The sequence below is a fragment of the Aeromonas sp. Marseille-Q7275 genome (assembly GCF_965119515.1).
Map to the genome: position 1 here is coordinate 1 of NZ_CBCPLW010000016.1, position 56,769 is coordinate 56,769.

47 protein-coding genes and 2 pseudogenes (1 of these 49 only partly in view) are annotated in these 56,769 nt (G+C 63.8%); 28 read left to right on the forward strand and 21 right to left on the reverse strand.

Annotated features, from left to right (window positions below; genetic code table 11):
* Positions 1–303: 303 nt before the first annotated feature.
* Positions 304–1,968 (reverse strand): DNA repair protein RecN, encoded by a 1,665-nt coding sequence (gene recN / locus ACWPWQ_RS15065; protein ID WP_454010154.1) that lies wholly within the window; start codon positions 1,966–1,968, stop codon positions 304–306.
* 333 nt (positions 1,969–2,301) lie between these two features.
* On the opposite strand from recN, the gene ACWPWQ_RS15070 reads away from it, so the two are divergent.
* Positions 2,302–3,462: a diguanylate cyclase gene (locus ACWPWQ_RS15070; protein ID WP_454010155.1), complete on the forward strand. Its 1,161-nt coding sequence runs from the start codon at positions 2,302–2,304 to the stop codon at positions 3,460–3,462.
* Between the two features lie 39 nt (positions 3,463–3,501).
* Here ACWPWQ_RS15070 and nadK read toward each other — a convergent pair whose 3' ends face one another.
* Entirely contained in the window at positions 3,502–4,386 is an 885-nt protein-coding gene (nadK, locus tag ACWPWQ_RS15075) for an NAD(+) kinase (protein WP_005332581.1), read from the reverse strand.
* 263 nt (positions 4,387–4,649) lie between these two features.
* Between nadK and grpE the strand changes: the two genes are divergently transcribed.
* The 8 genes from grpE to ACWPWQ_RS15115 all read left to right on the forward strand — a co-directional run bounded on the left by grpE (position 4,650) and on the right by ACWPWQ_RS15115 (position 15,597).
* A complete protein-coding gene (gene grpE, locus ACWPWQ_RS15080; RefSeq protein WP_139751143.1) occupies positions 4,650–5,225 on the forward strand; it encodes a nucleotide exchange factor GrpE in 576 nt (191 codons plus the stop codon).
* A gap of 334 nt (positions 5,226–5,559) precedes the next feature.
* Complete coding sequence (dnaK, locus tag ACWPWQ_RS15085) at positions 5,560–7,485, forward strand: molecular chaperone DnaK (protein ID WP_139436324.1); 1,926 nt, start codon at positions 5,560–5,562, stop codon at positions 7,483–7,485.
* Positions 7,486–7,738: 253 nt separating this feature from the next.
* Positions 7,739–8,875 carry a molecular chaperone DnaJ gene (gene dnaJ / locus ACWPWQ_RS15090; protein ID WP_139436326.1) on the forward strand — a complete coding sequence of 379 codons (1,137 nt, stop codon included), beginning with the start codon at positions 7,739–7,741 and terminating at the stop codon, positions 8,873–8,875.
* Between the two features lie 262 nt (positions 8,876–9,137).
* Positions 9,138–10,628, forward strand: a complete 1,491-nt coding sequence (locus tag ACWPWQ_RS15095) for a carbohydrate porin (protein ID WP_454010156.1) — start codon at positions 9,138–9,140, stop codon at positions 10,626–10,628.
* A gap of 154 nt (positions 10,629–10,782) precedes the next feature.
* Positions 10,783–11,697 carry an aminoimidazole riboside kinase gene (locus ACWPWQ_RS15100; protein ID WP_454010207.1) on the forward strand — a complete coding sequence of 305 codons (915 nt, stop codon included), beginning with the start codon at positions 10,783–10,785 and terminating at the stop codon, positions 11,695–11,697.
* Positions 11,698–11,779: 82 nt separating this feature from the next.
* Positions 11,780–13,144, forward strand: a complete 1,365-nt coding sequence (locus tag ACWPWQ_RS15105) for a sucrose-specific PTS transporter subunit IIBC (RefSeq protein WP_454010157.1) — start codon at positions 11,780–11,782, stop codon at positions 13,142–13,144.
* Positions 13,144–14,559, forward strand: a complete 1,416-nt coding sequence (locus ACWPWQ_RS15110) for a glycoside hydrolase family 32 protein (RefSeq protein WP_454010158.1) — start codon at positions 13,144–13,146, stop codon at positions 14,557–14,559. Before ACWPWQ_RS15105 ends, ACWPWQ_RS15110 begins: the two co-directional genes overlap by 1 nt.
* Positions 14,560–14,586: 27 nt before the next feature.
* On the forward strand, positions 14,587–15,597 hold the full coding sequence (locus ACWPWQ_RS15115) for a substrate-binding domain-containing protein (protein WP_454010159.1): 1,011 nt from the start codon (positions 14,587–14,589) through the stop codon (positions 15,595–15,597).
* Positions 15,598–15,666: 69 nt separating this feature from the next.
* Here ACWPWQ_RS15115 and ACWPWQ_RS15120 read toward each other — a convergent pair whose 3' ends face one another.
* The 3 genes from ACWPWQ_RS15120 to ACWPWQ_RS15130 all read right to left on the reverse strand — a co-directional run bounded on the left by ACWPWQ_RS15120 (position 15,667) and on the right by ACWPWQ_RS15130 (position 17,535).
* Positions 15,667–16,395 carry an MgtC/SapB family protein gene (locus ACWPWQ_RS15120; RefSeq protein ID WP_139436338.1) on the reverse strand — a complete coding sequence of 243 codons (729 nt, stop codon included), beginning with the start codon at positions 16,393–16,395 and terminating at the stop codon, positions 15,667–15,669.
* Between the two features lie 223 nt (positions 16,396–16,618).
* Positions 16,619–16,984 (reverse strand): hypothetical protein, encoded by a 366-nt coding sequence (locus tag ACWPWQ_RS15125; protein WP_247625899.1) that lies wholly within the window; start codon positions 16,982–16,984, stop codon positions 16,619–16,621.
* A gap of 365 nt (positions 16,985–17,349) precedes the next feature.
* The gene (locus tag ACWPWQ_RS15130; protein ID WP_163154076.1) at positions 17,350–17,535 is read right to left on the reverse strand and encodes a YgaP family membrane protein; all 186 of its coding nucleotides are present in this window, start codon (positions 17,533–17,535) and stop codon (positions 17,350–17,352) included.
* Between the two features lie 91 nt (positions 17,536–17,626).
* On the opposite strand from ACWPWQ_RS15130, the gene ACWPWQ_RS15135 reads away from it, so the two are divergent.
* From ACWPWQ_RS15135 to ACWPWQ_RS15175, 9 genes are all read left to right on the forward strand, one after another.
* Positions 17,627–17,941 carry an ArsR/SmtB family transcription factor gene (locus tag ACWPWQ_RS15135; RefSeq protein ID WP_454010160.1) on the forward strand — a complete coding sequence of 105 codons (315 nt, stop codon included), beginning with the start codon at positions 17,627–17,629 and terminating at the stop codon, positions 17,939–17,941.
* Positions 17,941–18,354, forward strand: a complete 414-nt coding sequence (locus ACWPWQ_RS15140; RefSeq protein WP_454010161.1) for a YeeE/YedE family protein — start codon at positions 17,941–17,943, stop codon at positions 18,352–18,354. Before ACWPWQ_RS15135 ends, ACWPWQ_RS15140 begins: the two co-directional genes overlap by 1 nt.
* A 13-nt stretch (positions 18,355–18,367) precedes the next feature.
* Complete coding sequence (locus ACWPWQ_RS15145) at positions 18,368–18,814, forward strand: DUF6691 family protein (RefSeq protein ID WP_454010162.1); 447 nt, start codon at positions 18,368–18,370, stop codon at positions 18,812–18,814.
* A gap of 41 nt (positions 18,815–18,855) precedes the next feature.
* A complete protein-coding gene (locus ACWPWQ_RS15150) occupies positions 18,856–19,911 on the forward strand; it encodes an efflux RND transporter periplasmic adaptor subunit (RefSeq protein ID WP_454010208.1) in 1,056 nt (351 codons plus the stop codon).
* Complete coding sequence (locus tag ACWPWQ_RS15155) at positions 19,904–23,053, forward strand: efflux RND transporter permease subunit (protein ID WP_454010163.1); 3,150 nt, start codon at positions 19,904–19,906, stop codon at positions 23,051–23,053. Before ACWPWQ_RS15150 ends, ACWPWQ_RS15155 begins: the two co-directional genes overlap by 8 nt.
* A gap of 82 nt (positions 23,054–23,135) precedes the next feature.
* Entirely contained in the window at positions 23,136–24,275 is a 1,140-nt protein-coding gene (locus tag ACWPWQ_RS15160; protein WP_454010164.1) for an efflux RND transporter periplasmic adaptor subunit, read from the forward strand.
* Positions 24,268–24,957 carry an ABC transporter ATP-binding protein gene (locus ACWPWQ_RS15165; protein ID WP_139436348.1) on the forward strand — a complete coding sequence of 230 codons (690 nt, stop codon included), beginning with the start codon at positions 24,268–24,270 and terminating at the stop codon, positions 24,955–24,957. Before ACWPWQ_RS15160 ends, ACWPWQ_RS15165 begins: the two co-directional genes overlap by 8 nt.
* Positions 24,958–26,172, forward strand: a complete 1,215-nt coding sequence (locus ACWPWQ_RS15170; protein ID WP_454010165.1) for an ABC transporter permease — start codon at positions 24,958–24,960, stop codon at positions 26,170–26,172.
* Positions 26,172–27,371: an ABC transporter permease gene (locus tag ACWPWQ_RS15175; protein WP_454010166.1), complete on the forward strand. Its 1,200-nt coding sequence runs from the start codon at positions 26,172–26,174 to the stop codon at positions 27,369–27,371. Before ACWPWQ_RS15170 ends, ACWPWQ_RS15175 begins: the two co-directional genes overlap by 1 nt.
* Here ACWPWQ_RS15175 and ACWPWQ_RS15180 read toward each other — a convergent pair.
* Positions 27,368–29,824 (reverse strand): diguanylate cyclase domain-containing protein, encoded by a 2,457-nt coding sequence (locus ACWPWQ_RS15180; protein WP_454010167.1) that lies wholly within the window; start codon positions 29,822–29,824, stop codon positions 27,368–27,370. The genes ACWPWQ_RS15175 and ACWPWQ_RS15180 overlap by 4 nt on opposite strands.
* Positions 29,825–30,232: 408 nt before the next feature.
* Between ACWPWQ_RS15180 and ACWPWQ_RS15185 the strand changes: the two genes are divergently transcribed.
* A complete protein-coding gene (locus tag ACWPWQ_RS15185) occupies positions 30,233–31,249 on the forward strand; it encodes a lipoate--protein ligase A (RefSeq protein ID WP_454010209.1) in 1,017 nt (338 codons plus the stop codon).
* A gap of 173 nt (positions 31,250–31,422) precedes the next feature.
* On the forward strand, positions 31,423–33,117 hold the full coding sequence (locus ACWPWQ_RS15190; RefSeq protein WP_454010168.1) for a pyridoxal phosphate-dependent decarboxylase family protein: 1,695 nt from the start codon (positions 31,423–31,425) through the stop codon (positions 33,115–33,117).
* Positions 33,118–33,187: 70 nt separating this feature from the next.
* Here the strand turns inward: ACWPWQ_RS15190 and ACWPWQ_RS15195 are convergent, their stop codons facing one another.
* The 10 genes and pseudogenes from ACWPWQ_RS15195 to ACWPWQ_RS15240 form a co-directional block, all read right to left on the reverse strand.
* The gene (locus ACWPWQ_RS15195; protein ID WP_265435383.1) at positions 33,188–33,544 is read right to left on the reverse strand and encodes a copper-binding protein; all 357 of its coding nucleotides are present in this window, start codon (positions 33,542–33,544) and stop codon (positions 33,188–33,190) included.
* Between the two features lie 41 nt (positions 33,545–33,585).
* Positions 33,586–36,306, reverse strand: a pseudogene (locus ACWPWQ_RS15200) (efflux RND transporter permease subunit).
* 140 nt (positions 36,307–36,446) lie between these two features.
* Positions 36,447–36,701, reverse strand: a pseudogene (locus ACWPWQ_RS15205) (efflux RND transporter permease subunit); the annotation flags it as partial.
* 73 nt (positions 36,702–36,774) lie between these two features.
* Complete coding sequence (locus ACWPWQ_RS15210) at positions 36,775–38,292, reverse strand: efflux RND transporter periplasmic adaptor subunit (RefSeq protein WP_342059886.1); 1,518 nt, start codon at positions 38,290–38,292, stop codon at positions 36,775–36,777.
* A 273-nt stretch (positions 38,293–38,565) separates the two neighbouring features.
* Positions 38,566–39,015 carry a hypothetical protein gene (locus ACWPWQ_RS15215; protein WP_202046741.1) on the reverse strand — a complete coding sequence of 150 codons (450 nt, stop codon included), beginning with the start codon at positions 39,013–39,015 and terminating at the stop codon, positions 38,566–38,568.
* 153 nt (positions 39,016–39,168) lie between these two features.
* Entirely contained in the window at positions 39,169–42,288 is a 3,120-nt protein-coding gene (locus tag ACWPWQ_RS15220; protein WP_454010169.1) for an efflux RND transporter permease subunit, read from the reverse strand.
* Between the two features lie 9 nt (positions 42,289–42,297).
* Entirely contained in the window at positions 42,298–43,497 is a 1,200-nt protein-coding gene (locus ACWPWQ_RS15225; RefSeq protein WP_454010170.1) for an efflux RND transporter periplasmic adaptor subunit, read from the reverse strand.
* 271 nt (positions 43,498–43,768) lie between these two features.
* Entirely contained in the window at positions 43,769–44,575 is an 807-nt protein-coding gene (gene xthA / locus ACWPWQ_RS15230) for an exodeoxyribonuclease III (RefSeq protein WP_319913320.1), read from the reverse strand.
* 253 nt (positions 44,576–44,828) lie between these two features.
* Positions 44,829–45,791 carry an ion channel gene (locus ACWPWQ_RS15235; protein WP_139436368.1) on the reverse strand — a complete coding sequence of 321 codons (963 nt, stop codon included), beginning with the start codon at positions 45,789–45,791 and terminating at the stop codon, positions 44,829–44,831.
* 59 nt (positions 45,792–45,850) lie between these two features.
* Positions 45,851–47,497, reverse strand: coding sequence for a response regulator (locus tag ACWPWQ_RS15240; RefSeq protein ID WP_454010171.1), 1,647 nt, complete (start codon positions 47,495–47,497; stop codon positions 45,851–45,853).
* Between the two features lie 258 nt (positions 47,498–47,755).
* Here ACWPWQ_RS15240 and ACWPWQ_RS15245 point away from each other — a divergent pair, with 258 nt between their 5' ends.
* Positions 47,756–48,181, forward strand: a complete 426-nt coding sequence (locus ACWPWQ_RS15245) for an Hsp20/alpha crystallin family protein (RefSeq protein ID WP_454010172.1) — start codon at positions 47,756–47,758, stop codon at positions 48,179–48,181.
* 42 nt (positions 48,182–48,223) lie between these two features.
* Here ACWPWQ_RS15245 and ACWPWQ_RS15250 read toward each other — a convergent pair whose 3' ends face one another.
* A complete protein-coding gene (locus tag ACWPWQ_RS15250) occupies positions 48,224–49,261 on the reverse strand; it encodes an FAD:protein FMN transferase (protein WP_454010173.1) in 1,038 nt (345 codons plus the stop codon).
* A gap of 301 nt (positions 49,262–49,562) precedes the next feature.
* Here ACWPWQ_RS15250 and azu point away from each other — a divergent pair, with 301 nt between their 5' ends.
* Both azu and ACWPWQ_RS15260 read left to right on the forward strand, forming a co-directional pair.
* Positions 49,563–50,003 (forward strand): azurin, encoded by a 441-nt coding sequence (azu, locus tag ACWPWQ_RS15255; RefSeq protein ID WP_408804145.1) that lies wholly within the window; start codon positions 49,563–49,565, stop codon positions 50,001–50,003.
* Positions 50,004–50,205: 202 nt separating this feature from the next.
* Entirely contained in the window at positions 50,206–50,409 is a 204-nt protein-coding gene (locus tag ACWPWQ_RS15260; protein ID WP_454010174.1) for a hypothetical protein, read from the forward strand.
* A gap of 9 nt (positions 50,410–50,418) precedes the next feature.
* Here the strand turns inward: ACWPWQ_RS15260 and ACWPWQ_RS15265 are convergent, their stop codons facing one another.
* From ACWPWQ_RS15265 to ACWPWQ_RS15275, 3 genes are all read right to left on the reverse strand, one after another.
* Entirely contained in the window at positions 50,419–50,874 is a 456-nt protein-coding gene (locus tag ACWPWQ_RS15265) for a PD-(D/E)XK nuclease superfamily protein (protein ID WP_241278370.1), read from the reverse strand.
* 106 nt (positions 50,875–50,980) lie between these two features.
* Positions 50,981–51,541, reverse strand: a complete 561-nt coding sequence (locus tag ACWPWQ_RS15270; RefSeq protein WP_454010175.1) for a HutD family protein — start codon at positions 51,539–51,541, stop codon at positions 50,981–50,983.
* A gap of 137 nt (positions 51,542–51,678) precedes the next feature.
* A complete protein-coding gene (locus ACWPWQ_RS15275) occupies positions 51,679–52,101 on the reverse strand; it encodes a MarR family winged helix-turn-helix transcriptional regulator (RefSeq protein ID WP_342059562.1) in 423 nt (140 codons plus the stop codon).
* Positions 52,102–52,182: 81 nt separating this feature from the next.
* Between ACWPWQ_RS15275 and ACWPWQ_RS15280 the strand changes: the two genes are divergently transcribed.
* The 3 genes from ACWPWQ_RS15280 (at position 52,183) to ACWPWQ_RS15290 (ending at position 54,056) form a co-directional block, all read left to right on the forward strand.
* Positions 52,183–52,485 (forward strand): DUF3861 domain-containing protein, encoded by a 303-nt coding sequence (locus ACWPWQ_RS15280; RefSeq protein ID WP_454010176.1) that lies wholly within the window; start codon positions 52,183–52,185, stop codon positions 52,483–52,485.
* Positions 52,486–52,655: 170 nt separating this feature from the next.
* A complete protein-coding gene (locus tag ACWPWQ_RS15285; RefSeq protein WP_454010177.1) occupies positions 52,656–53,624 on the forward strand; it encodes a nucleoside hydrolase in 969 nt (322 codons plus the stop codon).
* A 102-nt stretch (positions 53,625–53,726) separates the two neighbouring features.
* Positions 53,727–54,056: a DUF3634 family protein gene (locus ACWPWQ_RS15290; RefSeq protein WP_202046731.1), complete on the forward strand. Its 330-nt coding sequence runs from the start codon at positions 53,727–53,729 to the stop codon at positions 54,054–54,056.
* Positions 54,057–54,159: 103 nt separating this feature from the next.
* Here ACWPWQ_RS15290 and ACWPWQ_RS15295 read toward each other — a convergent pair whose 3' ends face one another.
* Entirely contained in the window at positions 54,160–55,068 is a 909-nt protein-coding gene (locus ACWPWQ_RS15295) for a LysR family transcriptional regulator (protein WP_454010178.1), read from the reverse strand.
* 119 nt (positions 55,069–55,187) lie between these two features.
* Between ACWPWQ_RS15295 and ACWPWQ_RS15300 the strand changes: the two genes are divergently transcribed.
* The gene (locus tag ACWPWQ_RS15300) at positions 55,188–55,631 is read left to right on the forward strand and encodes a carboxymuconolactone decarboxylase family protein (protein WP_319916561.1); all 444 of its coding nucleotides are present in this window, start codon (positions 55,188–55,190) and stop codon (positions 55,629–55,631) included.
* A 500-nt stretch (positions 55,632–56,131) separates the two neighbouring features.
* Positions 56,132–56,769: the 5' portion of a cytochrome o ubiquinol oxidase subunit II gene (cyoA, locus tag ACWPWQ_RS15305; protein WP_139436390.1), read on the forward strand. Its footprint extends 436 nt past the window's final position; the window shows 638 of its 1,074 coding nt (coding positions 1–638); the start codon lies at positions 56,132–56,134; the stop codon falls past the right edge of the window.

Here is a 56,769-nt window from a genome sequence, read left to right on the forward strand (position 1 = left end):
TGCTAGTGCCGGTGCCCGCCGCCCCCTGGCAGATTGCCGGGGGCGATGACTCGGAGCCTCGGGCAGATCGTACCTAGGGCCAAGATCCGCCGCGTTGGACAGGCAACCGGGGAGGTTGATCACTACCCCCGTACCGGCCGCTTGGTGGCTCTCCTTCCGGTCAGGTCACCATGAAGGTGGATGACATGCCGTTTAGGGCTGGCCTCGGAAGGTTGATGACTCACTCCCGCTCATGTCGACGAAGGCTGGATGACTCGCCGCCCCAGAGGCGGCGAGCGGCGTCGATGGCTTGCCGCACCGCCCTCAGGAGGCAAGCAGCTCGCGGGCATTGGCCAGGGTGTTGTCGGTGATCTGATCCCCCCCCAGCAGACGGGCCAGCTCGTTGAGGCGGGCCCCCTGGTTGAGCGCCTGCATCTGGGTCTCCGTGGTCTTGCCGTCCGTGTGCTTGCTGACCACCATGTGCTGGTGACCCTTGCCGGCCACCTGGGGCAGGTGAGTGACCACCATCACCTGGGTGGATTCGCCGAGCTGACGCAGCAGGCGGCCCACCACGGCTGCCGTCGGGCCGCTGATCCCCACGTCCACCTCGTCGAAAATCAGGGTGGGGGTGGAGATCTTGCGGGCACTGATCACCACCAGGGCGAGACTGATGCGCGACAGCTCGCCGCCGGAGGCCACCTTGCCCAGCGGCTGTATGGGCTGCCCGGGGTTGGTGGTGACCATGAACTCCACCCGATCGATACCAAGGGGGGAGAGGCTGCTCTGGGCGTCGGGGCGCACCTCGATGGCGAAGCGGCCATCGGGCATCGCCAGTTCGTGCATGCTGGCGGTCACCTGGGTGGCCAGCTCCTGGGCATAGCGCTGACGGCTCTGGCTGAGCACCTCTGCCGCCTGGACAAAGGCCTGACGGGCCTCGGCCAGTTCATCCTCCATCCCCTCCAACCGCTCCTCATCGGAGTGGAGGCGGGCGAGATCGCTGGCCAGATCCTGGTGGAACTGGGCCAGCTCGGCGGGTTTGACGTGGTGCTTGCGGGCCAGGTTGATCGCCTTGGAGAGGCGGGCCTCCAGCTCGTTGAAACGCTCGGGATCCAGCTCCAGCAGATCCAGATAGCTGCGCAGCTCGCTGTGGCTCTCCTGCACACCGATCAGGGCTTCATTCAGCATGTCGAGCACGTTGCCAAGGCGGCTGTCCATGCCGACCAGGGTCTCGGCTCTGTCCACCGCCACCTGCAGCAGGCCGGCTATGGTGGTCTCCTCATTGTCATAGAGCAGGTCGAGGCAATAGCCGCACTCCTGCATCAGCTCGGTGCCGTTGGCGAGACGCTGGTGCTCCTCTTCGATGGCCTCAAACTCCCCGGGTTGCAGGGCGAACTCGTCCAGCTCCTGCACCTGATACTCGATGAGCTGGCGGCGGGCCTCCCGCTGCTGCTGTTCGGCCTTGAGACGGTTGAGCTCGTTCTGCAGCTGACGCCACTGCTGATAGTGCTGGCGCACCTCATCGAGCAGCAGGTGGTGACCGGCATAGCCGTCCAGCAGGGCGAGCTGATAGTCGGGTTTGAGCAGCAGCTGATGCGCGTGCTGGCCGTGAACGTTGACCAGCAACTGACCCAGGCTCTTGAGCTGCACCAGGGGGACGGGGACGCCGTTGATGTAGCTGCGCGAGCGGCCCTCGGCGGAGAGCACCCGCCGAACGATGCACTCACCGTCGTTCTCCAGCTCGTTGGTGGCGAGCCAGGCGCGGGCGGCGGGGTTGCCGTCCAACAGGAAACGGGCACTGACTTCCGTCTTGTCGCTGCCCGGCCGCACCATGCTGGCTTCGGCCCGCTCGCCGAGGCAGAGGCCGAGGGCGTCGATGGCAATGGATTTGCCTGCCCCCGTCTCCCCTGTGATGCAGGTCATGCCGGATTGCAGATCGAGTTCGAGAAACTTGACGATGGCGAAGTTGTTGACGGTCAGCTGGGTCAGCATGGTCTCATCCTGTATGGGTCAACATTACTGTGTATGCATCCAGTATATACTGGTCTTATATACAGTAAAGTGTGTGTGACGGGATTTTTTGCCGGGCAAGGGATGAGGGGCTGTTCGAGGAGGCTGCACTGGGAGAGGCGCTGAGCCGCCATGGCATCCCATGGAGGATATGAGCCTGGGGGCAGTCGCGCGATGAGCCTGTATTCGTTCACCTTTATGGGGTCTTGTCGCGGCGGTGAACTTGTGGAGTCGGGGTAGCTGAGACACACTCGAGACAGGCATGGCTCAGGTTCAAGGGCAGGCCACCGTGCCTCACACCAAGGATGCGTCCAGATGATCCACACCCCGACCCTGCTGTTGATCTCCCTGGCAATCAATCTGATGTCGGCACTGCTCATGTTGTTCATCCACTTCTTGAAGCCGGGTCGGCGCAACTTCCTGTTCTGGTCCCTGTCGGCCTTCCTCTTCTCACTCTCCATCCTGCTGCTCAGTCTGGGAATAGGGAGTGGTCATCCGGCCCTGGGGATCAGGGTCGGTGGCCTGGTCTCCCTCACGAGCATATTGCTGTTGCTGGCCGGCTTTTATGCCCTCTATGGCCGGTCCTGGCGCCCCCGTCCCCTGTGGGGAGGGGTTGTCCTGTTGCTGCTTGCCTATCTGGGGCTGTCGAGCCGCTTCGAGGTGCGCATTGTGCTGGCCCTGATGGAGTCGGTGGTCTACCTCTGGTGTGCTTGTCTCATCGTCTCCCTCAGCCGGCACCAGAAGCGGGTGCTCCATGCCGTTGCTGCCATTTATCTGCTCCATTTCACCATACTGCTGAGCCAGGGGCTGCTGCTCTTGCTGGGGCCTGATAGTCGCATGGGCAACGGAGACGGGCTGCTCGATGGCATCTTCTTCATGCACATGGTGCTGACCATAGGCTCGGTACTGCTGCTGCCCCTGGTGGCCTATGTGGAGGCGGAGCAGGCGCTGCTGGCCCTCTCGGAGCGGGATCCCCTCACCGGGGTGCTCAACCGGCGCGGCCTGTTCAGGCTGGGGGAGCGGGCGTTGCCGGGGCAGATGCGCTGCGTGGTGGTGCTCGACATAGACCATTTCAAGCGCGTCAATGACCGATTTGGCCACGGCTGCGGTGACGAGGTGATCCGCTACGTGGCCAGGGTGCTGGTGGCCGAGGCGCGCAAGGATGATCTGGTGGGGCGCATAGGTGGCGAGGAGTTCGCCCTCATCATGGGAGGGGTGAACGGCCAGATGGCCCATGACATCTGCGACCGGATCCGCCGCCAGATAGAGACGGGCTCCCGTCAGGGAGCCTGCCCGCCGTGCGAGGGGGTGACGGTCAGTGTGGGGGGCGTCTGCGCCTGTGCAGAGACAGGGTTGGCGCACTTGCTGACGAAGGCCGACGAGGCCATGTACAGGGTCAAGGCAGCGGGGAGAAATGGCGTGCATCTGCAGCTCGAACCCGGACCGCTTCGGCTGGTTGAGGGGGGCGAGGGCTAGGCCCTCGCCTTCAGGCTCGCGTCGGCCCGGGCCCGCTTGCTAGAACAGCTTGCTGCCCCAGCCGAGCTTGTTGCGCAGCACGTGGAAGTAGCTGTAATCCAGTGGATGCACCAGGTGCAGCTTGTGCTGGCTCTTCTTGATGAGGATCTCGTCCCCCGGGTGGACCGCCAGAGTCACCTGACCGTCGCAGCTCACCTGCATGGCGTCATCCTGATTGTCGGGGGAGACCAGCAGCCGCACCTCGCTGTCCGCGTCCAGCACGATGGGACGGCTGCTCAGGGTGTGCGGGAACATCGGCACCAGCGTGATGGCGTTGAGCTTGGGGGTGAGGATGGCGCCCCCCGCCGATAGCGAGTAGGCGGTGGAGCCGGTGGGGGTGGCCACTATGATGCCGTCCGAGCGCTGGCTGTACATGAAGCTGCCATCGATATAGACCTCGAACTCGATCATGTGGGCTATCTTGCCCGGGTGCAGCACCGCCTCGTTGACCGCCAGGTTGCTCGACTTGCGCTCGCCGTGGCGATAGACGGCGGCCTCCAGCAGGAAGCGGTGCTCGCTCTTGAAGTGGCCGGAGAGCACCTGCTCCAGGGGCAGCAGGTAGTCCTGGGGCGAGAGATCGGTCAGGAAGCCGAGGTTGCCCCGGTTCACCCCTATCACCGCCACATCGAACCGGGACAGCACCCGGGCGGCCCCTAGCATGTTGCCGTCACCGCCGACGACGATGGCGAGATCCGCCTGCTCGCCGAGCTGCACCAGATCCATCACGTTGTCACCCAGGATCCCCAAGGTCTGGGCGACCCGGCTCTCCAGCAGCACCCGAAAACCGCGGGTACTCAGGTATTGATACAGGCCGCTGAGGGTCTGGTTGGCCCCTTCATGATGGGGCTTGCCGATGAGGGCAACGGTTTTGAACGGAGAATCCATAGGTTATCGGGTCTGGGGAGGTCTTGCGGGGAGTATACCGCGCTTTGCCGGGGATTTGTCTGTCTCCATGCCCCTTGGCGCAATCGGCCCCGAAAAGTGGCAAGCTGGCCGGCTGGCGGCAGGCATTGTGCCTGATATGCCCTTTTCCCCTTGAAAGCCGGGGCTGCGTCCCCATAATAGCGCCAACACAGGGTCCGCTGACGCGTGTCGCTTGTCTGAACGTCAGCAGCCCCTCATAAGCAACCCTGAATATTGGAGATGTCATGAGCCACGAAGAACAAAAGGTTGAAGCGATGGAGCAAGTGGAAGTCCAGCCAGTCGAGCCGACCGATGTAGACAGTGAAGTGACAACCGAGCAGGCCCGCATTGCCGAGCTGGAGGCCCAACTGGAAGCGGCCCAGCAGGCCTCCCTGGAAGAGCGCGAGCGCGCCGTGCGTGCCGTTGCCGAGATGGAAAACCTGCGTCGTCGTGCCGCCCAGGACGTGGAGAAGGCCCACAAGTTCGCGCTGGAGAAGTTCGCCGCCGAGCTCTTGCCGGTGCTGGACAACCTGGAGCGCGCCATCGAGCTGGCCGACAAGGAGAGCGAGGCGCTCAAGCCGATGATCGAAGGGGTCGAGCTGACCCTCAAATCCATGCAGAGCTCGGTGGCCAAGTTTGGCCTGGTCGCCCTGGATCCGCAGAACCAGCCGTTCGACCCCAACGCCCATCAGGCCATGAGCATGATAGAGAACGCCGAGCTGGCGCCCAACACCGTCATCGCCGTGATGCAGAAGGGCTATGAACTCAACGGTCGGGTGATCCGTCCGGCCATGGTGATGGTCTCCAAGGCCCCGGCCTGAGTCCCGTCCCTGTGCTGAGCCCGCCGCTCGGCGGGCTTTTTATTGGTAGCGGCGCCATCAGAATATGCAATGGCGCCATTTGGCAAGCACTCTTGCGCTCAAGTGGCAAGAATGCGCGGTTTTTTAAGGTCAGGGCTTGAAGCGTCGGCTTGAGACCCCATATAGGTGGCAAGGCCACGGCGGCATCTGATTTCAGTGGCATGGAAATTTAGGTGACACGGAAAGAATTTGATGTCGGGTGCTTGAAAGCCACAGTGTCAGGCCCCACCTAGCCGTTAACGTATTTAAGGCGAGCCCCTCGCCAGTTTATTCAAAGTATTTGGAGATTCGTCAAATGGGTAAAATCATCGGTATTGACCTGGGTACTACCAACTCCTGCGTTGCTATTCTGGATGGCGACCATGCTCGCGTGATCGAGAACGCGGAAGGCGACCGTACTACTCCGTCCATCATTGCCTATGCCGATGACGGCGAAATCCTGGTTGGTCAGCCGGCCAAGCGCCAAGCCATCACCAACCCGAAGAACACGCTGTTCGCCATCAAGCGTCTGATTGGCCGTCGTTTCGAAGATGAAGAAGTACAGCGCGATCTGAAGATCATGCCGTACGCCATCGCCAAGGCTGACAACGGTGACGCCTGGGTAGAAGTCAAAGGCAAGAAGATGGCACCGCCGCAGATCTCTGCCGAAGTGCTGAAGAAGATGAAGAAGACCGCCGAGGATTACCTGGGCGAGCCGGTGACCGAAGCCGTCATCACAGTACCGGCCTACTTCAACGACGCCCAGCGTCAGGCCACCAAGGATGCCGGTCGCATCGCCGGTCTGGATGTAAAACGCATCATCAACGAACCGACCGCTGCGGCCTTCGCCTATGGCGTGAACAAGGTCAAGGGCGAGCGCAAGGTTGCCGTGTATGACTTAGGCGGCGGTACCTTCGACATCTCCATCATCGAGATCGACGAAGTGGAAGGCGAAACCACCTTCGAAGTGCTGGCGACCAACGGTAACACCCACCTGGGTGGTGAAGACTTCGACAACCGCGTCATCAACTACCTGGTTGAAGAGTTCAAGCGCGAGCAGGGCATCGACCTGCGCAACGACCAGCTGGCTCTGCAGCGTCTGAAAGATGCCGCCGAGAAGGCCAAGATCGAGCTCTCTTCCGCCCAGCAGACCGACGTGAACCTGCCGTACATCACTGCAGATGCCACAGGTCCGAAGCACATGAACATCAAGGTGACTCGCGCCAAGCTGGAATCCCTGGTGGAAGACATGGTGAAAGACTCCCTGGAGCCGGTCCGTGTCGCCCTGAAAGACTCCGGTCTGGCAGTCGGCGAAATCGACGACGTCATCCTGGTGGGCGGTCAGACCCGTATGCCGCTGGTTCAGAAGACCGTTGCCGACTTCTTTGGCAAAGAGCCGCGCAAAGACGTCAACCCGGACGAAGCCGTGGCCATGGGTGCCGCCATCCAGGGTGCCGTACTGTCCGGTGACAAGACCGACGTACTGCTGCTGGACGTGACCCCGCTGTCGCTGGGTATCGAGACCATGGGCAGCGTGATGACTGCGCTGATCGAGAAGAACACCACCATTCCGACCAAGAAGTCCCAGGTGTTCTCCACTGCCGAAGACAACCAGTCTGCCGTGACCATTCACGTGCTACAGGGTGAGCGCAAGCGCGCCAGCGACAACAAGTCCCTGGGCCAGTTCAACCTGGAAGGCATCCGTCCGGCACCGCGCGGTCTGCCGCAGATCGAAGTGACCTTCGACATCGACGCCAACGGCATCCTGCACGTCTCCGCGAAAGACAAGGAGACCAACAAGGAGCAGAAGATCACCATCCAGGCCTCCTCTGGTCTGTCTGATGAAGAGATCGAACGCATGGTACGCGAGGCGGAAGCCAACGCGGCGGAAGACAAGAAGTTCGAAGAGCTGGTGCAGACCCGCAACCAGGCTGACGGTCTGGTCCACTCGGTACGCAAGCAGGTGACCGAAGCCGGTGAAGCCCTGCCAAGCGATGACAAGGCCAAGATCGAGACTGCACTGTCCGAGCTGGAAGCCGTCATCAAGGGTGACGACAAGGCTGCCATCGAAGCCAAGCAACAGGCCCTGATGGAAGCGTCCCAGAAGCTGATGGAGATTGCCCAGCAGCAGGCTCAGGCGCAAGGCGCCGGTGCCGAGGCCGGTCACTCCTCTTCTTCCGCCAAGGCTGACGACGACGTGGTCGACGCCGAGTTCGAAGAAGTGAAAGACGACAAGAAGTAAGCCCAACCCAGATGGGCAGAGCAGACTCTGCCCATCGGCTCAGAATCTGTTCGCGGTCTGTCGCGAGAGGCCGTCAGCAAGGTAAAGAGCAGCGCAGGAACCGGAGTGTATGTGAATACATGAGGATTCCGAGCAGCACATGAGCCTTGATCACGGCCTCGTAGTAAGAGTGTGAGCAGATTCGTCAATGAATTTACGGGCGTTGGGTAACCAACGCCCGTCTGCATAACGGCTCAAGTAGAACAGGATGAGTATGTCGAAGCGCGATTTCTACGAAGTGCTCGGGGTATCGAAAGGTGCCGACGAGCGCGAGATCAAGAAGGCGTACAAGCGTCTGGCGATGAAGTATCACCCGGATCGCAATCAGGGTGATGCCGCATCGGAAGAGAAGTTCAAAGAGGTCAAGGAAGCCTACGAGGTCCTGACCGACGAGAACCTGCGTGCCCGCTATGACCAGTACGGTCATGCCGGCGTGGATCAGAGCCAGGGCGGCGGCCACGGCGGCTTCGGCGGTGGTGCCGATTTCGGTGACATCTTCGGCGATGTGTTTGGTGACATCTTCGGTGGTCGTGGTGGTGGTCGTCGCGGCCCGGCCCGTGGCTCCGATCTGCGCTACAACATGGAGCTGACCCTGGAAGAGGCGGTGCGCGGGGTCTCCAAGGAGATCAAGATCCCGACCCAGGTCCATTGCGAGGTCTGCAACGGGTCCGGTGCCCACACCGGCAGCCAGGCCCATACCTGCCCGACCTGTCACGGCTCCGGTCAGGTGCAGATGCGCCAGGGCTTCTTCGCGGTGCAGCAGGCCTGCCCCCACTGTCATGGTCGCGGCAAGATCATCAAGGATCCCTGCCGCAAGTGCCATGGCGAGGGTCGCTACCAGAAGACCAAGACACTGTCGGTGAAGATCCCGGCGGGCGTCGACACCGGGGATCGCATCCGCCTCTCCGGCGAAGGGGAAGCGGGGGAGGCCGGCGCACCGGCCGGGGATCTCTACGTACAGGTGCACGTCAAGGAGCACGAGATCTTCGTCCGTGACGGCAACGATCTCTACTGCGAGGTGCCCATCAGCTTCACCGCAGCGGCCCTGGGTGGCGAGATCGAAGTACCGACCCTGGATGGCCGGGTCAAGCTCAAGGTCACGGCGGAAACCCAGACCGGCAAGCTGTTCCGCCTGCGGGGCAAGGGCGTCAAGTCCGTGCGCTCCGGCCAGGTCGGGGATCTGATGTGCAAGGTGGTGATCGAGACCCCGGTCAAGCTGACCGAGACCCAGAAAGATCTGCTGCGCCAGCTGGACGAGTCCTTCAGCGGTGCCGCCGCCAAGACTCACAAGCCGAAATCCGAAGGCTTCTTCGAAGGGGTGAAACGCTTCTTCGACGACCTGACCAAGTAACCGCGACTCGCGTGACCCAAGCCGGCCTTCAGTGCCGGCTTTCTTTTTGCCTGCCATTTGCCCCGGATCCCCCCTATTGAGTGGATCCCGATGAGGGATCCTCCTCACAACTCCCGGCGGTTTTCCCTGTGCAAACGTTACTCTGATCACAAGTGGCTGAAACGGTTTAGCTGGCGTATTGAGTTAGCTAAAGCGGTTTAGCTATCCTCTGCTCGTCCATAACAACAGCGCCCGGACGGGCGGCAGATGACAGGTGAGGAAGATGACGATGTTCAAGAGCAAGTTGGCGCTGGCGGTGGCGCTGGGATTGGGGATGAGCAGCCCGCTGTGGGCGGTGGATGGCGGTATCGAAGCCAGGCTGGCGGCGCTGGAGGCACGGGTGCAGGCGGCAGAGTCCCGCGCCGCCGCCGCCGAAGCGCGGGCAGATGAGGCCCAGAGCAAGGCGAGTGAGGCCAGGGAGACAGCCGTGGTGGCCAAGGCCCAGAGCGAGAAGGTGGACAAGCAGACCGCCGGGGCCCAGGGCTTCGAGTTCCACGGCTACGCCCGCTCCGGCCTTCTGGTCAACGGCAACGGCAACGGTGGGCGCGGCGGCCCCTACATCACCCCGGCCGGCTCTGTGGGCGGGGCCGTGGGTCGCCTTGGCAACGAGGATGACACCTACATGGAGGCCAACCTGCTGAAGACCCAGACCTTCGACGATGGCAGCTGGGCCCGCTACAAGCTGATGCTGGCGGACGGGGTGGAGACCAGCAACGACTGGACCGCCAGCGATTCCAGCCTCAACACCCGCCAGGTGTTTGCCGAGATCGGTGACCTGGCGAGCTTCAGCGGCCCCTTCCAGCACTCGGTGCTCTGGGCGGGCAAGCGCTTCGATCGGGACAACTTCGACATCCACTGGCTCGACTCCGACGTGGTCTTCCTGGCCGGGACCGGCGGCGGCGTCTACGACGTGCAGCTGGCCGACAGCTGGAAGGCGAACTTCTCCCTCTACGGGCGCGACTACGGCGACATCAGCGCCAGCGGCCTGTCGGACATAGAGAGCTACATCCTCACCATGAACAACAGGTTCGGCAACTGGCAGTGGATGCTGAACGGCCTCTCGGCCAAGGACAACGAGGCGCGCATCAACGACGGCGGCGTTGGCAGCGAGGCGGCGGACAAGGGGGCGCACACCCTGGTGGCCTACCACGCGGACAGCTTCTTTGGCATCAACCCCGGCTTCTCCAAGGCCGCCGTGCTCTACGGCCATGGCCTGGGGGCCGAGCTCAAGGGACTGGGCTCCGACAGCGAGCTGCTGCCGGATGCCGACGCGGTGCGGGTCGCCGTGTTTGGCGCCACCGATCTCAACCCGCGCTGGCGTGTCGCCCCGGCCCTGCTGGCGGAGCAGAGCCAGGATCGCTACGTGAAAGGGGATGAATACCAGTGGCTGACCCTCAACACCCGGGTGGCCCAGGTGCTGAGCCAGAACGTGGAACTGGTCTACGAGGCCGCCTGGCAGTACATGGACTTGGATCCCCAGGGCTACAAGGGGCGTCAGGCGGTGAGCGGCAACTTCACCAAGCTCACCTTCGCCCCCACCTTCAAGGCGCAGACCGCCGGCTTCTTCGAGCGGCCCGAACTGCGGGTATTCGCCACCTGGATGGACTGGTCCTCCGAGCTCGACAACTACGCCAGCACAGATGCCATGGGCCAGAGCGATTTCACCGCCGGTGGCGAGTGGAACTTTGGCGTGCAGATGGAAACCTGGTTCTAGTTCGTTATCCCGATCACAAAAATGGCAGCAGGTGCCGGGATCTGTTGGTTGGCTAAAACGGTTTAGCTGATAATGCGGACCAAGAGATCAGGGCCCGGCTCTGGCAAATCCTGTGCAGCAGTGGAGTAGCAAGGTGGGGAATCGTGTGTGGGTAATGGGGGATGCGGTGGTGGACTTGATCCCGGAAGGGAAGGAGCACTACCTCAAGTGTCCGGGCGGTGCGCCCGCCAACGTGGCGGTGGGCGTTGCCCGGCTCGGCGGTGAATCGGCCTTTATCGGCCGGGTCGGCGCGGATCCCTTCGGTCGCTTTATGGCCGAAACCCTGACAAGGGAGGGCGTCGACATTCGCCACCTGAACCAGGATCCGGCCCATCGCACCAGCACAGTGCTGGTGGAACTGGATGAAGAGGGGGAGCGCAGCTTCACCTTTATGGTGCGCCCCAGTGCCGATCAGTTCCTGAGCCCCGCCGATCTGCCGGTCTTCCAGGCCGGGCAGTGGCTGCTCACCTGCTCCATCGCGCTCGCCAATGAACCGGTGCGCGGCAGCTGCCTGCAGGCCATGGCGACCATCAAGGCGGCCGGGGGGCGGGTCTGCTTCGACCCGAACCTGAGGCCCGAGGTGTGGGGCAACCCGGCCGAGATGCTGCCGCTGGTACGTCAGGCCATTGGGCAGGCGGATGTGGTCAAGCTCTCGGTGGAGGAGCTGCAACTGCTGAGCGGCCTGGACGATCTCGCCGCGGGGCTTGCTACCATAGCGGGGCCGGCGCTGGTGCTGGTGACCCGGGGGGCTGCCGGTGTGGTGGCCCGTTTGGGTGGCGAGCGGCTGGAGTGGGTGGGGCCCAAAGTGACGCCCATCGACACCACGGGGGCGGGGGATGCCTTCGTCGCCGGTCTCCTGGCGGCGCTGGCCGGGCGCTCCTCGCTGCCGACGCTGGCCGAGCTGCCCGCCATCCTGGCCCAGGCCCACGGCTGCGGGGCGCTCGCCACCACCGCCAAGGGGGCCATGACGGCGCTGCCGACCCGCACCCAGCTGGATGAATTTTTGCGATCGGGCGCAAGCGGCCGTTGATCTGCGGCTAGAAGCCCGGGTCGACAGCCCCTACTCTCATGTGACAAGGGCCCGCCAGCTGGCGGGTCATAAGAGGAAGATTATGAATATCAGTGCGATAGCCAAGGATCTGGTGCCCCTGCTCGGGGGCAAGGAGAACATCGTCAGCGCCGCCCACTGCGCCACCCGGCTGCGGCTGGTGCTGGCGGACGACAACAAGGTGAACAAGGCCGCCATCGACAAGCTGGACGGGGTCAAGGGGTGCTTCAGCAACGCGGGCCAAATTCAGGTCATTTTCGGCACCGGCCTGGTCAACAAGGTCTATGCGGAGTTCGTGGCGCTGACCGGCACAGGCACCGCCAGCAAGGCGGAGCTGACCGACATGGCGACGGCCAAGCTCAATGTGGCCCAGCGCCTGGCGCGGACCCTCTCCAACATCTTCGTGCCCATCATTCCGGCCATAGTCGCGTCCGGCCTGCTGATGGGGCTGCTCGGCATGGTGCGCACCTACGGCTGGGTCAATGCCGACAGCGCGCTGTTCGTGATGCTCGACATGTTCAGCTCGGCGGCCTTTATCATTTTGCCGATCCTGATCGGCTTCACGGCGGCGCGGGAGTTTGGCGGCAACCCCTACCTCGGGGCGACCCTCGGGGGCATTCTCACCCACCCGGCGCTGACCAACGCCTGGGGCGTGGCCGGTGGCTTCAAGACCATGGACTTCTTCGGGCTGGATGTCGCCATGATCGGCTATCAGGGCACCGTCTTCCCGGTGCTGCTGGCGGTCTGGTTCATGTCCCACCTGGAGAAACAGCTGAGAAGGCGCATTCCGGACGCCCTGGATCTCATCCTCACCCCCTTCTTGACCGTTATCATCACCGGCTTCGTGGCGCTGCTGTTTATCGGCCCGGCGGGTCGGGTGCTGGGGGATGGCATCTCGTTCGGCCTGAGCGCCCTCTATGAGCAGGCAGGCTGGCTGGCGGGTCTGGTGTTTGGCGGCACCTATTCGCTTATCGTCATCACCGGCATCCACCACAGCTTCCACGCCATCGAGGCGGGGCTGCTGACCAACCCGCAGATCGGGGTCAACTTCCTGCTGCCCATCTGGGCCATGGCCAACGTGGCCCAGGGTGGTGCTTGTCTGGCGGTCTACTTCAAGACCCGGGATGTGAAGATCAAGGCGATTACGGTGCCAGCCGCCATGTCCTGCCTGCTCGGCATCACGGAGGCGGCGATCTTTGGCGTCAATCTGCGCTACATCAAGCCCTTCCTGGCCGGTCTGTTCGGCGGTGCCTGCGGCGGCGCCTACGTGGTGGCGGCCAAGGTGGGGATGACGGCGGTGGGGCTGACCGGGATCCCGGGCATGGCCATCGTCCAGCCCATGAGCCTCATCCACTATGTCATCGGGCTGGTGATCGCCTTCGGTGCCGCCTTCGCCGCCTCCTACCTGCTCAAGTACAAGGTGGAGTGATGAAGGACGCCTATCTCCTCAACCAGGTTGTCCGGTCCCTGCTGGCCGGACAGCTCAAGGCGGCGGCCGATCCCCATCGGCCCCGCTGGCACCTGGCAGCCCCGGTGGGGCTGCTCAACGACCCGAACGGCTTTATCGAACACGGCGGGCGCTACCACCTCTTCTACCAGTGGAACCCGCTCGGCTGCGAGCATCGCAACAAGGGCTGGGGGCACGTCACCTCCACCGATCTGCTGCACTGGCAGCACGAGCCGGTGGCGCTCCTGCCCACCGAGGCCTATGAGAGCCACGGCTGCTATTCGGGCTCGGCGGTGAGCGACGAGCAGGGGCGCCTGACCCTCGTCTACACCGGCAACGTCAAATACCCGGATGGCAGCCGCACCGCCTATCAGTGTCTGGCCCGCGCCGATGGTGAGGGCGGTTTTGCCAAGCTGGGCCCCGTGCTGGATCTGCCCCAAGGCTACAGCGGCCATGTGCGAGACCCCAAGGTGTGGCACGACGGCCAGCAGTGGCTGATGGTGCTGGGAGCCCGCACCCTGGATGACAAGGGGGAAGTGCTGCTCTATCGCGGCGACGCGCTAGATGCCTGGACGCTGGTGGGCCCTATCGCCGGCAGCGGGCGCGGGGGGCTGGGGGACTTTGGCTATATGTGGGAGTGTCCGGATCTCTTCCCGATAGGGGACCGCCATGTGCTGATCTGCTGCCCACAGGGGATTGCCCCGGTGGGGGACGATTATCGCAATCTCTACCAGTGCGGCTGGCTGGCGGGCGCCTTCGACGGCGAGCGTTTCGTTCACGGCGCCTTCCACGAGCTGGACCGGGGCTTCGAATTCTATGCACCGCAAACCACCCAGGACCGCCAGGGGCGGCGCCTCTTGTTCGGCTGGCTGGGATTGCCGGAGGAGAACGAGATGAGCCAGCCCACCATCCCCTATGGCTGGCTGCACCAGATGAGCTGCCCGCGGGAGCTGTTCTGGCAGGATGAGTGGCTCTGCCAGCGCCCGGTGGCGGAGCTGGCGGCATTGAAGGGGGAGCAGACCCGCTTCGAGGGGGCTGTGGACGAGCTGCCTGGCCTTGCCATCGATTCGGCCTGGCTCGAACTGGATCTGTGCGGGGAGGGGAGCCTCTGGTTCGGCACCCTGGTCGAGCTGCGCTGGCAGCCGGGGCATCTCATCTTGCGCCGCCAGAACTGGCAGAGCGGGGCCTGGGAGGAGCGATGCTGCCCCTGGCTTGGAGGCAAGATCACCGTCCTGTGCGACAGATCCAGCCTGGAGTGTTTCGTGGACGGCGGCCGCCAGACCCTGTCTACCCGCTACTTCCCCGGTGAAAACCCAGTACTTTCCGCACGTTGCGATGGTGATGGCAGCAAAATTTGCTTCGATCACTGGCCGCTGGCGGCCTGCCTAGTACAATAGCCCGGTCTCAGTGTGCCGGGAGGTCAGGTGGAGAAGAAGAAACGGATCACGATTGCCCAGATAGCCGAGCTCGCGGGGGTCTCCAAGGCCACCGCCAGTCTGGTGCTCAACGGCAAGAGTGCGGAGTACAGGATTGCCGACGATACCCGCAAGCGGATCCAGGCGGTGGCGGACGAGTGCCACTACCAGCCGAGCTTTCATGCCCGCTCCCTGCGCGAGAGCCGCAGCTACACCTGGGGGCTGGTGATCCCCGATCTCACCAACTTCGGGTTTGCCAGCATAGCGCGCGCCCTCGAGGCCCACTGCCGGGAGGCGGGGATCCAGCTGCTGATCGCCTGTTCAGAAGATGATCCCACCCTGGAGCAGCGGGTGGTGGACAACCTCATCAGCCGCCAGGTGGACGGCCTCATCGTCGCCTCCAGCGGCCACAGCGACGACATCTATGCCCGCATTCACGACCGCCTGCCGGTGGTGCAGCTCGACCGCCACATCGGCGAGTCGCGCCTGCCCATGGTGATCTCGGACGCCTGCAAGGCCACCGCCGAGCTGGTGCGGGACATGGCGATCGAGTGCGACGCCGAGATCTACTACTTCGGCGGCCTGCTGGATCTCTCCCCAAGCCGCCACCGGCTGGCGGGCTATGAGCTGGGTCTGCACCGCGCCGGGCTGGAGGCGGATCCCGCCCGGGTGCGCCATCGCGACTATCAGCCGAGCTCGGGTTATCAGCTGATGGCGGAGCTGGTGGCCGAGCTGGAGGCGCCGCCCCGCGGGCTCTTCACCGCCTCCTTCACCCTGCTGGAAGGGGTGCTGCGCTACCTCAACGAGGCGGGGCTGATGGAGACAGGCATGCGCCTGTGCACCTTCGACGATCACGATCTGCTCGACTGCATTCCCATGCGCATCGACTCCGTGGCGCAGGATTGTCCGGCCCTGGCCCGAGCCGCCTTCGAGCTGATGCAGCAGTTGATTGCGGGCACGCCGCCTGCGCAGACCGCCCAGGTGATCCCCCCCAGGGTGCGCTGGCGCAGTCGCCGCTAGTCATCCATCAGGTCTCATATGAAAAAGCCCCGCCATTGCTGGCGGGGCTTTTTGCTGTGGGCTGCGGGCTCAGTCCGTGGTGCTGGCGCGCCAGAAGATCTGCTTGATGCGGGGATGTTCCCCCAAGGTCTTCATCAGGGCGTCCAGCTCGTCGCCATCGATGGAGGTGGCGAGCAGCACGGCCGAGATCTCGATGTCCTGCTCCCCGAAGGGCTCTATATCCAGCTCGCTCAGGGGGTAGTTGGCCTGCTCCAGCTTCTGCTCCAGCCAGGGCAGCACCTCTTTCTGGTGAGTGCGGCGGATGAGCGCCGTGACGCGGTAGGTCACCTCGGTGTCGGTATTGTCCACCGGATGACGGTTGATCTGATTGACCAGGGGGCGCAGCAGGGTGTTGGCTGCCAGCACGAACAGGGCGCCGAGGATGGCCTCCATGGCGAAGCCGGCGCCGCTGGCCGCCCCCACCGCCGCCACGCCCCAGAGGGTGGCGGCTGTGTTGATGCCGCGGATGTTGCCCGATTCGCGCATGATGACACCGGCGCCGAGAAAGCCGATGCCGGAGACGATATAGGCCACCACGTGCACCACCCCATAGCTGCCGCCGTGCAGGTCATAGATGCGCTGGGCCAGGTTGACAAACAGGGCCGCCCCCACGGCGACCAGCACGTTGGTGCGAAGGCCGGCGGTGCGCTGGCGGTACTGGCGCTCCAGCCCGACCAGGCTGCCGAGCACGAATGCGAGCAGCAGGCTGGCCAGGGTGTCGATCAGGGCAAGCAGATCAAATTGTTGCCACATTCTCATGGGGTACTCCTTCTGATGAGCGATGGCTGCACGCAATCCATGATGAAACGCCGCACAAGAGGGCGGAAGAGCCCGGCGATGATTGCGCTGCTGGCCAGCAAAAAATGAAACACGGCGTGCGGGGCGTCCCCTGTGCATCCCCATAGGGCAGAGAGCGCGCCCCAGAGTTCAGGGGGCCAGCATGGCCAGCCCCCTGAACTCTGGTTAACACAGTATGGTGTTGTCAGGTGCGCCCGGGATCGCCACCGCGAGGGCGCAGTTCCCAGCGAACCGGGTGGGCTGCCCCGACCTGATGGACAAACTGCACCAGATAGCGGCGCTGGGGCGGGGTGCACTGGAGGTTGAGTACCAGCTCACGCCCGCCGCTGCGGCCCGGTGTCATGGACTGCATTGGGTGCAGCCCGGCCGGCTGCAGGGTGTGGTTCACCATCTCCAGCACCTGCTCCAGATCGGCGCGATCCTCGCAGCGGATCTGCAGCCGGTAGTGGTGCTGGCGCCGTTTGCCCCGCAGCCAGCGCGGCAACATGCCAAGGCCCAGCTTGTTCAGCAGGGGGTGAGTCGATACAGACTGGGTTGATATCAAACGCATAGCAGCCTCCTTGTGGGAAGCAGAAACTATGCAGGCAAGGCGCCCATGGCCATTGGCCAGGAGTCACCCGACGTCAAGTGTATAAAGAGAAGAGGGGAGTGGATTTCCGCTTCTCGCAGGGCTGCGAGTTGCGGCAGAGGGACTCTGCGGCTAGCTCGCGACCAGGGTGCCGACGACAGGAGTCGGCGTGGATCTGTCACTTGATGAGTTGCCCACCGACGGTCTCCGCTATTGATTAGAGGCGACATGGTAGCCGATACGGCTGCCGGGGTAAACCCTGGGCCCCCGGCAGCAACATATTGAAACAAAATGAGGTTTTCCCATGAGGGAGCCAGAGCTCCCTCGTTTTTAGCGTCCGGTCTGGGCTATTTCATGCCCAGGCGCCTCAGGATCATGGCGGCGGGGCAGAAGCCGGTGAACGCACTCTGGATCAGGTTGACCCCGACAAAGACGCTCAGCCAGACGAAGCCCGGGTGGACCCAGGCGGTGAGCAGCAGCGACAGCAGCAAGATGCAGCCCGCGACCACTCTGACTCCGTTATCGACTGTCATGTCTCTCTCCTTGCTCTGGTTATTTAGTAGTTGCTAATTTAGTGTTGATTTATACAATAGACCAAATATCAGCAATTGCTAATTTATGCTTATGAGCCCATTCGACGAGATGAACAGACACGCGACGGCCGCCGCCTCCCTGCTCAAGGCGTTGGCTCATCCCGAACGCCTGATGGTGCTCTGCCAGCTGGTGGAGGGGGAGAAGGGGGTCGGGGAGCTGCTGGCCCACAGCCAACTCGGGCAGTCGGCCTTCTCCCAGCAACTTTCGGTATTGAAGCGCCAGGGCCTTATCCGCTCGCGCAAGGTCTCCCAGCAGATCTACTACTCGCTGGTGAGCGAGGCGGCCGCCGATGTGCTGGCGGCGCTGCAAACCCATTTTTGTCACTCAGAAAATAAGGAATCTTGATGATGGAAAGCCAATGGCTGCTCTCTTTGGGCGGCGGCATGCTGGTGGGGCTGTCGGCCCTGATCCTGATGTTGTTCAACGGCCGGGTTGCCGGGATCAGCGGCATTCTGGCCGGTGCGCTGCAACACCGGGCGCGCTGGCAGGTGCTGTTTCTGCTGGGGCTGGGCGCAGGCGCCTGGTTGGCGCTGACCCTGGGTTGGGCCAGCATGCCAGCCTTTACCACCCTGCCCGGTTGGCCGCTGGTGCTGCTAGCCGGTCTGCTGGTGGGCATCGGTACCCGCCTTGGCAATGGCTGCACCAGCGGCCACGGCATCTGCGGCATGGGGCGGCTCTCCCTGCGCTCCATCGTCGCCACCCTGACCTTTATGGCGGCCGGTGTCATCACCGTCTTTCTGACCCACCACCTCTTCTGACAGGTTGATTGCCATGAGATTGCTGACAAGTTTGCTCGCGGGTTTGCTGTTTGGGATGGGGATGGCCATCTCCGGCATGGTGGACCCGGCCCGGGTCATCGCCTTTCTCGATCTGGCGGGGGCCTGGGATCCCAGCCTCGCCTTCGTGATGGGGGGCGCCCTGCTGGTCTTTATGCCGGGTTACTTCCTGCTGGTGAAACCCCGCCGCCTGAGTCTGCTGGGGGAGCCCATCGTCGCCGTCCCCCCCCCCAGGCTGGATCGCCGCCTGATCGGCGGGGCCGCGCTGTTTGGCATCGGCTGGGGGCTGGCGGGCATCTGCCCTGGGCCAGCCTTGAGTCTGATTTCCAGCGGGCAGCCCATGATAATGTTGTTTATAGCGGCCATGGTGGCCGGGATCTTGCTGGTCGACCGGGTGCTGGTTCACGCACGGAACAAGGCTCGCCAGCCCCATACCACCTGATCCCGTGAAGTGACTGATGACGCCAGGGAAGGAGAGTGATGATGGAAAAGATCCGGTTGCTGGGGATCACCTTGCTGGTGATGACATCGCAGGCCATGACATCCACCCAGGCCCTGGCCGCAGCAGGGGAGCCGGTGGCCCCGCAGACAGAGCCCTTGTTAACAGTGGCGCCACAGCCGGTGACCGACTGGCTGACCCTGGATGGTACCGTCAGCGCCATCCATCAGGGAACTGTGGCGGCCCAGACCAGCGGCCGGGTCTCCCGCATGCTGGTGGATGTGAACGATGAGGTGGTGGCGGGGCAACCGTTGCTGGAGATCAGCGGCAAAGAGCAGTTTGCCGCCGTCACGGGGGCCGAGGCGCGGCTGGCCCGGGCGCAGGCCCAGCAGGTGGAGGCAGAGCGCCAGCTCGCCCGTTTTCAGGCGCTGATTGCCAAGGGGGTGATCACCCGTGCCCAGCTTGATAATGCCGAGGCCTCCGATCGCGCCGCCCGCGCCGAGGTGAATGCGGCCGATGCGGCCCTCACTCAGGCCCGCGAGGCCTACGGTTATACCCGCATTCTGGCCCCCTACGCCGGTGTGGTGACCAAGAGGCTGGTGGAGCTGGGGGAGACGGTGGCCCCCGGTACGCCGCTGCTCTCCGGCTTCTCCCTTGACGAATTGCGAGTGGAGGTGGAATTGCCCCAATCCGCGCTCGCCCTCGCCGGTCAACCTGCGGATGTGCAGGTGCTGCTGCCCGATGGCAAGACCGTTACCCCTGCCAAACTGACCCGCTTCAACTATGCCGACAGCCAGAGCCACGCCTTCAGGTTGCGCCTCGACCTGCCGCCGCAAACTGCCGGGGTATTGCCCGGCATGTGGCTCAAGGTGCAGCTCAAACAGGGTGAGCGTCAGGTGTTGCAGGTGCCGGATCGCGCCCTGCTGCGGCAAGGGGAGTTCAACGGCGTCTATCTGCAGCAGCCCGCTGGCTGGGTCCTGACGCCGGTGAGGGTTGGCCACTGCTTGGCGGGGCAGTGCGAGATCCTGGCCGGGCTGCAAGCCGGTGACAAGCTGGCCCCCGATGCCTGGGCGCTGCAGCAGGAGGTGGCCCATGAGTAGCGAGCTGAACGGCAACAAGGAGAGGCTGGGGCCTGCCGGTCGGCTGGCTGCGCTGTTTCAGGGCTCGACCATCACCCCGCTGTTGGCGCTGGTGGGGCTGTTGCTCGGCCTGTTTGCTGTACTGGTGACCCCCAAGGAGGAGGAGCCGCAGATCGATGTCACCTTCGCCGATGTCTACATTCCCTTCCCGGGGGCCACGCCGGCGGAGGTGGAGTCCCTCGTCACCACTCCTGCCGAGCAGGTGGTCTCCCAGATAAAGGGAATTGATACCCTCTACTCCTTCTCCCAACCCGATGGCGCCTTGCTGGTGGTGGTGTTCAAGGTGGGGGTGAGCCGCGAGCAGGCCATCGTCGATCTCAACAACCAGCTCGACTCCCACCGCGACTGGCTGCCACAGGGGATCGGAGTCGGTCAGCCGCTGGTGAAACCCCGGGGGATCGATGATGTCCCCATCGTCAGCCTCACGCTCTGGAGCAAGCAACTGGGCGCCCCCGAGCTGACCCGGGTTGCCCATGAGCTGGAGACCGAGCTCAAGCGACTGCCCGGCACCCGCGATATCTACAGCCTGGGAAGCCAGCGTGCCGTGCTGCGGGTGATGCCGGATCCGGCGGCCTTGAGCGCCCATGGCATCAGCTGGAGCGAGCTGAACCAGCGGCTTGCCGTCGCCAATCAGGTGGGTAGCGAGCAGGCCGTGGTGCAGGACAACCGGGAGATCAAGGTGCAAGTGGGGCAGTTCCTGCAAAGCGAGCAGGAGGCCCGCGAGCTGGTGGTGGGGCTGCATGACGGCAAGCCAGTCTACCTCGGTGATGTGGCTAGTGTGTCGCTGGGGGAGGAGACCCCGGTACAGCGCAGCTGGATGGGGCAGGGGGAGCAGAGCTATCCGGCGGTGACGCTGGCCATCGGCAAGCAGCCGGGCCAGAACGCGGTGGAGGTGGCCAAGCGGGTGGAGGCGCGGGTCGAGAGTTTGCAGAACCGGCTCATCCCGGCTGGGGTCGAGGTAACGGTGACCCGGGACTACGGCGTCACCGCCGAGACCAAATCCAACACCCTCATCGGCAAGCTGATTTTTGCCACCACGGCGGTAGTTTTGCTGGTACTGGTAAGCATGGGCTGGCGCGAGGCGCTGGTGGTGGGCGTTGCCATCGTCATCACCCTGGCACTGACCCTGTTTGCCAGCTGGGCCTGGGGCTTTACCCTCAACCGGGTGTCGCTGTTTGCGCTGATCTTCTCCATCGGCATTCTGGTGGATGACGCCATAGTCGTGGTGGAGAACATCCACCGCCATCGCAGCCTGGGCAAGGGGGCGCTCAAGGCGCTTATTCCGGGGGCAGTGGACGAGGTGGGGGGGCCGACCATACTGGCGACCCTGACCGTGATCGCGGCCCTGCTGCCGATGGCCTTTGTCAGTGGCCTGATGGGCCCCTACATGAGCCCCATCCCCATCAATGCCAGCATGGGAATGCTTATCTCCCTGCTGGTGGCCTTTATCTTCTCCCCCTGGCTGGCGAACCATTTGCTTAAGGGGAACGTACATGCTGCTCATGGCGAGGCCAAGACTGGCCTTTTTCATCGGCTGATGACCCCTTTCCTGATCGGTGACGGTGCCAAGCGCGCCAGACGCAAACTCTGGCTGGCGGTGTTGCTGCTGGTCGGGGCGGCTACCGCCATGCCGGTGGTGCAGTGGGTGGTGCTCAAGATGCTCCCCTTCGACAACAAGTCGGAATTCCAGCTGGTGCTCGATATGCCGGAGGGGGCGACCCTGGAGCAGACCGAGCGCACCCTGCTGACGGTCGGGCGGGAACTGGCCAAGGTGCCCGAGGTGAAGGATTACCAGGTCTACGCCGGCACCGCCGCCCCCATCAACTTCAACGGGCTGGTGCGCCACTACTTCATCCGCAGCGGCGCCAACGTGGGGGATATTCAGGTCAATCTGGTGGACAAGCATGAGCGCCATCGCAGCAGCCACCAGATTGCCCAGTCGGTACGGGCGCCGCTGCAGGCCATCGCCAGTGCGGCAGGGGGCAACCTGAAAGTCGTTGAGGTGCCGCCCGGCCCGCCGGTCTGGTCACCCATAGTTGCCGAAATCTATGGCCCGACGCCTGCTGCCCGCGAAGCGACGGCGCGCGCCGTACAGGCCCGCTTAGTGGCCACCGAGGATTTGGTGGACGTGGATATCTATCTGACCGACCCGCAGCCCAAGTGGCGGCTGGTGGTGGATCGCAGCAAGGCGGCCCTGCTCGGGGTCGATCTCGGCGACCTTGTGAACACCCTCAATGGCGGGGTGGGTTATCAGGATGCCAGCTGGCTGCAGGGGCACGGCGCCAAGTATCCGGTGCCGATCCGCATCGAACTGGCCCCCGGTGACAAACGGGATCTGGCGGGCGTACTGGCCCTCAAGGTGCGCAGCCAGAGCGGCCAGTTGGTGCGGGTCTCCGAGCTGGTGAGTCGCCGTGATGAGGTGGCCCCCAGCTATATCATGCACAAGAACATGCAGCCCATGGTGATGGTGGTGGCCGACATGGGAGGCCACACCGACAGCCCGCTCTACGGCATGTTTGCCGCCGGTGCCGACATCGACCTGCCCCAGTATTACGTACAGCAGCCCGATAAATTGGGAGAGGTGGCGCTGTTGTGGGACGGGGAGTGGAAGATTACCTACGAGACCTTCCGCGACATGGGGATCGCCTACGGGGTGGGGATGATCCTCATCTACCTGCTGGTGGTGGCCCAGTTCCGCTCCTATCTGGTGCCGCTCATCATCATGGCTCCCATTCCGCTCACCCTCATCGGGGTGATGCCGGGCCACGCCCTGCTGGGGGCTCAGTTTACCGCCACCTCGATGATCGGGATGATCGCCCTGGCCGGGATCATCGTACGCAACAGCATCCTGCTGGTGGACTTTATCGAGCAGCAGCGCAGCGTCGGGGTGGCGTTCGAGCAGGCGGTGATCGAAGCGGCGCAGGTGCGGGTCAAACCCATCATGCTGACGGCGTTGGCGGCGATGATCGGGGCCCTGTTTATCCTCGATGATCCCATCTTCAACGGACTGGCCATCAGCCTGATTTTCGGGATCCTGGTCTCCACTTTGCTCACCCTGGTGGTGATACCCTTGCTCTATTATGCCCTGCTCTCCCGACGCTGATGACGGGAGGCACTAGCGAAGGCGAAATGATGCCCTGCTCTCCTGCCAGACGTGACGGGAGCCAATAGCGAAAGGATGCGCGATGAAGAGAGGCTGGCTGTGGTGGGCGGCGGGTGCCGGGGTGGCGGTGGCGGCCCTGGCATGGTGGTGGCGACCCCAGGGGACGCCGGTCAAGCTGGTGGAGGTCGGGCGAGGGGATGTGCTGGTGACCCTGGTCAACACCCGGGCTGGCACCATCAAGTCGTGCCAGCGGGCCGGGCTCAGTCTGCCCGGTGGCGGCGTGGTTGCGCAGATCGCCGTCAAGGCAGGGGACAGGGTGGCACAGGGGGATCTGCTGCTGACCCTCTGGAGCGACGATATCCGCGCCGATCTCAGCCGCGCCCGCGCCCAGCAGGCCCTCGGCAAGACCCAGCGCGAGGAGCGCTGCAGCGAGGCCGCCTACTACGAGCGGGAGGCCAACCGGCTGGCCACCCTGCTCGCCAAGAACCTCACCTCCCGCACGCTGGCCGAGCAGGCCCAGAATCTGGCCGATACCCGCCGCTATATCTGCCGGGCCTCCCGCCAGCAGGAGCGGGTGGACGAGGCGCTGGTCGCCCAGGTGGAGGCCCGTCTGGCCGAGCGCCGTCTGCAGGCCCCCTTTGCCGGGGTGGTGGCCGAGGTCAACAGCAAGCTGGGCGAATACATGACCCCCTCACCCCCAGGGGTGGCCATGCCCCCGGTCATCGATCTCATAGACGATCGCTGCCTCTATGTCTCGGCCCCCATAGATGAGGTGGATGCCGCCCGCCTCAGGGTGGGCCAGAACGCCCGGGTACTGCTCGATGCCATGCCCGGGCGCGACCTTGCCGCCACCGTCACCCGCATCGCCCCCTATGTGAAAGAGCTGGAGAAGCAGGCCCGCACCGTCGAGGTGGAGGCGGCGCTCACCGCCCTGCCGAGCGACGTGCCCCTGCTCATCGGCTACAGCGCCGATCTCGAGGTGGAGGTGACCCGTGCCACCGATGTGCTGCGGGTGGCGGCCAGCAGCCGGGCCGACGATGGCAGCGTGCTGCGGCTGGAGGGGGATCGGCTGGTGCGGGTGCTGCCCCGCTGGGGGGTGGAGAACTGGAACTGGATTGAGGTGGCGGAGGGGCTGGCCGCCGGTGACAGGCTGGCGGCCCAGCCCGGCCAGATAGTCGGGGAGGGGCCCTTCACCGCCGCCAAGGAGCAGACGGATGAGTGATCTCATTCGCCTCGAGGCCGTCAGCCGTCGCTTCACCCTGGGGGGCACCGAGGTGGCGGCCCTCGCGCAAGTCTCCCTGCGAGTCGCCGAGGGGGAGTATCTGGCGGTGATGGGCCCCTCGGGCTCCGGCAAGTCGACCCTGCTCAACGTGCTGGGGCTCTTGGACAGGCCAGACGAGGGGCGCTACTGGCTGGGAGGGGAGGACACCGCCACCCTGTCAGAGCCCGCGCTGGCCCGGCTGCGGGGCCAGCGTATCGGTTTCGTGTTCCAGTCGTTTCACCTTATCTCCCGCCTCACCGCCCGGGAAAACGTCGAGCTGCCGCTGATGCTGTGCGGCGTCCCCCCCGCCGAGCGCCACAGTCGCAGCCAGCGCCTGCTGGAGGAGCTGAGGCTGGACAACAGGGCCGACCACAGGCCCGCCGAGCTCTCCGGCGGTCAGCGCCAGCGGGTCGCCATCGCCCGGGCCATGGCCATGGCGCCGCGCCTCATCCTGGCGGATGAGCCCACCGGCAACCTGGACTCCCGCTCCGGGGAGGAGGTGATCACCCTGCTCGAGGGGCTCAACCGGGAGCAGGGCATGACCCTGGTGGTGGTGACCCACGATCCCCGCCTCGGCGAGCGGGCGGGCAGACGGCTCTCGATGGATGACGGCCGCATCAGCAGCGACAGCGGCGGGGGCTGAATGCGACGCCCCGATGCCCTCCGCTTTGCCGCCGTGGCCCTGCTGCGCCAGCGCACGCGAGCGCTGGTGTTGATCCTGGCGGTGAGCCTGAGCGTCACCTCGGTGCTGCTGCTCACCGCGCTGGGAGAGGGGGCGAGGCGCTATGTGGCCGAGCAGTTCAGCTCCCTTGGCAAGGATCTGCTGGTGATGTTCCCGGGCCGCAAGGAGACCACGGGCGGGCTGCCGCCGGTGACCGGCAACAGCCTGCGGGAGATCACCCTGGATGACATGCACTACCTGGGCCAGCATCAACCCCAGCTCAGGCTGGTGCCGCTGGTGATGGGCTTTGCCGAGGCCAAGCAGGGGGCCCGGGTGCGCCAGACCATGCTGCTTGGCAGCAGCAACGACTTGCGGCATACCCACGGGCTGACCCTGCTCGCCGGCCGCTGGCTGCCGGGGGAGGCCACAGAGGAGAGGCCGGTCGCCCTGCTCGGAGACGTGGCGGCCCGTGAGCTGTTCGGTCAGGCGGATCCGGTCGGTCAGTGGCTGCGTTTTGACAATCGCCGCTTTCGGGTGGTGGGAGTCTTCACCAGCCAGAGCAGCAATCTGGGGATGGACATGGCCGAGGCGGCGCTGATCCCGGTCGGCAGCGCCATGGGGCTGTTCAATACAGAGGGGCTGTTTCGCCTGCTGATCCAGCCGTTGGCCGGGCAAGCTGTGCCCCCGCTGATCACGCGGCTGGAGCAGCTGATGCAGGGGCGCCACGGGGTGCTCGATGTGACTCTGGTGCGGCGTGACGCCATGCTGGCCACCTTTTCTACCATTCTGGCCACCCTCACCCTGGCGGTCGCCGGTATCGGTGCCATCAGCCTGCTGGTCTCCGGCATCATGATGATGAATCTGGCGTTGATCAGCACCCGCCAGCGCACCGGTGAGATAGGCCTGCTCAAGGCGCTGGGGGCCGACAGCCGCCAGATCCGCCAGCTGTTCTTGTGGGAGGCGCTGCTGCTGAGCGGTGGTGGCGCCCTGTTTGGCACGGCCCTGGGCTATGCCCTGGTGGCCCTCGCCGCGCTGATCTGGCCGAGCTTCCCGGCGGCGGTGCCCTGGCTTGCGACCCTCTGCACCATACCCGCTGCCCTGCTGACCGGGCTCTTCTTCAGCTGGCTGCCCGCCTCCCGGGCGGCGCGGCAGGATCCGGTCAGCAGCCTGCGCAGCGGGCAATGGAGCGGTGGCTGATGCGCATCTCTGATCTGCTGTTCTGGTTGTGGCGCGCCTTGCTGGCAGGGCGCAGCCGCAGCCTGCTGTCGGCGCTCGGCATCGCCATCGGGATCGCCTCCGTGACCCTGCTCACCGGCATAGGCGAGGGGCTCAGGCTCTATCTGCTCGACAGTTTCTCCCAGTTCGGGACCCGGCTGATCGCCGTGACCCCGGGCAAGACCGAGACCGCCGGCGGCCCTCCCGGCATTCTCTCCAGCAGCCGTCCCCTGCTGCTGGAGGATGCCGATGCCCTCGCCAGATTGCCAGGAGTAGAAGCCGCCCTGCCGGTGGTGCAGGGGCAGGGGGAGGTGCGCAGCCGCGGGCTGACCCGCAGCACGGCCATTCTGGGCACGGGCTCGGCGGCGCTCTCCGGCTGGCGCCTCACCCTGGTGCAGGGGCGCTTTCTGCCCGCGGACGACAGCGCCATGCCCCGCGCCTATGCGGTGCTGGGCGCCAAGGTGGCCGCTGAGCTGTTCCCGGGTGGCGACGGGCCGGGGAGTCTGCTGCGGGCCGGGGATCGCCGCTTCCGGGTGGCCGGGGTGCTGGCCCCCAAGGGACAGTTTCTCGGCTTTGATCTGGACGACATGATCTACCTGCCCGCCGCCCATGCCCAGGCGCTGTTCAACAAGGAGGGGCTGCAGGAGATCGACGTCATCTATGGCGCCGGGCAGGGGGAGGCCGAGATCACGGCCCAGATCCGGCGGGTGCTGATCGCCCGCCACGGCGCCGAGGATTTCACCCTCACCTCCCAGCAGGACATGCTGGCGAGCCTCGACAAGATACTCTCCATCATCAAGCTGGCGGTTGGCGGGCTCGGCATTATCTCGCTGCTGATCGGGGCGGTCGGCATCTTCAGCATCATGAGCATCGCCCAGCAGGAGCGGATCCCAGAGGTGGGCCTGCTGATGGCGCTGGGCTGCCCACGGCGCCGCATCCTGCTGCTGTTTCTGCTCGAAGCCGTGGTGCTGGCGCTGCTGGGGGGCGCCATGGGACTGGCCCTGCTCGGCGGGCTCAAGCTGCTGCTCGCCCTGCTGGCGGCCGGCTTGCCGCTCAGCCTCCATCCCCTCTATCTGCTGCTGGCCCTGGGGTGCAGCGCCCTGGTCGGTCTGCTGGCCGGGGTCGCCCCCGCGCTGCGGGCGGTGCGCCTGGACCCCGTGGTCGCCCTGCGGGGGGACTAGGCGACGACCTCCCTAATCTGCGAGGGGCGTTCTGGTGTGAACAGGGGGAAGTAGCGCCTGTCCGCCTGGCTCATGTGGCCGACCACCAGCTCCTGAAGGATGAAGTTGAGCAGCTCGTCGTTGCCAAGCGTCCCCGCCCTGGCGGCAGCCATCAGCTGGGAGGCCTTCTCCAGCAGCCTCTGGTGATCCTGTCGATGGCTGGCCAGCTCCCCATAGTCGTACTCTGCCAGCAACTGCTCTTCGAAGGCGAAGTGCTGGCGGGCCATCTCGAACAGGCTCGCCAGACTCTCCAGAAACGGCTCGGGATGTTCGCCCGGATCCTTGATGTGCTCCAGCAGGCGGTTGGCCAGCATGAAGAGCCGGTGATGCTCGGCATCGATGCGGGGATGGCCGCACTCATGGCCGGGATGCCACAGCAGGGCCCCCTGGGCCGGATCCCAGGCGGTCGTGAACAGGCAGACCCGGCCACGGCCCTGGTTCTTCGCCTGATACATGGCCTGGTCGGCGTGGTGCATCAGGGTCTTGGGGTCGGTGCCGTGCTGCGGATAGAGGGCCACCCCTATGCTGCTGGAGATGCGCAGCGCCTGTTGCTCGAGCAAGAACGCATGGTGCAGGCTCTGGTGCAGCTTGTCGGCCACCCCCAGGGCGGCGTCGCCGGTATCGGGCAGCAGGATCACGAACTCGTCGCCCCCCAGCCGCGCCACCAGATCCTCCTCGCGCACGCAATGGCCCATGCGCTCGGCCACCAGCTTGAGCAGCAGATCCCCGGTCTCGTGGCCGAAGGTGTCGTTGATGGGCTTGAAGTGGTCGAGATCGATGAAGATGAGGGCCAGGGGGCGTTCGGGCGCCTGCTGCAGCCTCTCTTTCAGCCGCTGTTGCAGCAGGCGGCGATTGGCCAGCCCGGTGAGGGGGTCGTGGAAGGCGAGACGGCGCATCATCTCCTCCCGGGCCGCCCGCTCGGTGATATCCCGGGTCACCCCCAGGATGGCGTCCGGTCGCGCCCGGGTGTTGCCGTGCAGGGTGGTGACCGTCTCTATGGCCACCAGATGCCCATCCTTGTGGCGCAGCTGGGAGTGGATGACGCAGCGGGTCTGGGCCTGCTCACCCCGTTGCCAGGCGGCCAGGGCGGCGCTCATCTCCTCGCGCAGCTGTCGCCTGGATTCGTCGGGCAGCAGTTGCTTGAGGGACATGGTGAAGAGCTCGTCGGGCTCGTAACCGCTGAGGGGGCCTATGGCCGGGCTGACGTAGAGAAATCGCAAGGAAGCGGTGTCCATGGTCCAGATGACGTCGGCGCTGTTCTCCGCCACGAAGCGATAGTGCTGCTCGCGCTGGGCCAGCTCCCGGGTGAGCCGCTGGCGATCCCGCGCCTCCTGACGCAGCCGCAGATGGAGATACAGGAAGATGCCGAGCAGGGCCAGCAGGGAGAAGGTGATCAGCATGGCCACCGCCACGCTCCTGTCGAGCAGTTGCCGCTGCTGGCGCAGGCTGGCCTGGGCACTGTTGTAGATGAAGGGGGCCAGGTTGGGCACCGCCTTGATCATGCCGGCATCCAGATAGGTTCTGGCGATCTGCAGCCAGCGCTCCTGCTGCATGTAGCCCGGCTCTATGAGGTCGGGCTGCATCAGCGCCCGGGTTTCGCGGGCCTCGAACGCCAGCTGCTCGCGGCCGGCACCGCTCGGATACTGCGTCATGATGAGGTCTATCATCTCCTCGGGATTGTCCATGGCATAGCGCCACCCCTTGAGGCTCGCCTGCAGGAAGGCATGGACCCGCTCCTGCCCGGTGGCGAGCTCGTGCTCAGAGGTAAAGAGGTTGTCGCCGTAGAAGTCAAAGCCGATGTCGCGGGGATTGAACACCCGGTAGGGGATGTTCAGTTGAGTCAGGGCGAAGGGCTCGGTGGAGCTGTAGGCGCTGATGGCGTCCGCCTTGCCGGTCAGCAGCGCCTGCAGCCCCTGCTCGTAGGGGAGGGTGTTCCACTGCCTGGCCTGGGTATAGTGATGAAGATAGGTCAGCAGCTCGTTGGAGCCCGGCTCCAGCATCAGGCGCTTGCCGGCCAGATCCGCCGGGGTGCGGATATCGGGTCTGTCCAGGGTCAGCAGCACCAGGGGGGAGTGCTGCAACATGGCGGCGAGCACCACCACGGGGCGACCGGCGGCCCGAGCCAGCAGCAGATCGCTGCCACCGATGCCGAAGTGGGCCCGACCCGTGGTCACCTCGTTGATCACGTCGGTGCGGGGACCGGCCTCGCGCAGGCTGACCTGCAGACCGGCATCCCGATAGAAGCCTTTGGCGATGGCGGCATAGTAACCGGCAAACTGGAACTGGTGCTGCCAGGGCAGTTGCACTGTGACGTGCTCGTCTGCGCGCAGGGAGGGGGTGATCAGGGCGGATATCACCACCCATATCGACAGTAGCCAGCAGCCAGGCTGGCAGGATGCATCGGACTCCGTCATACCGCTATTCTCTCGGGAGGTGCTCTGCTGGCTAGAGTCAGACAATTTCTTCTCCTTCGCAAGGGGAGGAAAGCCCATAAAGCAAAGGAATGCGGGCTATTAAAACTCATTTTTGTGTCATTCATCACGCTGGGTGGAGGAATAGGGCGTTTTGGCACCTCATCTGGCCTGGCAGCGGCCCCTGGTGGATGAAAAAGAGAGTCATTTCATGTGCCTCTTCGTGCTTGCAGGCCGCTCAGTTGCTGATAGATTGCATTTTTTCGGCGCTTTCAGGTCAACTCCGGCCATCGCAGCCATAGTGGATGGCCGAACGGGGGGATGGGGTCGTGGTCAGGGGAGGACGCCCCGGGAGCAGGGTGGTATGGTAGTCTCCCCTTTTTCCTATGAGGTCCCCCTATGTCTCCTCCCATGTCTCCCTTGCGCCTGCTCGTCTCCGACTCCCACGATCCCCTGTTCAACCTGGCGGTGGAGGAGTGCATCTTCCGCCAGATGGATCCCGCCCAGCGGGTGCTGTTCCTGTGGCGCAACGCCAATACCGTGGTGATAGGCCGGGCGCAGAATCCCTGGAAGGAGTGCAACACCCGCCGCATGGAAGAGGACGGTGTGACCCTGGCGCGGCGCAGCAGCGGCGGTGGGGCCGTGTTCCACGATCTCGGCAACAGCTGCTTCACCTTCATGGCGGGCAAGTCCGGCTATGACAAGGGCGTCTCCACCGCCATAGTGCTGGATGGCCTCAAGCGGCTGGGGATAACGGCCTCTGCCTCGGGGCGCAACGATCTGCTGGTGGCTACGGCGGACGGGGATCGCAAGGTGTCGGGCTCCGCCTACCGGGAGACCCAGGATCGCGGCTTTCACCACGGCACCCTGTTGCTGGACGCAGACCTCGGCCGTCTGGCCAACTACCTCAACCCCGACCCCAAGAAGCTGGCGGCCAAGGGGATCACCTCGGTGCGCAGCCGGGTCGCGAACCTCTGCGAGCTGCTGCCGGGGATAGATCATCAGCAGGTGAATGACGCCCTCATCGAGGCCTTCTTCCACTACTATGGTGAGCGGGTGGCGCCCGAGCATATCTCCCCCGAGCGGATGCCGGACCTGCCCGGCTTCGCCGAGACCTTCGCCCGCCAGCGCAGCTGGGAGTGGAACTTCGGCCATGCCCCGGCGTTCAGCCATCAGCTGGACGAACGTTTCGGCTGGGGCGGGGTGGAGCTGCATTTCGACGTGGAGAAGGGGGTGATAGGACGGGCGCAGATCTTCAGCGACAGCCTGGATCCAGCCCCCCTGGATGCCCTGGCCGAGCGGCTGGTGGGGGCGCCCTACCGACCCGAGGCGATGGCGGCGCTGCTGCACTCGCTGATGGACGAGTTCCCGGCCAGGGCCCATGAGCTGGCGGAGCTGGAGGCCTGGCTGGTGACGGCCCTGCGCTGAGAGGCATGACCCGGATCACGAAACGGAGCACGGGCTCCGGCGCAGGGGGCTCGCCAGCCCCCGATTGCCGTGGTCATGATAAAAAGTAGGGCAGGCCATTAGTTATTGTCGCTGTCTCCTGCGCCGCCCCGGGGGTATAACCGGGGCACATTTGCAGTACTAATGGTCTTATCATGAGCGATCTTGTCTATCTGAAAGATGACGGCGTCAACGCCGTCCACCCCGAATTCTCCGCCCGTTTCGCCACCGTCAAAGCCAACTTCTTCTCCCGCAATCCCGATCTCTGGCCGGTGTTTCGCGAGCCCGGTTTCGCCACCCTCAACGAGTTTCGCGCCCGTGGCCTGGCGCCGGATGCGCGTTTGAACGCCTGGCCCGATGGCCGCGCCCGCCTCGCGGATCTCTGCGAGACCATGCCGGTGCCCGCGCAGATGCGCACCCCTGGGGAGCCCATGACGGAGCTGCTGTTTGCCGGCGCCCTGTCCAAAGACTGGGAGAACCCCTCCAGCGTCGAGAACGTCATCACCATGTCGGCGGATCCCGCCATCTACGGCGCCCAGATGGGGATCCTCGCCAACCCCAACCTGGTCTACTCCGAGTATGCCGGGGTGGCGGAGGAGCTCGAAAAGAAGGTGGTGCGCCAGATTGCCCTGCTGGCGGGTTACGATCCGGCACGTGCCACCGGCATCTTCACCCAGGGGGGGACCTTCTGTAACCTCTATGGCTACCTGCTCGGCATTCGCAAGAGTTTGCCGGAGGCCAAGCACAAGGGGCTCGGCCACTATCAGGACTACCGCATCATCAACTCCCAGGGCGGCCACTACTCCAACATCACCAACCTCTCCCTGCTCGGGGTGGACATAGAGAACAAGACCATCCGCATCCAGGTGGGCGAGAACAACGACATCGATCTCGCCGATCTCGAGCGCACCCTGACCGCCTGCTTCGCCTTGAAGCACGTGGTGCCCACCATCATGCTCACCATGGGGACCACGGACACCTTCGGGGTGGACCGGGTCAAGCCCGTGGTCGAGCTGCGGGACCGGCTGTGCGAGCGGTTCGAGGTGGCGGTCAAGCCCCACATCCACGTGGACGCCGCCATCGGCTGGTCGATGATCTTCTTCCTGGATTACGACTTTGCCGCCAACCCGCTCGCCATCAACGGCGCGACCCTGGCGGGCATAGAGCGCAACGTGGCGCGCTTTGCGGAGCTGAAATACGCCGACTCCTTTACCGTGGACTTCCAGAAGTGGGGCTATGTGCCCTACACCTCCAGCCTGGTGATGATCAGGGAGCAGGAGGATCTCAAGGCGATGGAGAACGACCCGGAGAACTTTTCGTACTTCGAGCGGGACATTCAGGGCCAGACCCACCTGCAGTCCACCATAGAGTGCTCCCGGGGGGCGAGCGGCCTGTTCGGCGCCTATGCGGCCCTCAACTACCTGGGGGTGGAGGGCTATCGCACCGTGCTGGCCCACTGCCTGCAGAATGCCAACTACTTCCGCTTCCGCCTGAGCCAGCTCGGCAACGTCAAGCTGGTGGCCCAGGAGAACCAGGGGCCGAGCGTGGGCTTCAAGATCTACAACCCCGAGTGGGTGCAGGACCCCGACGCCGAGTTCGCCTTCGAGCTGGCGCGCAGCCCGGATGCGGCCTACAAGGCGCGGCTGGCCCGCAACACCGAATACCACCGCAACCTGTTCAAGCAGCGCGGCAAGGTGGGGCTCTTCACCAACTGGGTGGAGGCGGTGGCGCACTCGGAGTACGACGCGCGCGGCAAGTACTCCTATATCGCCGGGGAGAAGGCGGTCTTTATGAACCCCGCCTGCACCCGCGAGCAGATCGACGCCTTTATCGACCATATTCGCGGCTGAATCCGGTCGAGATCGCAGATAAAACAACGGCGGGTCTGGTGCCCGCCGTTTTTATTGTTGTGGTGAGCCGTTACTGCTTCTGCAGTTGCGTCACCGTCAGCTTGCCCGCCGGGTTCTCGGCGTGGAAGCGCACCGCATCCCCCACCTTGAGCTCCTCCAGCAGGGCCGGATCGGCCACCCGAAAGACCATGGTCATGGGGGGCATCTTGAGGTTGGCGATGGCCTCGTGCTTGATCCCCACCTTGCCGTTGGGTGCGTCGATGCGGCTGATGATGCCGCGGGTCATGGTCACGTCGCCCGCCTCCGCCATGGTCATCCCCTCCATCTGGGACATGTCGTGCCCCTCGTGGTTCATGGTCATCTCGGCCTGTGCCTGCATGGCGCCAAGGCCGAGCAGCAGGGTCAAAGTGAGTGTCTTGTAGTTCATCTGATTTTCCTTAACGTCGTTGATTTGGTTGTGCATCAGGGTTATTCGGCCTGTTCGTTCACGCTTTGGTTCAGGGCACGGCGTTTCCACAGATAGAAGGCGGCGGGCAACACCAGCAGGGTCAGCACCAGCGCGCTCACCATGCCGCCGATCATGGGGGCGGCGATACGCTGCATCACCTCGGAGCCGGTGCCGTGGCTCCACATGATGGGCAACAGGCCGGCGATGATGGTCACCACCGTCATCATCTTGGGGCGCAGGCGCAGGGCGGCGCCGTGGATCACTGCCTGGTGCAGGCCTGCCTTGTCCGGTTTGCCGCTCGCCACCAGGTCATCCCAGGCGGTTGAGGTAGACCAGCATCAGGACGCCCGTCTCCACCGCCACCCCGGCCAGGGCGATAAAGCCCACTCCCCACCGCCAGATAGGTTGAAGTCGAGCAGCCAGAGGGTCCAGATCCTGCCCACCACCGCCAGCGGCAAGGTAGTGAGAATGAGCAGCACCTCCTGGAAGCGGCGAAACGCCAGATAGAGCAGCAACACGATAATGGCGACGGTCAATGGCACCACGTAGGCGAGGCGCGCCTTGGCCCGCTCCATGTATTCGTATTGGCCGGACCAGGTGAGGGCATAGCCCGCCGGCAGCGCCAGCTGCTTGTCCACCTCGGCCTTGGCCTCTGCCACAAAGGAGCCGATGTCGCGGCCGCGAATGTCGACGTAGACCCAGCCGTTGAGGCGCGCATTTTCGCTGCGCAGCATGGGCGCCTCGTCGCTGATATAGACCCGGGCCACGTCCGCCAGGGCGATGCGCGCGCCGCTTGGGGTCACCAGCGGCAGCAGCTCCAGGCTGGCTACCGAGTCGCGATAGCTCTGGGGGTAGCGCAGGTTGATGGGGTAGCGCTCGCGCCCCTCTATGGTCTGGCCCACCTCCATGCCGCCCACCGCGGTGGCGAGCACCGCCTGCACATCGGCGATGTTGAGGCCATAGCGCGCTGCCTTGAGCCGGTCGATATCCACCTTGACGTAGCGGCCGCCGGCCACCCGCTCGGCGTAGACCGATGAGGCGCCCTCCACCTCGCCGACGATCTGCTCCAGCTGCTGGCCGAGCCCCTGAATGACCTTGAGATCGGGCCCCGCTATCTTGATGCCGACCGGGGTCTTGATGCCGGTGGCCAGCATGTCGATGCGGGTCTTGATGGGGGGCACCCAGGCGTTGGTGAGGCCGGGGAAGCGGATGAGGGAGTCGAGCTCTTCTTTGAGCTTCTCCGGGGTCATGCCGGGGCGCCACTGATCCCGGGGCTTGAGCTGGATGCTGGTCTCCATCATCACCAGATCCGCAGGATCGGTGGCCGATTCGGCGCGCCCCGCCTTGCCGAACACGTTCTGCACCTCGGGCACGGTACGAATGAGCTTGTCGGTCTGCTGCAGGATCTCCCGCGCCTTGCCCACCGAGATATTGGCCGCGGTGGTGGGCATGTACATGATGTCCCCCTCATCGAGCGGCGGTATGAACTCGGAGCCCAGGTACTTGAGTGGCCAGAAGCCCGCCACCGTCACCACCGCCGCCAGCATCAGCGTGGTTTTCGGACGGGCCAGCACGGCCTTGAGCAGCGGCACATAGCCCTGGCTCAACCAGCGGTTCAGCGGGTTGGCCTGCTCCGCCAGCACCTTGCCGCGGATGAAGTAGCCCATGATCACCGGCACCAGCGTGATGGCGAGTGCGGCCGCGGCGGCCATGGCGTAGGTCTTGGTGTAGGCGAGGGGGTGGAACATCCGCCCCTCCTGCGCCTCCAGCGCGAACACCGGCAGGAAGCTGATGGTGATGATGAGCAGGGAGAAGAAGATGGCGGGCCCCACCTCTATGCTCGCCTCGGTGATGATGCGCCAGCGGTTCTTGTCGGTGAGCGCCTCCCGCTCCATATGCTTGTGGACGTTCTCGATCATCACGATGGCGCCATCCACCATGGCGCCGATGGCGATGGCGATGCCGCCCAGCGACATGATGTTGGCGTTGATCCCCTGCAGGTGCATCACGATAAAGGCCACCAGAATAGCGATGGGCAAGGTGATGACCACCACCAACGACGATCGCAGGTGGAACAGGAAGGCGAGGCAGACCAGCACCACCACCGCGAACTCCTCCACCAGCTTGCCGGAGAGGTTGTCGATGGCGCGCTGGATAAGATCGGATCGATCGTACACGGTGACGATCTCTACCCCCTCCGGCAGGCTGCTTTTCAGCTCTGCGAGCCGTTTCTTGACCCCGTCTATGGTGTGCTGGGCGTTCTCGCCGAAACGCATGACGATGATGCCACCGACCACTTCCCCTTCGCCGTTGAGCTCGGCGACGCCGCGTCGACTCTGGGGGCCGGTGACCACATCCGCCACGTCACCCAGCAGCAGCGGGGCACCGCGCACATTGGTGCCGAGGGGGATCTGCTTCAGATCCTCCACGCTCTTGAGGTAGCCGTTCGAGCGCACCATGTACTCCGCTTCCGCCATCTCGATGACGGAGGCGCCGGTCTCCTGGTTGCCCTGCTGGATGGCGGTCTCGATGAGGGAGAGCGGGATGCCGTAGGCGCGCAGCTTGTCCGGGTCGACCCGGACCTGATACTGGCGCACCATGCCGCCCACGGTGGCGACCTCGGAGACGCCGTCCACCGTCTGCAGCTCGAACTTGAGCAACCAGTTCTGCAGGGAGGTGAGCTCGCTGAGGTCATGCTTGCCGGTTCTGTCCACCAGAGCGTACTGGTAGACCCAGCCCACCCCGGTGGCATCGAGGGCCGAGCTGGGGGCAGAGCAGGGCGAGCAGATTGGTCGCCGATGGCGTTCGGCGCGGGCACGGGCCAGTAGGAGTCGGTGTTGTCGTCAAACAGCACATAGACGAAGGAGTCGCCGAAGAAGGAGTAGCCGCGCACTGTGGTGGCCCCCGGCACCGCCAGCATGGCGGTGGTGAGCGGGTAGGTGACCTGATCCTCCACCACCTGGGGCGCTTGGCCCGGATAGGATGTCTTGATGATCACCTGGACGTCGGAGAGATCCGGCAGGGCGTCCACCGGGGTCTGCTTCACCGACCAGAGCCCCCAGGCGGTGAGCATGACGGTCAACAGCAGCACCAGAAAGCGGTTGCCGACGGACCAGCGAATGATGGCAGGAATCATGATTGGACTCCTTTCTCATGGGGCGCAGAAAGTGAAGAGCGGTTGTTGGCAAAGCCGCGAATGATGGAGGGGGTCATGACTTCTTCTCCATCTCGGGCATCGCCATCTGATGCTGGCTATGGTCCATGCCTTCCATCTCATCCTTTGCCGGCGCATCAGCGCTGGCCGGAGCACTCTCCTGATGGATGCTGGTGATGCGGTACTCATCCCCCTCCTGCAACACCTGCAGATGGAGAGTCTGCCCCTCGGCCAGCTTGCTGATGTCCACCCCGTCCGCCACGGTGAACTCCATCTCCATGGCGGGCCACTGCCACTCGGGGATGGGTTGGTGGGAGACCATCAGGGTACGGTTGGCCAGATCGATGCTTTCAACCTCGCCCTGGGTCCACACCTGGGCCGGGCGCACCGCCGTCATGCGCTGGAAGTCAGAATCGATGGCCGATTCCGAGTCGAGCAGGAACTGGGCCGAGCTGACGATGCTGTCCCCCGCTTCAACTCCCTCCCTGATGGCCACCTTGTCGCCAAACTGGGGGCCCAGGGTGACGGCGACCGACTTGAAGCTGCCATCCCCCAGCGCCAGCACCAGCCTGTCCTGGCTGCCGGTGCGGATCACCGCTTCGCTCGGCACCACCAGCCGGGGTTCCCCCTGCCCGGTGCGAATGCTCACCTTGGCGAACATATTGGGTTTCAGGAACTCGTCCGGGTTGGCGAAGCGCAGCCGTACCTTGAGAGTGCGGGTGGCGGCATCCAGGGTCGGGTAGAGGTAATCGACCCGGCCCTGCCAGTGGCGGCCGGGGGCATAGTCCAGGGTCATGGTGACCGGATCGCCCACTTTCAGCTGGGCCGCCTGGCGCTCGAACACCTCGGCGCTCACCCACACCTGCTTGAGGGTGCTGATGTTGAACAGTGCCGCGGCGGGCTCCACATACTGGCCCTCGCGCACTTTCAACTCGGAGACATAACCGCTGCTCGGGGCATAGATGCGCACCGTCTCCTGCACCTGGCGGGTGCGCTTGAGGGCCGCTATCTGATCAGCCGGCACTTGCAGGGACTTGAGCTTGCCCTCGGCGGCGCGCAGCAGCAGCGGGTTGGCGGTGTTGAGGGCGAGCAGGTACTCGTGCTGGGCGTTGACGAGATCCGGGGCGTAGAGCTCGTAAATCAGGCTCCCCTTACTCACCTGCTGCCCCTCGCTCTTGATGGCGAGGGTGCGGATCCAGCCTGCCATGCGGGCGTTGACCGCCTCCAGCCTGTCTTCGTCATAGCCGACGTAGCCCACCGTCTCGATCTGCTGGTGGATGGGCAGCTTTTCGACTTTGGCGAGCCGCACCCCCAGGTTCTGCTGGATCTCGGGGCTGATGGTGACGGTGCCGGGGGAGCCGCTTTTTTGCTCCTCATAGACGGGAATGAAGTCCATCCCCATGTTGTCCTTGGCGGGGCCATCGCGCTTGTCGCGGGGATCCATGGGGTTGACCCAGTAGAGCGGCGTCTTCTCGGCGCTGGCGCCATCACCAGGCAGGTGGCTGGCGACCCAGTAGCCGCCACCGGCGCCGAGGGCCAGCAGCAGGGCGGACATCAACAGTGTCTTGTTCATGACAAGCCTCCGGCGCGCGGGAGACGAAGGGGCGGTTGGCACGGCCGCGCGCTGGCAGACCGGGTAACTGGGGTGGATGACATGGTATCTCTTCTCTTCTGTCAGGCCGCCGAGTGGGTGATGGGCAAGGCATCACGGGCGGCAAACGGGGCGCAGCTGTGTTAGCGCGCACGGCTCCCTGCGAGCGGGCCGGTTTGGCCAGGGCACAGGGTCAGGCAAGGCGGCAGAAAACGGGCAAGCCGAGGCTTGCCGCCGCCGCGAGAGAAGCGCTTTCTAGTGGCGCAGCACCGACAGCATCAGGTGTCGGCGCGGCCAGGAGGGTGGGTGGGTACCGCGGGATCGCAGGAAGGGATCCCGCAACCAGTTGTCCAGAACGTTGCCAACCGTCCCGAGGGGCAGCAGCAACAGGGGCAGGGCGAGCAGGGTCAGCAGGGCGGCCAGCAGCGGCAGCCCGGCCCCCATGGGCGAGGTGAGGCCGCCGTGCATCTGGCACTCGTCCTGATTGGGGTCGGCGGCAGCGTAGCCATCACTGCCGTCGTGGCAGGAGAGCCCCTGCATGGCCGCAGGCATGGTGGCGGCCCCGGTCATGGCGAGGGAGGAGGATGTCGCCTCCTCCCTCGCCGCCGCGCCATGCCAGCTGATGCAGAGGGTGAGATTGCAGACGAGCAACAACGCCAGCAACAGCCGGGCGATGAGTTCTGTGGGCAATCTCGATGACAACATGGTGCATCTTTCCTGTGACGTATGGGATGAATGTAAACCTTACCTACAGGAGAAGGTCAAGGTTCGGCCTGTCCCATCTGCCAAAGAGTTGATATGGATTAAGAAATGCCGGATTGGCAGACGAAGAAGCCCCCGCGTGGCGGGGGCTCAGGCTCAGGGTTTGGGGGGCTGGGCTCGCGACTCCGATCGCTTCATGATGAGGCGGAAGAAGAGCGGGATGAAGAAGATGGCGATAAAGGTCGCCGCCAACATGCCGCCTATCACAGGCCAGCCGAGGGCATGGCGGCTGGCGGCACCGGCGCCGCTCGAGGTCACCAGTGGCACACAGCCGAGGATGAAGGCGAGCGACGTCATGGCGATGGGACGAAAACGCAGCCGCGCCGCCTCCAATGCCGACTCGAGGAGGCTCATTCCCTCCTCGTGCTTCATCACGGCGAACTCCACTATGAGGATGGCGTTCTTGGCGGCAAGGCCGACGAGGGTCACCAGCCCTATCTGGAAGTAGACGTTGTTGGTCAGCCCCACAGTCCAGGTGGCGAGCAGGGCGCCGAACAGGGCGAAGGGCACGGCGGTGATCACCGCAAACGGCAGTGTCCAGCGCTCATACTGGGCCGCCAGGATGAGGAACACCATCAGGATGCCGAAACCGAACGCGGTGCCGGCGCTGCCTGCGGCCTCTTTCTCCTGATAGGCGGAGCCGGTCCAGGCCAGGGTGGCCTCATTGCCCAGGGTGTCGTTGGCAACCTCCTCCAGTGCGGTTATGGCCTGGCCCGAACTGTAGCCCGGTGCGGGTTGGGCCATGATCTTGGCCGCCTGGAAGATATTGAAACGCTCCACCAGCTCGGGACCCGTGGTGTCACGCACCGTCACCAGGCTGCTGAGGGGGATCATATCCCCCTTGTTGGAGCGCACATAGACGTTGCGAATGTCGCTCTTCCTAGCGCGGTAGTCCGCCTCGGACTGCAACTGCACCCGGTAGGTGCGGCCGAACTGGTTGAAGTCATTGACATAGACCTGGCCGAAGGTGGCCTGCATGGTGTCGAACACGGCGTTGATGGGCAGCCCCAGCGCCTTGGCCTTCTCGCGGTCGAGATCCAGGAAGACCTGGGGCACATTGGCGCGATAGGTGCTGGTGACGCTGGCCAGTTCGGGGCGTTGCTTGGCCGCCTCCAGCAGGCTGTCGATCTCGGCGGCGAAGGACTTCGCATCGCCGCTGCCGCGGTTCTGCAGATAGGCCTCCAGTCCGCCAGTGGTGGACATGCCCTGGATCGGGGGCGGGTTGAAGGAGGCGGCGAAACCATCGGACTGCCCCATGGCGCTGAGCCCCTGCAGTGTCTTGGCCAGGGAGAAGGAGTCCTGACCCTCACCCTCGCGCTCGCCCCAGGACTTCAGGGGGAGGAAGCTCACCCCCCGGTTGCTGACGATGGAGCTCGACAAAATGTCAAAGCCGGAGAAGGTCACCACGTCCTGCACATGAGGGTTGGCCATGGCGATCTGGTCGTACTGATTGGCCACCGCCTGGGTGCGAGTCAGGGAGGCGGCATCCGGCAGCATGACGGCGGAGAGCAGGTAACCCTGATCTTCGTTGGGCACCAGCTCCCCCGGCACCTTCATCAGCAGGCCGTAGATGGAGACCAGGATCACCGCGATGATGGTGAACGCCACCCCGACCCGGCGGTTGAGGAAGGCCACCCCGCGTACGTAGCGGGCGGTGAGGCTGTCGAACATCCGGTTGAACCAGACGAAGAAGCGGGCGGGTTCATGATTGCCCTCTTTGAGCAAGATGGCGCACAGGGCCGGCGACAGGGTCAGGGCGATCAGACCCGAGATGGCGACCGAGACGGCGATGGTGATGGCGAACTGCTTGTACATCACCCCCGTCATGCCGCCCATGAAAGCGACCGGCAGGAAGACGGCGCAGAGCACCAGCACTATGGCCACCACAGGGCCTGAGACCTCCTGCATGGCGAGAATGGCCGCCTCCTTGGGGGAGCACTTCTTCTCGCGCATGATCCGCTCGACGTTCTCCAGCACCACTATGGCGTCATCCACCACTATCCCGATGGCGAGCACCATGCCGAACAGGGTCAGCAGGTTGATGGAGAAGCCCAGTACCAGCATGCCGGCGAAGGTGCCGATGAGCGACACCGGCACAGCAATACAGGGGATCAGGGTGGCACGCAGGTTCTGCAGGAACAGATAGACCACGATAAACACCAGCACGATCGCCTCGAACAGGGTGTGCACCACCTCCTCGATGGAGATCTTCACGAACTCTGTGGTGTCGTAAGGGATGCGGTAATCCACATCCTGGGGGAAGCGGGCCTTGAGGCGCTCCATGGTCTCATGGACCTGGTTGGCCACAGCGACGGCATTGGCCCCCGGCTGCAGGTAGGTGAAGATCCCCACCGCCGGCTTGCCATTGAGGCTGGCGGTCACATCGTAGTCCTTGCCGCCGAGTTCGACCCTGGCCACATCCCGCAGACGGATCTTGGATCCATCCGGCATGGAGCGGACGATGATGTTCTGGAACTCGGTCACGTCCTCGAGCCGGCCCTTGGTCTGCACCGTGTAGGTGAAGTCGATGGGCGCCGTGGTGGGCTGGGCGCCTATCTTGCCGGCCGCGAACTGGGTGTTCTGCTCGCGGATGGCGCCTATCACGTCGCTCGGGGTGAGCTCGAGCTGAGCCAGCCGGTCCGGCCGCAGCCAGATACGCATGGCATAGTCGGTGCCACCGAACAAGGTGATGTCGCCGACCCCTGGGATGCGCTTGAGCTCATCGATGATGTTGAGCAGAGCGTAGTTGGAGAGGTAGGTGGTATCGAAGGTTCCCTTGGGCGAGGCCAGGGTGACGACCTGGAGGATGGAGGTCGACTTCTTGCGTACCGTGAGCCCCTGTTGTTTGACGTCATCGGGCATCTGCGCCATGGCGGCGGAGACCCGGTTGTTGACGTTGATGGTGGCCTGATCCGGGTCCGTCCCTATCTTGAAGTAGACGTTGAGGTTCATCTGGCCATTGGAGGCGGAGGAGGACTGCATGTAGATCATGTCCTCCACCCCGTTGATCTGCTGCTCCAGAGGCGCGGCGACCGTTTTGGCGATCACTTCCGGGGTCGCCCCCGGGTAGTAGGTGGTGACCGAGACCACGGGTGGGGTGATCTGGGGATACTGCTCGATGGAGAGGGAGCGCATCGCCGCCAGCCCGGCCAGCACTATGATGATGGAGATCACGCTGGCGAAGATGGGGCGCTCGATGAAGAACTTGGAAAACATAGAAACTCCTTACTGAGCGCCGCTGCGACTGATGACCTCGGCGCTGATCGCCTTCATCTGTTCCGGACTGACGGGCTTGACGGTGGCGCCGGGACGCGCCTTCATCAGGCCTTCGGTCACATAGCGTTCTCCCGCCTTGAGGCCGCTTTCGACCAGGACGCCGCCCTCGACACTCTGGCCGAGCTTGACCAGACGAGGCTCAACCTTGTTGTCGGCACCGACCACCATCACCATGCGATCGGCCTGGGCTTGTTGTATGGCGCGCTCGGGGATCAGGATGGCATTCTTGCGCACCCCGAGTTCTATGGTCATGCGCACGAACTGGCCGGGCAGCAACTTGCCTTGCTTGTTGTCGAAGATGGCGCGGGCACGAATGGTGCCTGTCTGGGGATCGACCCTGTTATCCGAGAAGTTGATCTTGCCCGCATCGGGATAGACGGAGCCATCTGCGAGGCGGATATGGGTACGCCAGTTAGTGCTGTCCAGGGCTTGCAGCTTGCCGCTCTTGAGGGAGTTCTCGAAGGTGAGGCGATCCTGCTCCGAGTAGGAGAAGTTCACATAGAGGGGATCGAACTGGGTGATGGTAGTGAGCAGGCCACTGTCGCCGCTGGTGGTGATGAGGCTGCCCTCGGACTGTGAACTCTTGCTCGCCATGCCGTCTATGGGGGCCGTGACCCTGGTGTAACCGAGGTTGAGCGCTGCCTCCTTCACCTTGGCCTGGGCGGCTTGCAGGGAGGCCAGCGTTGCCTCGTAGTTCGCTATGGTGTCGTCATAGTCCTTGCGACTCACCACCTGGCGACGATAGAGGGGAATGGTGCGATCCTTGTCTGCCCTGGCCTTGTTGAGGCGGGCCTGCTCCTGGGCCAGGCTGCCTTGCGCCTGCTCCAGCGCCGCCTGATAGGGGGCGGGATCGATCAGGAACAGCTCTTGTCCCTCGGTGACCGGCCGGCCCTCCACATAGGTGCGCTTGAGCAGGATGCCGCCGACCCGGGAGCGCACATCGATCTCGCGAAAGCCGGCGGTCTCGCCGACCACTTCGGTGGTGAGGGGCACATCGGCAGGGGTGACGGTGGCCACCACCACGGGGACCGGGGGCAGTGTCTGGGCCTGGGCGCTTTTGTCGTCGCCACAACCCGTGAGCGCACTGGCGAGTACCAGGGCCATAAAACCGCGTTTGAATGCTTCTTTCCTGGCGCCTGAAACCTTCATCTTCACACTCCTGCCGGTTGAGCCACTATGGTTGTGTGCAACTTGGATATCAATGGGGGCTGTTAATGACATGTTTGCACATTTAACGTTTTGCAATACAAGGGTTTTTTAATAATAGAGTGACAAAGTTGAACCTGAGCTGTTGGCCCGGGTCCTGACGGCGGGAGGAGAGGAGGGGCGCGACAGCCTGTGACAGGGAAGGTGAAAGGGTAGGCAGCAAGGAGCAAGCAAGTGCCAGTGGGGGCCTGGTACCCTCACTGGCGGGCGATCATCAGGCGAAGCAGGTCCAGATGGGGGCGTGATCCGAGGGTTTTTCGATGCCGCGCAGCTCGTAGTCGATGCCGGTCTCGGTCACCTTGTCCTTGAGGGCATCGGACGCCATGATGAGGTCGATGCGCAGGCCGCGGTTCTCGTCAAAGCCCCTGGAGCGGTAGTCGAACCAGGAGAAGCGCTCGCACTCGGTGGGGTTGGCGGCGCGGAAAGTGTCGGTCAGGCCGAACCCCTTGAGGCGCTCCATCCACTCCCGCTCGATGGGCAGGAAGGAGCACTTGCCATCCCGCAGCCAGCGCTTGCGGTTCGCCTCGCCGATGCCGATGTCGAGATCCGTGGGGGAGATGTTCATATCCCCGATCAGCGCTATCTGGTCGTCCGGGGTGTGGTGGGTCTCGAGGTAGTGCTGCAGGTCCTCGTAGAACTTCTGCTTGGCCGGGAACTTGGTCTCGTGATCCTGGCTCTCCCCTTGCGGGAAGTAGCCGTTCATCACCTTGATGACGGAGCCGTCTTCCCGCTTGAAGCTGGCCATGATCATGCGGCGCTGGGCATCCTCGGGATCGGTGGGGAACCCCTTCTGCACCTCGATGGGGGCCTGCTTGCTCATGATGGCGACCCCGTAGTGACCCTTCTGGCCGTGGAACACCACGTGGTAGCCCATGGCCTCCACGTCCGCCACCGGGAAGGCCTCGTCGTGCACCTTGATCTCCTGCAGGCCGATCACATCCGGCTGGTGCTTGTCGATGATGGCTTGCAACTGATGAAGACGGGCGCGCAGGCCATTGATATTGAAAGAGATGATCTTCATGTTCGGGGTGCTCATGTCGTTTTTATTAGTCGCTATTGGACTAGGAATCCGGTCTGGATGCAAGTTCCGGGGGACGCCCGGCGCCGCTCCTGAACTTGCATCGGAACCTGTTCACTATCTGTCGCGAGAGGTCGCCGGCAAGGTGAAGCGCAGGAACCTGAGTGTATATGTATGCATGAGAGCCCCTGGTGACACATCAGCGATCAGCATATGAGCCCTGGAAGCGGCCTCGCAGCAAGATCGTGGAGAGGTTTTAGCGGGTCATCTTCTTGACGAACACCACCACGAACAGCGCCAGCGTGAAGCTGCCGGTGAAGGCCTCGAAGGCGGCGAAGATCCGCGACAGGCCGACCGGAGTGAAGTCGCCATAGCCCAGGGTGGTGAAGGTCACCACGCTGTAGTAGAGGCATTCGAGCAGGAAGATGGCGTTCTCTTCGAGGGTCGCCTCCGGGCGGTAGATGAGGTGGTTGCCCGCGAAGTTGAGACCGCAGAAGAAGTAGAAGATGCTGCAGATGAAGATGAGCAGCAGGGAGAAGAGCACCACCCGCATGGGGGCCTCGCCGTAGCCGCAGAAGAGATCCACTATCCAGGAGGCGAAGCGGTGATAGGACCAGAACGGCATCTGCAGGCGGCGCATGGTGAGCTCCTGCTGGATGTAGCGGCCTGACATGGTGAAGATCCCCTGGGCCTCCGAGGCCTTGCGCAGATCCCGATAGGTCTCCTCCGCCTCCTTGAACCAGACGCGGGCCTGCACCGGGTCCCGCTCGCGTCGTCCCTTCCTGTCCTGCATCAGGCGCCTGCCGGTGTCCAGGTTGTCGAGGCGGGTGTTCTTCCAGCGGATGCCGAGCAGGTTGACGTCGTGCAGCTCGGCGCAGTGCAGGTTGGCCTCGCTGAGGTCGGCCTTCATCAGGCTGCCGCCCTTGATGCGAATGCCGTAGAGGTGGGCGCCTCTCAGGTTGGCGCGATAGAGGTTGCACTGCTCCAGCAGGAACCCCTGTGGCCCCTCTCTGTTCACCAGGTTGAGACCGGCGAGATCGGCGCGGGCCAGTTGCAGACCGTGACACAGGCCCCCCTGGCGCACATAGCGCTCCAGCGCCGCGGCCGTGTCCGGTGACGAGTGGGAGGCGTGGGGGTCGTGCCAGTGGCACAGGTCGTGATCCCCCGCCTCTTCGCTGCAGTGGCGGCCATCTGCCACCAGGTATCGGCACATCCCCATGCTGTCGCCCCTCCTTGTCTGAGTCTGTATCAGCATAGGTGAGGGAGCGGCGCCGCTGGCTAGGCTAGCTGGTTAAATTCCTGGCGCAGCTTGCGAAAGCGATCCTGCTGGGCGGGATTGAGGGGGATGCCTTCCAGCACCTCCAGGGTCTCCTTGCACTCGGCGCCAAATTCCGGGCTCTTGCGGTTCTTCTGCATCAGTTGCAGCAGCACCTGGATCTTGTTGAGGGCGGCGCCGGTATTGGCGGGAGCCCGGCGCAGGGCCTCGCGGAAATGGCCGAGGGCCTGCTCCAGCTCCCCGCTCTGGTAGGCCTTGATGCCGAGATCGTTGAGCTGCTGGTAGCGCTGACGGCGCTCCTGCACCGTCTTGTCGTCGCGGGTCACCTGGATGCAGGTGGTGAGCAGCCGGTCTTCATCCTCCGCCAGCAGGGATTGCAGGCTCTCGGCGTACTCGAACTCCCCGAGCTGGTAGAGGGCGAGTATGGTCTCGCCGAGCAGGGCGGGGGGCATGCTCTCGGGCTTGTCGAGCCAGTTCTGGTTGGCGCGATAGAGCATCTTCTTGCCCTTGAGCAGCTCCCCCAGGGCGATGCGCACCCTGGCCTGACAGATCTGCTCGAACACCGGGTAGTTGAACTCCGACATCATCAGGGAATCCCGAATGCGCGACAGGGCCGAGTTCACCTGCTTTTGCAGGTTGGCGATGTGATAGCCGTCGTTGCTGTTGAGGGCGTAGAGGGTCAGGGTCTGGATGTAGGCCCCCAGGTAGTGGGGGGTGCGGTGGATGGAGTTGCGCGACAGGTCGATGAGGGCGAGCAGCACATCCTTGGCCTGGCCGTAGTCGTGGCGCTGCAGGCACACCTCTGCCAGCCGGCGGGAGAGCTGCACCGACTGGGGGGAGATGTCCACCGCCCGGCGCAGCTCCTGCTGGGCCAGCTCCTCCTTGCCAAGGGATAGCAGGGACTCCGCCAGCCAGAGGTGGGCCTCCACCATCAGGGGGGTGTTCTTGAGCGTCGCCTGCAGGTGGCTCACCGCCTCGTCAAAGAGTGCCAGACGGTAGCAGGCCTTGCCCAGGGTCAATCTGGCCCAGCTGTTCTCCTGGGCGGCCAGCAGCTGGCGCATCAGGCTGCGCGCCTCCTTGGCCTGGCCGAGCTTAAGCTGGGTGTCGGCCTGCAGGCAGCGGCAGAAGTTGGCAAAGCGCGGCACCGCATCGGCCTGTCTGGCGCAGGCCTCGATCAGCGCCGGCAGATCGTTCTGGGTGAGGGCGATGAAGACGCTCTCCAGGGACTGGCGACGGGCGAGGGCGCGCTTCAAGCGAAACGAGAACTGCTCCTGGGAGAAGGGCTTCATCAGGTACTCATCGGGCTCGGCCTCGAGCGCGCTCAGCACCATGGCGCGAGAGCTGTCGCTGCTGACCATGATCACCACGCTCTGGGGCGGGATCAGCTGCTGGTCCCGCAGGCTCTCCAGCAACTGGCGACCGTTCTCGCCCGCTCCCAGCTCGTAGTCCAGCAGATAGATGTCGAAGCTCTCCTTCTGGCAGCGGCGGCGCGCCTCGTCGGCGGAATTGATGTAGGTGATGCGGCTGATGCCGATGTTGATCAGCATCGCCTTCATCATCATCTGGAAGGATCGCTGCTCGTTGACCAGCAGGATGCGCCTGGGTTTGGGCTGGGCTTTCTTCTCTGGTGCGGGATCCGGTGTCTGCATCTGTCTTGCATCGAGGCGCTGCGGGCTGGTGGGAGAAGTGTGCCACCAAAGTCCGCAGACAGGCAATTGAACATGGGAAGGGGGCCCCGTTTTTCCCGCCAGGGCAAGAGGCAGTCCGCAAAAAAATCATGGTGCGCCCTTGATCTTCGTCAACCGGACGCGAGATGGCAGTGGCGCGGTTCGACCCGGTTTTTAGACTTGAAGGGAGGCAGATCCCGGCGATCTGCAGACATCACCCGCACCACAAGGAGGAATCAAATGAGTTTGCTACCGAGCCGCACCAGCCTGTTTGATGACCTGTTCCACGACATGGCCTCCGGCTTCTACATCCGGCCCCTGCACGGGGATCCCCTGCCCAGCCGGATCACGCTGGATCTGAGGGAGAGCGACGGCGGTTACCTGCTGCAGGCCGAGCTGCCCGGGGTGGCCAAGGAGGACATCCACGTGGACGTGCACGGCAAGCTGGTGACCCTGAAGGCGGAGATCCGCCAGCACGACAGCCAGAGCAAGGAGGAGAGATCCCTGCGCAGCGAACGCTACTATGGCAGCGTGTCGCGCACCGTCGAGCTGCCGGTGGAGGTGGCGCCGGATAAGGTCAGCGCCCGCTTCGAGAACGGCATCCTCACGTTGCAACTACCCAAGCAGGCGGCCACCCCGGCGCCCCATCGCGTCCCCATCGAATAGCGCGCCGTCATGAAAAGGCCCCGCATTGCGGGGCCTCGTCGTTCATGGCTGGCTGCGCACCAGGTAGGGGGCAAACTCAGGGGTGTGGCGCGCCGCAAAGCCCGTGGCCGTCTTCTCGATGAGATAGACCGCCAGCTTGTGCTCGGTGGCAAAGGCCATCGCCTGCTCGGGCCCCATCACCATGAGGGCGGTGTCGAGGGCGTCGGCCTCGAGCGCGGTGGGGGTGATGACGCTGGCGGAGACCAGCTTGTGGGTGACGGGCTCGCCGGTGGCGGGATCTATGATGTGGGAATAGCGCCGGCCATCGAGCTCGTAATAGTTGCGGTAGCTGCCGGCGGTGCTCAGGGCCATGCCGTTCGGGGTGACCACGTCCTCGATGGCGCCCGGCCTGTCCGAGGGCTCAACGATGGCCACCCGCCAGGGGTTGCCCTTGTCGTTGTGCCCCTTGCTGCGCACGGCGCCCGCTACCTCGACGAGGTAGTTATGCACCCCCTTGCGCTCCAGCAGCGCGGCGATGTCATCGGACGCCGCCCCTTCCCCCAGGGTGGAGAGATCCAGATAGAGGTCGGGGATGGCCTTGCCGAGCAGGAAATGGTCCCCTTGCGGCGTCAGGCTGAGCTTGTCGATGCCGACCCGCTCCCGCGCCTTGGCGATCTGCTCTGCGGTAGGCCGCTTGACCGGGCGCTTGTCCGGCCCGAAGCCCCACAGGTTGACCAGGGGGCCCACGGTGACGTCCAGCTTGCCCTGGGTGAGGCGCCCCGCATCCATGCCCTGCTGCACTATCCTGGCCATGCTGGCCGGTATGGGCATGGGGGCCTTGCCCGCATCCTGATTGAAACGGGAGATGAGGGAGCCAGGATCATAGGTGGAGATCTCCTGGTTGATGCGCGCCAGCAGGGCATCGACCTCCCCCTGCAGCGCGGCCTGGCCGCCGGGGAAGGGGTCGCTCAGGGTCACCGCATAGTAGGTGCCCATGGTGTTGCCCTGAATGCGGGTCTGGGTCGGCGCCGGCTGACAGGCGGTCAACAGCAGCATCAGGGAGAGCAGCAGGCTGCGGGGGGCCAGGGAGAGGATCTTCATCTTGCATTCTCGCGGGAGTCATCGACGGGGGAGCAGCTTAGCCAAGGGCGCCGCCATTGACGAGCCCCGGGGGCCGGGTCCGGGTGAAAATAATTAAGCCGTGCTGGGGTGAAGCCGGCCGATCTGTTCCACAGTTCAATGGACTCGGGGAGTGACCTAGTCCGCAGCTTTGAGCAAAAGCGGCAGCCCTTCGGTAACATTTGGGTACAATGAAGATCGATCATGACAGCATCTTTGCGTGTCGACGTGCGATTCGCCAGACAAGGGTGTTGCCATTCCTCGCCAATCAAAGGAGAAGATGATGAAAAAGGTGTTAACCCTGCTGCTGCTGAGTTCCCTGGCTGCCCCGGCGCTGGCCGATGAGTGCGCCCTGGTCATCGAAGGCAATGACGCCATGCAGTACAACCTCAAAGAGATGAGCGTGCCGGCTACCTGCAAGGAGGTGACTGTCACCCTCAATCACACGGGCAAGCTGCCGGTGGCCAACATGGGTCATAACTGGGTGCTGGCCAACACCGCCGACTATCAGGCCGTCGCCACCGCGGGCATGAGCGCAGGCGTCGATCACGACTACCTGCCCAAGGACGACGCCCGTATCCTGGCGCACACCAAGCTGGTGGGGGGCGGCGAGAGCACCAGCGTCACCTTCAAGACCGACGGGCTGGCGGGCAAGGATCTCACCTTCTTCTGCTCCTTCCCCGGCCACTTCGCCATGATGAAGGGGGCCTTCAAGGTCGGTTGAGCCGCGCTGGCCTGACAGGAAAAAGCCGGGATATCCCGGCTTTTTTGTGCCCGCTTGCCGTGATTGCGGCATCGGTTGGATGCCCATGAGGGCGGTATCGCGCGCCGTTTTATGATCCGGCGCCGGGTGAGCAGGGGAGTGAAAGGGTAAGATGGGCGCCTTTCGGGCCTGATGGGCCTGCCCAAGAGGAACCAAGGTCGTCATGAAAGCCATGAAATGGGTGATCAGCGGTTGTCTGCTGCTGGTATGCGCCATCGCGCTGGCGGCAGAGCCCCCGGTCAAGAAGAGCAGAAGCGGCATCTGCCACCCCCAGGGCGGCACCTACTACAGTCGCACCAAGCACTACACCCCCTACGACTCCATGCAGGCCTGCCTCGACAGCGGGGGTCGTGCCCCCAGACGCTGATCTAAGAGGTCAGAGCCAAAGTGCGAACTCAGCCAAGTCATAGCACTTGATATTTTTAGTGGTGTATTTGGCTGATTCAGATTTTAACCATTCGAATGCGGCTTTTTTATGGCCTTGGCCTTCGATTAAAATAATGACATTTGGTTCGGGGGCTTTATAGGCACTCTGTAAAAAGAAAGGAAACTTGCGATCAACAGAGCCAGAAACCTGTTGTTGATGAGGCTCAATCCGAGTTAATCCATCAACTGGGTGGTTAATTACAAAAGCACTGATGGCTTTAAGTCCATAGAGGTCTTCATAAGGCACTCTAGATTTGAATGTTTTGTGAGTAGATAGATGATTGTCCTCAACATACTGAAATTCTTCTAGAATATCTCTCATTCTCTTCTGAAGTTGTTGATTGCTTTTTTCTTCTTCCGTAGTGAGTTCAGGTGGTGTTTCAAACCCATCAAATGTGTATTGCATAGGATCTCTCATCACAAAAACTTAGAGAGATCCATATTACTCCATCATTATTAAGATTCAATATGGTGGAGTGTTTTTTGACCATGCCCCCAAAAGGTCAACTTTATTAAATAATTGATTGAAGGGTAAAGAAGGCGATGGCCGTCTTCTTCTGACACTCCAGTCGTATGCTCTCTTCCCCCGTGACCACCAGGGTCTCGTTGATGGCCACGGTCTGGCCTGCCACCGTCAGCTGGCCGCTCAGCAGGTGGCAGAGGTAGGTCTTGTCCGCCTCCAGGGTGAGGGTCAGGGGGAAGGGCACATTGAGCACCCGCACGTTGGCGCCGATGCGCGCCGGGTCGTAGATGAGCCCCAGATCCGTCACTTCCTTTTTCAGCAGCTCGCAGTGGGTCTCGTCATCCCCGCTGAAATGGGCCGCCTCGAAGGTGGCATAGGGGTGGCCATTGAGCACGAAACCGGCGCCGCTGACGGGCAGCAGGATGCGCTGATAACCGGGAAATTTGGAGAAGGGGCCCGTCGCCTTGATGGGGGCCGAGCTAAGCCGGTAGTCAAAGTCGAGCTTCTCCAGGCTAGAGCCCGGGGGAGAGATCAGGATCTGGGCCGTGGTGCCCTGCCTGTTTTTCCAGGGCATCTTCAGCTGGTCAGACTCTTTAATCAGGGTGATCACGTTGGCGCCTCGGCGAGGAGTGGGGAGAGAGGGGCCAGTGATACCATCTCCGGGAGTGGCTCACAAGGCGGCGTCAGCGGGGGCCGTGCTGGTTGGCCACAAATCAGGCAATGGGACCCTTGATGCAGGTGTTGGATCTAATCGGTTGATCCAAGTCCTTTTTCTATCTTGCCCAGCAGTTGCTGCAACTGCTCTACCTCTGCCGGTTCCAGCAGGGAGCACAACCGCTCGTCGAGCAATGCGGCCAGCTGCTCCCCCTGGTTGACGCGCTCGCAGGCCAGCGGGGTCAAGGCCAGACAGATGCTGCGTTTATCCGTCGGATGGGGCCGTTTCTCTATCATCCCCTGTTTCTCCATCTCCTGTAGCAGGCGTGTCACCTGCGCCTTGTCGCGGCCCGTCAGCTGTGCGATGAGCTGTGGTGTGGCCGGATCCTGTGCGTGGATCAGTTGCAGCACCTTGTAATGGAGGGGGCTAAGGGCTATCTGCTGTGCCCGAAAATGCTGCGCCAGGGCGATTCTGTAGTGATCGAGGATCCGGAAGAGACGGTTTGACAGGTTCATGGTTGATAAAGTCAACTTAAATTGGTTTAATTGATTTTATCAACCATATGGGCAAAAGCCCAGCCCGAGAGGAGATGAAAGATGCCACACCCGTATCGTGTGCAGGTCCAGGCGCTGGACCGAGAGGTGCCCCCGTTGCAGTTCGATTGCCAGAATCACGACGACATATTTGCCATCCTGGCGCTCAGCAAGGGGAAGCTGCCCATGTCGGAGCAGGAACATCAGGCGTTTATCGTCGGATTGAAGCTGTTCGGCGAAGTGATGATGCAGCATCGCAAAGAGGAGCTGTTCAAGGGGTTTCTCCCCCATTTCAAGCAGTTCATGGGGCAGCTGAAACGCACTGTCAGGGGTCAGGAGGCCGAGGTAGAGCCGTCCCGGCAGTGATGTCAGCCTGATCCGGAAGGCAAGGGAGGGCTAGTGCCCGCCATGGCGCCGCCCGGTTTTTGTCATGGCGCCAGCATGCTTGAGGCAGATGAAACCCCGAGGCTGTGATCCTGACGCTGTTAATCGGGCCCGGGGTCGCTACACTGGCACTTCTGCCGTATGGAGGCCCCATGACCCACAAGATCATTCTGGATACCGATCCCGGTATCGACGACGCCATGGCAATACTCTTTGCCGAGGCCCACCCCGCCATCGACTTGCTCGCCATCACTACGGTGTTTGGCAATGCCACCATAGAGAACGGGACCCGCAATGCCCTCTGGCTCAAGCAGAAATACGGCATGAAGGCAGAGGTGGCCCAGGGCGCCGCCGCGCCGCTGCTGCGCGAGCCCGTGGGGCCGACGACAGTAGTGCACGGCCCGAGCGGGCTGGGGGATGTGGAGGCGGGGGAGGTGACCCTGACCCCGGATCCCCGCCCGGCCTGGCAATACATAGTCGAGATGGTGAAGGCCAACCCCGGCGAGATCACCCTGGTGACCATCGGGCCCCTCACCAACCTGGCGCTGGCGCTCGAGGCCGCCCCCGAGATCACCTCGCTGGTGAAGCAGGTGGTGGTGATGGGGGGCGCCTTTGGCGTCAACGGCCATCGCGGCAACGTGACCCCCTATGCCGAGGCCAACATTCACGACGATCCCGAGGCGGCCGACCGGGTGTTCACCGCCCCCTGGCCCGTGGTGATCATCGGGCTGGACGTGACCCAGCAGAGCTTCTTCAGCAGTGCCTACCTGGATGCCCTGCGGGACGACGCCGGTGAGCCTGGCCGCTTCCTGTGGGCGGTGAGCCGCTTCTACCTGCGCTTCTATTCCGAGCGCATCGGCCTCAATGGCTGCCACGTGCACGATCCGTCCGCCATCGCCTACGTGATCGATCCCGAGCTGTTCACCCTGCGGGAGGGGTCGGTGCGGGTCATCGACCATGGCCCCGCCATCGGCCACACCCTGCAGAAGTTCGACGGCAAGTCCCACCCTCACGATGAGTGGGCGGGCTATCCGGCCCAGCGGGTCGGGGTGGCGGTGCGGGATCAGGCCCTGCTGGCGCTCTATCGTGAGACGCTGGTGGCCTGGGGGAAGGATTGCTGAGACGCTTGCCAGCGTGATGGACAAAGCGTGAGGCTCGCCAAATAATTGCCAGCCGACGCTGGCCTATACTGACGAAAACTGAGGTATTCAAGGAGCAAGCGGATGGCCTGGTTGTCTTTGTTGGTGGCGATAGCCCTCATCTGGTGGCTGATGAAGCTGGGGCGTGGTGCCCTGTTCGAGATCCGGCTTGCCCCTGGCAAGGTGCAGGTGAAGCGAGGCTCGGTGCCGCCGCGCTTCCTGGCCCAGGCCAAGCAGATCCTGCAGCAGGATCCGGTGCGGGGCCGCATCCTGGGTCAGCGCGACGACAACGGGGTCAGGCTGGTCTTCTCCCGCTCCATCCCGGAGCCCGTGGCCCAGCGCCTGCGCAGCGTCTTCCCTTACGGGGATTATCGCGGTGTCACCTCACCCCCGGATGGGCGCAATGCTCGCTGAACCCGCGGGCTGAACTCTTGCGCTGAACGTGTTGTTCACACCGGACGCCGGGCACTCTGCCCGGCGTCTGCTTTTCCCATAAGCCATGGCTAGGACGCAGCCATCAGCGCGGCCCTTGCAAGGGCGCCATCACCTCGATCAGAAAGTCGATGAAGGCGCGGGTCTGGGGCTTCAAGAAGCGGCCGCCCCTAAACACCGCATGGATCTCGTCATGACGATCCTCGTACGGGGAGGCCTGCCAGTCCGGCAACAGCGGCAGCAGGGTGCCGCTGTCCAGCCCCTGCTGCACCATCCAGCTCGACAGCAGCAGTATGCCGGCGCCCGCCTCGGCCGCGCACAGCAGCGGCGTGCCGCCGACCGAGGCGAGGTTGCCCCGCACCGCGACCCTGTGCCGCTGTGCCCCTTGCCGGAAATACCAGTGCTGGCGCTGACGGCCATGGCCGCGGATGAGGCAGTTGTGGTGCGCCAGCTCATCGGGGTGGGCGGGCTCGCCGTGGCGGGCCAGATAGGCGGGGGAGGCGACCAGCAGGGTCCGGTTGGTGAGCAGATGGCGGCTATGGAGGCCGCTGTCCACGGGGCGCCCGATGCGCACCGCCAGGTCCACGTTTTCGGCGTCGAGATCCACCAGCCGGTTGTCGAGCTCGATCTCGAGCCGCACCCCGGGGTAGCGGGCCAGGAAGGCCGGCAGGCGCGGCGCCAGCCAGGTGGTGCCGATGCTCTCGAACACCGAGACCCGAAGCGGGCCCTCTGGCGCCACCGGCAGGGGCTGCAGGGATTGCACCAGCTGATCCGCTTCCTCCAGCAGGCGCACCGAGCGGGCCAGGAAGTACTCCCCCTGCTCGGTCAGCACCAGCTGGCGGGTGCTGCGCTTGAACAGGGGGATCCCCAGCTGTTGCTCCAGCGCATCTATGGTGCGGGTCACCGAGGAGGGGGCCAGGTTGAGGGCGCGGGCGGCCCGGGAGAAACTGCCCGACTCCACCACCTGAGCCAGGATACGGACGCGATCCAGCATGGGTATACCTTTGCGGTAAATGCAAAACTGTTGCAGGTTGTGGCGGTATTCTATCCATGGATGAAAGCGTGAACAATGTGCTCATCGCCCATGGGGGCGCTCATCCAAGGAGTCTTGCCATGTCCCACCGTATCCAGCTCGCCAGCCAGATCCCCGCCGCCATCCAGGCCATGCGGGGGCTGGAAACCTATCTCGGCGGCACCGACATTCCCCTGTCGCTCAAGGAGCTCATCAAGCTGCGGGCCTCCATGCTCAACGGCTGCGCCTACTGCATCGAGATGCACGCCGAGGTGGCGATGAAACACGGCGACAGCCCCCAGCGCTTGCTGGCGCTGTCCGCCTGGCGCGAATCCCCGCTGTTCGATGAGCGGGAGCGGGCCGTGCTGGCCCTGACCGACGAGGTGACCCTGATCGGCGAGCGAGGGCTCACCGAGGAGACCTACCAACAGGCCCTGGCCCTGCTGGGGGAAACCCTGCTGGCCCAGTGCCTGATGCAGGTGGTCACCATCAACGCCTGGAACCGCATCGCTGTGGCGACCCGAATGGAGCATAAACACCCCTGAGGGAGACCCCGTGGTGGGATGTCGTCTTAAGCGGGCCTTGCATGAGGCCCGTTTTTCATGGCGGGCCCCAGGCAGGGCAGCCCCTTCTGCGCTTCTTTCGGTCCCGGGAAGTTAATCATACATTCGATTGATTAATTATTTTTTTATTTCCCCTCGGAATATACGCATCCAGATCAAGGAATGGCGAGGGCGCCTGTGCATTGAGAGGGGGCTGAATGGCTCTTTTTTGCCCTGTTTCTCCCTCTTGAAATAAGGGTAATGGACCATTTTGATTAATTGGTGAGCGATTTTGGCGGGGGGATAAATTAACGGGAGATGAATTGAGAGTCTGTGAATTTAATAAATTGGTCGCTGTCAAGCGATTAACATCTGATACCTGTTTTCACCACCCTTGGAACATTTTTGGGATTAATTTTTCATGTTGTTCACATGCCGGTCTGATGCAATAAAATGCGGCATTTTTATTATACCAATAAGCCTTGAAACGATGAGGACATTGCATGAGACCTTTTGAAGTAAAGAGGGGCTTGGGCGCTTTGCTGTTGATGGCAACCGCTGGCTTGCTGAGTGGCTGCGACATGGCTCTGATGAGCCCCAAGGGGCAGGTTGGTCTGGAGCAGAAGTCACTGATATTGACCGCACTCGGGTTGATGTTAATCGTGGTGATTCCTGTGATTATTATGACGGTGGCATTTGCTCGTAAATACAGAGCATCCAATACCACTGCCAAATACACCCCGGATTGGTCCCACTCCAACAAGATTGAAGCGGTCGTCTGGACCGTGCCCGTCATTATTGTCGCCATCCTGGCGGTGATTACCTGGAAAACCTCCCACTCCCTCGACCCCTACAAGCCGCTGGAATCTGACGTCAAGCCGATCCAGGTCGATGTGATTTCGCTGGACTGGAAATGGCTGTTCGTCTATCCGGAGCTGGGGATCGCCTCGGTCAACGAGCTGGCCTTCCCGGTCAACACCCCGATCAACTTCCGGGTGACCTCAGACACAGTGATGAACTCCTTCTTCATCCCCCAGCTGGGCGGTCAGATCTACGCCATGGCCGGGATGCAGACCAAGCTGCACCTGATTGCCAACGAGGCGGGTCAGTACAAGGGGATCTCCGGCAGTTACAGCGGTGC

Excerpts from the sequence above, each read along its gene's own strand:
- ACWPWQ_RS15275 (WP_342059562.1), bottom strand. The coding sequence starts at position 52,101 with ATGAACCTGTCAAACCGTCTCTTCCGGATCCTCGATCACTACAGAATC.
- ACWPWQ_RS15185 (WP_454010209.1), top strand. The coding sequence starts at position 30,233 with ATGTCTCCCTTGCGCCTGCTCGTCTCCGACTCCCACGATCCCCTGTTC.
- ACWPWQ_RS15295 (WP_454010178.1), bottom strand. The coding sequence starts at position 55,068 with ATGCTGGATCGCGTCCGTATCCTGGCTCAGGTGGTGGAGTCGGGCAGT.
- ACWPWQ_RS15180 (WP_454010167.1), bottom strand. The coding sequence starts at position 29,824 with ATGACGGAGTCCGATGCATCCTGCCAGCCTGGCTGCTGGCTACTGTCG.
- ACWPWQ_RS15175 (WP_454010166.1), top strand. The coding sequence starts at position 26,172 with ATGCGCATCTCTGATCTGCTGTTCTGGTTGTGGCGCGCCTTGCTGGCA.
- ACWPWQ_RS15100 (WP_454010207.1), top strand. The coding sequence starts at position 10,783 with ATGGGGGATGCGGTGGTGGACTTGATCCCGGAAGGGAAGGAGCACTAC.
- ACWPWQ_RS15120 (WP_139436338.1), bottom strand. The coding sequence starts at position 16,395 with ATGAGAATGTGGCAACAATTTGATCTGCTTGCCCTGATCGACACCCTG.
- ACWPWQ_RS15280 (WP_454010176.1), top strand. The coding sequence starts at position 52,183 with ATGCCACACCCGTATCGTGTGCAGGTCCAGGCGCTGGACCGAGAGGTG.
- recN (WP_454010154.1), bottom strand. The coding sequence starts at position 1,968 with ATGCTGACCCAGCTGACCGTCAACAACTTCGCCATCGTCAAGTTTCTC.
- ACWPWQ_RS15140 (WP_454010161.1), top strand. The coding sequence starts at position 17,941 with ATGATGGAAAGCCAATGGCTGCTCTCTTTGGGCGGCGGCATGCTGGTG.
- ACWPWQ_RS15195 (WP_265435383.1), bottom strand. The coding sequence starts at position 33,544 with ATGAACTACAAGACACTCACTTTGACCCTGCTGCTCGGCCTTGGCGCC.
- ACWPWQ_RS15105 (WP_454010157.1), top strand. The coding sequence starts at position 11,780 with ATGAATATCAGTGCGATAGCCAAGGATCTGGTGCCCCTGCTCGGGGGC.
- ACWPWQ_RS15285 (WP_454010177.1), top strand. The coding sequence starts at position 52,656 with ATGACCCACAAGATCATTCTGGATACCGATCCCGGTATCGACGACGCC.
- grpE (WP_139751143.1), top strand. The coding sequence starts at position 4,650 with ATGAGCCACGAAGAACAAAAGGTTGAAGCGATGGAGCAAGTGGAAGTC.
- azu (WP_408804145.1), top strand. The coding sequence starts at position 49,563 with ATGAAAAAGGTGTTAACCCTGCTGCTGCTGAGTTCCCTGGCTGCCCCG.
- ACWPWQ_RS15260 (WP_454010174.1), top strand. The coding sequence starts at position 50,206 with ATGAAAGCCATGAAATGGGTGATCAGCGGTTGTCTGCTGCTGGTATGC.
- ACWPWQ_RS15150 (WP_454010208.1), top strand. The coding sequence starts at position 18,856 with ATGGAAAAGATCCGGTTGCTGGGGATCACCTTGCTGGTGATGACATCG.
- nadK (WP_005332581.1), bottom strand. The coding sequence starts at position 4,386 with ATGGATTCTCCGTTCAAAACCGTTGCCCTCATCGGCAAGCCCCATCAT.
- ACWPWQ_RS15225 (WP_454010170.1), bottom strand. The coding sequence starts at position 43,497 with ATGAAGGTTTCAGGCGCCAGGAAAGAAGCATTCAAACGCGGTTTTATG.
- ACWPWQ_RS15290 (WP_202046731.1), top strand. The coding sequence starts at position 53,727 with ATGGCCTGGTTGTCTTTGTTGGTGGCGATAGCCCTCATCTGGTGGCTG.
- ACWPWQ_RS15155 (WP_454010163.1), top strand. The coding sequence starts at position 19,904 with ATGAGTAGCGAGCTGAACGGCAACAAGGAGAGGCTGGGGCCTGCCGGT.
- ACWPWQ_RS15250 (WP_454010173.1), bottom strand. The coding sequence starts at position 49,261 with ATGAAGATCCTCTCCCTGGCCCCCCGCAGCCTGCTGCTCTCCCTGATG.
- ACWPWQ_RS15300 (WP_319916561.1), top strand. The coding sequence starts at position 55,188 with ATGTCCCACCGTATCCAGCTCGCCAGCCAGATCCCCGCCGCCATCCAG.
- ACWPWQ_RS15215 (WP_202046741.1), bottom strand. The coding sequence starts at position 39,015 with ATGTTGTCATCGAGATTGCCCACAGAACTCATCGCCCGGCTGTTGCTG.
- ACWPWQ_RS15130 (WP_163154076.1), bottom strand. The coding sequence starts at position 17,535 with ATGACAGTCGATAACGGAGTCAGAGTGGTCGCGGGCTGCATCTTGCTG.
- ACWPWQ_RS15145 (WP_454010162.1), top strand. The coding sequence starts at position 18,368 with ATGAGATTGCTGACAAGTTTGCTCGCGGGTTTGCTGTTTGGGATGGGG.
- ACWPWQ_RS15240 (WP_454010171.1), bottom strand. The coding sequence starts at position 47,497 with ATGCAGACACCGGATCCCGCACCAGAGAAGAAAGCCCAGCCCAAACCC.
- ACWPWQ_RS15190 (WP_454010168.1), top strand. The coding sequence starts at position 31,423 with ATGAGCGATCTTGTCTATCTGAAAGATGACGGCGTCAACGCCGTCCAC.
- ACWPWQ_RS15110 (WP_454010158.1), top strand. The coding sequence starts at position 13,144 with ATGAAGGACGCCTATCTCCTCAACCAGGTTGTCCGGTCCCTGCTGGCC.
- xthA (WP_319913320.1), bottom strand. The coding sequence starts at position 44,575 with ATGAAGATCATCTCTTTCAATATCAATGGCCTGCGCGCCCGTCTTCAT.
- ACWPWQ_RS15160 (WP_454010164.1), top strand. The coding sequence starts at position 23,136 with ATGAAGAGAGGCTGGCTGTGGTGGGCGGCGGGTGCCGGGGTGGCGGTG.
- dnaK (WP_139436324.1), top strand. The coding sequence starts at position 5,560 with ATGGGTAAAATCATCGGTATTGACCTGGGTACTACCAACTCCTGCGTT.
- ACWPWQ_RS15070 (WP_454010155.1), top strand. The coding sequence starts at position 2,302 with ATGATCCACACCCCGACCCTGCTGTTGATCTCCCTGGCAATCAATCTG.
- ACWPWQ_RS15210 (WP_342059886.1), bottom strand. The coding sequence starts at position 38,292 with ATGAACAAGACACTGTTGATGTCCGCCCTGCTGCTGGCCCTCGGCGCC.
- ACWPWQ_RS15095 (WP_454010156.1), top strand. The coding sequence starts at position 9,138 with ATGACGATGTTCAAGAGCAAGTTGGCGCTGGCGGTGGCGCTGGGATTG.
- ACWPWQ_RS15165 (WP_139436348.1), top strand. The coding sequence starts at position 24,268 with ATGAGTGATCTCATTCGCCTCGAGGCCGTCAGCCGTCGCTTCACCCTG.
- ACWPWQ_RS15125 (WP_247625899.1), bottom strand. The coding sequence starts at position 16,984 with ATGCGTTTGATATCAACCCAGTCTGTATCGACTCACCCCCTGCTGAAC.
- ACWPWQ_RS15235 (WP_139436368.1), bottom strand. The coding sequence starts at position 45,791 with ATGGGGATGTGCCGATACCTGGTGGCAGATGGCCGCCACTGCAGCGAA.
- ACWPWQ_RS15265 (WP_241278370.1), bottom strand. The coding sequence starts at position 50,874 with ATGCAATACACATTTGATGGGTTTGAAACACCACCTGAACTCACTACG.
- ACWPWQ_RS15245 (WP_454010172.1), top strand. The coding sequence starts at position 47,756 with ATGAGTTTGCTACCGAGCCGCACCAGCCTGTTTGATGACCTGTTCCAC.
- ACWPWQ_RS15135 (WP_454010160.1), top strand. The coding sequence starts at position 17,627 with ATGAGCCCATTCGACGAGATGAACAGACACGCGACGGCCGCCGCCTCC.
- ACWPWQ_RS15170 (WP_454010165.1), top strand. The coding sequence starts at position 24,958 with ATGCGACGCCCCGATGCCCTCCGCTTTGCCGCCGTGGCCCTGCTGCGC.
- dnaJ (WP_139436326.1), top strand. The coding sequence starts at position 7,739 with ATGTCGAAGCGCGATTTCTACGAAGTGCTCGGGGTATCGAAAGGTGCC.
- ACWPWQ_RS15220 (WP_454010169.1), bottom strand. The coding sequence starts at position 42,288 with ATGTTTTCCAAGTTCTTCATCGAGCGCCCCATCTTCGCCAGCGTGATC.